This is a genomic window from Streptomyces sp. NPDC051136 (assembly GCF_044455745.1).
Classification (GTDB): Bacteria; Actinomycetota; Actinomycetes; order Streptomycetales; family Streptomycetaceae; genus Streptomyces.
Genome location: NZ_JBITFE010000002.1, coordinates 114,613 through 168,717, shown reverse-complemented (window position 1 = coordinate 168,717; position 54,105 = coordinate 114,613). Strand labels below are relative to the sequence as shown.

The following is a 54,105-nucleotide window of genomic DNA, read 5'->3' as shown; positions in this document are numbered from 1 at the left end:
ACACGGCCCTGCTCTCCCTGCTCTGGGCCGGCCTCGCCTTCGTGGTGGCCCTCCAGGCTCGCCGTCTCGCCCACCGCGTCTCCGCGCGTCACCAACTCGCCGTGGGGTTCGCCCTGCACGGGATCGGCGTCCTGACGATGCTCGGCGCGGTGGGCGCGGGCTCCTGGGCCCGGCTGCTGCCCGGCCTGCTCGTGGCGGGCGTCGGCAGCGGCCTGCTGAACGCCGCGCTGCCGCTGCTCGCGGTGGAGTCGGTGCCGGCGGCCCGCGCGGCGATGGGTTCGGGCGCGCAGCAGACGTTCCGCTACATCGGTTCGTGCGCCGGGGTCGCCCTGACGATCGCGATCGCGACGTCGGCGAGCAGCCCGGGAGCCGGCACGGACGTGGCGCTGTGGGTCTCGGCGGTCCTGGCCGCGGTGGCGGCGGTACTGGTGGGGACGCTGCGGGAACGCCACTGACCGGCGACGGGCCCACGGGGCGGGGGCCGGGCCCGCGCAGGGGGCGGGGGCGGGCCCGCGCAGGGTCGGAGCGGGCAGGGTCCGCGCGGGGGACGGAGCCGAGCCCGCGCAAGGAACGGAGCCGGGCCTGCGCAGGTGACGGAGCCAGGCCCGCGCAGGTGACGGGGCCGGGTCCGCGCGCAGGGCGGGGGCCGGGCTCGCGGCCCGCGGCGAGGCCGCCACCGCCCCGCCCGCCTTGGGAGCGCGAGGCCGCCTCCGCCCCGCCCGCCATGGGAGCGCGAGGCCGCCTCCGCCCCGCCCTCCCACGGCCCCGCTCCCCCGCTCTCCGCCCCCGGGGTGGCTGACCCTCGTCACCTCACGGCAGTACGGTGTCCCCCATGCGCCCCGACACGCCCGCCGAGAACGTCGACCACGCCGCCGAGGCCGCCCGCCTGGAACGGACCGCCGGCCTGTACCCCGAGGACGCCGAGGCCCTGCTGCTGCGCGCCGCGGCCCACCTGGAACTGTCAGGCGACCGCCAGGCCGCCACCACGCTCTACGACCGCCTGCTGTCCACCGACAGTCCCGTCCCCCTGGAGAACCCGTCACTGGTCCGCGCCCTGAAGGCGTCGAACCTCTGGGAGTACGACCACGAGGCGGAGGCCAGGGCGATCATCGACGGCGTGCGGGCGGCGTCGCCGCGGGACCCCGCCCCCTGGGTGATCGTGGCCGAGTCCCTGGAGTCCCACGACGAGTTGGAGGCGGCGCACGAGACGTTCACGGAGGGCGCCCGCCTGCTCCTGACGGACGTGCCGGAACCCCCGTACTCCACGCACCCCCTCCTCTACGGCCGCCACCGCGTCCGCCGCATGCTGGGCCTCGCCCACGACGAGTGGGACACCCTGGCCGACACCCTGCACTCCATGCCGGTGTCCCTGGACGAGCTGCACGACCCCAAGCGCGTCTGGTCCCTGGGCTCGGACAACCCGGCCGACCTGGAGGCGGAGATCTCCCGCCTTCGCGCCGAACTGGGCGCCTACCGCGAGGCCCTGTCCCGCCCCTTCCCGGTCGCCATGCTGCACTGGCCGGCCGACGAGCTGAGGGAACTGACCGAGGCGTACCCGTCCCTCTCCTCGGAGTACCCCTCCTACGACGACCACCTGGCGTCGATAGAGCGGGCCCTGCGCGAACTGGCCTCGTCCGGCACCGCGAACCTGGGCGTGGTCCCGGGCACGGTCCCGTCCTACGAGGCCTTCGCGGCGTCGGAGAGCGCGTCCCCGGCCGACCCGACCCTGCTCCCCCAGTACGCGACGACCCTGGCGGCCCGGGGCCTCGCGGTGGCCTGGCCCCCGCAGCGCGGCGCGGCCTGCTGGTGCGGCTCGGGGCGGACTTACGGCGAGTGCCACGGGGAGGACGCCGCCGGGAACCGATGAGTTCCGGTGCCCCCGGTCGTCTACAGGAGCGAGAGCCTCGCCCCCGGCCACACCGGCCGGGCGGGGCGCTCCTCCCCACACCCGAGCCGACCGAGGAGACCCGACGCCATGAGCACCGAGCAGACGCCCACCGCGCCGGACCACGGCTTCTCCTACACCCTGACCCGCACCCTGGACGCCCCCGCCTCCCGGGTCTGGCAGGCGTGGACCACCCCCGACCAGTACACCCGGTGGGCCTACGCCGTCCCCGGCACCGTGGAGATGGACGCCCGCCCCGGCGGCACCTGGAAGGCCACGGTGCGCACCCCGGAGGGCGCGGAGTTCCCGCTGACCGGCTCCTACGTCGAGGTCGAGGAACCGCACCACCTGACCATCGGCATGGACGTCCCCGGCCGCCCCGACCCGGCCACGATGACGGTCGACCTCACGGAACAAGGCCCCGGCACCACCGTGATCACCGTCCACCAGACCTGCGACACCGCGGAGGAACGCGACGGCGCGGAACAGGGCAGCGGGATGCTGCTGGACGGGTTGCAGGGGTTCTTGGGGGATGGGGCGGAGGCCTGACCCGTCTCTGCCTGCCAAGGCCAGGAAGACAGGTCTCGGGAGGGTGTGAACACTTCACTTGGAGGTGTTCACACCTCGCTCGTACGAGCCAACCACTGCCGCGTTCTCGCCCGCCTCAGTTGATGATCTCGGCGCGCCCCTCCAGAACCATGGCGGCCAGCTGGTCCCGCCTGAGGCCCCCCGTCACCTGCGGCGAGCTCGGCCGCGAGCCCCACACCGTCGCGCAACGCGGTGAAGTAGATGTGGTTCATCACGATCTCGGGCCGGTAGTTCGAGCGGAAGCCTGCGGTGAGGTGGTCCCCGGCCCGCAGATCGGCCTTCGTACCGTGGAAGAAGGGCCCCTCGTCCAACACCTCGTCCATCGGCGCAGGTTACAACCACGCCGTCGTGCCCGCGTATCGCACTCACCATCGCAACGCGCAGCAGCGACTGCCAGTTCAGGGGCTGCCCATACCCGCCCAGGGACGCATTAGAGACGAACTCCCCTTCTTCGCAGTTCAACTGCCCTATGTCCGACCTTTGCAGTACCGTCACACGAACCAACCGATACGGAGGGCCCATCACTCGTTGAGCAGGCCCAGCCCTGTGCACAGAGGATGCGTCATGCCCTACGAGCCCGGAGTCGTCTGGCAGTACGAGGTCCCCACGACCGGCAGCACCCATCTGCCCCCGGACGCCGGCTACGGCAAGGCATTGACCAACCAGGGCTACGGATTCGAGGTTGCGGTCGCCGACCTGATCGACAACTCGATCGACGCTGGTGCAGACAAGATCGTCGTTCACTTCCTGCGCGACGCCAAGCGGATCCTGACTCTCCTGGTCATCGACAACGGCAGAGGCATGGACGATCCCGGCCTGGACGCAGCTATGACAGTGGGCCGGCGCCGCGAGTACGGCGGGAACGCACTCGGTATGTACGGCACAGGCCTCAAAGCCGCTTCGCTCTCGCACGCCGCGTCCCTCACCGTGGTCAGCCGCACCAAGCGCAGCCGCGCCGCAGGGCGCCGTCTCACCGCAGAAGGAATTGAGGACGGTTTCCGCTGTGACACCGTCGACCCGCGCTACGCCCAGGAACTCGTGGACCGGTACGACGGGGTCATCGAGTGGCACGGCACGATCGTGCGCTGGGACCAGGTGCGGGTGTTCGAGACCGTGACGACTGGCCAGAGCGACCAGTTCCTGTCGAAGGCGATTGCACGTCTGGAGACACACCTCGGTCTCTACCTGCACCGCTTCCTCCAGGATGGCCTCAAGCTCGACATCGCCGTATGGGACGTGAGCAGCGGCGAGGGTCTCCTCGGTGAGGAGGTGGACCACATAGCGGTCGAAGCCCTGGACCCGTTCGGCTACAAGGTCCCCGGGAAGGCCCGCTATCCCCGGGCGTTCACAGCCCCCGTCGAGGGCCTGGGAGACGTGCAGCTGACGGCACACATCTGGCCAGCCAAATCGAAGCAGGCCGGGTTCCGGCAGATCGGTTCCCTGACGGACCGGCAGGGGTTCTACTTCTATCGCAACGACCGGCTCGTCCAGGCTGGCGGATGGAACGGCCTCCGCAGTCCTGAGGGACACCTGGCACTGGCCCGCGTGGCAGTCGACCTGCCGGGTCACGAGAGCAGTGTGCTGAGCCTTGACGTCAAGAAGGAGAGCGTTACGGTCACACCCGCCTTCACGCTGGGAGTCGAGCAGGCGGTGGACGCATCCGGAGCGAGCTTCCACGACTACCTCAGCGACGCAGAGGCCGCATACCGCGACGGGGCGAAGCGCACAGAGGTGGTACGCCGGCCGGTGACGCCTCCGGGGAAGGGGATGGATCCGAAGATCAAGCGAGTCATCAAGGAAGAGCTGCCTGAGAAGCCCGGTGAGGAACCGATCGCGTTCACCTGGACCACGCTGCCGCAGGACAGGTTCTTCGATTTGGACCGTGAGAACAACTCGGTGCTGCTCAACAAGGCATTCCGCAGTGACTTCAACGACGGGAAACGTGGAGGAAGCAACGACGCACCAGTCACGAAGGCCTTGCTCTACCTCCTCCTTGAGGACTGCTTTGGCCTCGGCCGCTGGGAACGCAGCCGCCAGGACCGGATCGACTACTGGAACACCATCCTTCTGACCTCGGTGCAGGTCCACCAAGAACGCCGGGCGCAGGCCGCCGACTGATCCAGGCCGCTCTTGCTCCATGACCGCTCCGGCCCCTGAACGAGGAAGAACAGATGACCAGCACTCCCCCTGCCGTACTCCTTGACATCCACACTGACGCGCTGGCGGGTATGAGCATCCTGCCCCGCCCCTTCCAGAAATGGGCAGCGCTCGCGGCAGAAGACCGTCAGCCGGATGCAGATCTGGGGGAGGAGCTCTTCCGGTCGCTCCTCATCAGCGGTGACGAAAGCCTGATCACGCTCTGGTCTCGCCATCTCACCGCCTGGGACTTCGCGGACAATCCCCCATGGAGCGCCGGCTCCTGCGCCCGTACCGAGGAACGGCGGGCCGTGGTGTACGAACGCCTTCACTTCGGGCCAGAACTACGTAAGGCCTTGGATGAAGCGGTTCCTGTAGCCACGACTCCCGGCGAGACCGTCATCACCCGGGAGTTCACTCCGTGGTACACACCTGAACGTGCAGCAGCGAGGAACTTCTACTGGGCTTCCTACCAGCAGAAACTCCGAGACAGAGGGTGGTCTGAAGCCGCCATCGCCAGTCTCGACCAGGCGAGCCGTTCTGTGGTCGAACGTCTCAGCGACCCTGAACAGGAATCCGCCAGGCAAGCGAAAGGCCTGGTGGTCGGCTACGTCCAGTCCGGAAAGACAGCAAACTTCACAGGTGTGGCCGCCAAGGCCATCGACGCCGGGTACCGCCTCGTCATCGTTCTGGGGGGAACTCTCAACCTGCTTCGTGCACAGACCCAGCGACGACTGGACATGGAGCTGATTGGCCAGGAGAACATTCTGCGTGGCGCTGACCTCGCAGACGCGGACTCACTGGTGGGCGTGGACTACGTAGGTGATGACGAGGGCTGGCCCGAGTTCGTGCGCCACGGTGGCCGTCCATCTGCGCTAGGCGCCTTTGACATCGAGCGGTTGACGACACGCGAGAACGACTACAAGAGCCTCGCCCAGGGCATCCGGGCGCTGGAGTTCGAGAAGCGCTTCCCTGCTCGTCCCCTCCATGATCCGGCGAACATCCACCATGCAGCGGCGCGAGTTCTCGTCGTGAAGAAGAACAAGGCTGTCCTCACCAAACTCGTCAAAGATCTCAAGCAGATCCACGGGATCCTGGGAGAAATTCCGGCTCTCATCATCGACGACGAGTCCGACCAGGCGTCCGTCAACACTTCAGACCCGAAGAAGTGGGAACGCGGAAGCACTGAGCGCACTGCCATCAACAGCTTGATATCCAGTCTCCTGGGACTGCTGCCGCGAGCCCAGTACGTGGGGTACACCGCAACACCCTTCGCTAACGTCTTCGTCGACCCCGGCGACGACATGGACATCTTCCCCAGCGACTTTCTGATCTCTCTGCCGCGACCGGCTGGGTACATGGGGGTGCAGGATTTCCACGACCTGGACTCATCCATCCCGGTGGAGGAGCGCACCTATGCGAACTCCCAGGAGAAGGCGCACGTACGCGGTATTTACGACTCCACGGGCGACAGACTTCAGGAGGCCATGGACGCCTTCGTCCTGTCTGGCGCCTTGAAGCTCCATCGGGCGGAACACGGCGTGCCTGACGCTCCTTTCCGGCACCACACCATGCTCGCTCACGAGTCAGTGCGTCAGGACGATCACGCTGACCTGGCCCTTCGGATCAACACCCTGTGGCACCAGGCGGGTTACAGCTCCGCGGCAGGTCACGATCGTCTTGCTGCATTGTGGGAAGCAGACTTCGCGCCAGTGACGGCGTCGCGCGCAAGCAGCCTTCCCGCACCGTCCTCGTACGCCGAACTGCGGCCGTACGTCCATGCCGCGCGCCAGCGCATCGGCAGCGGTGGCAATCCAGTGGTCGTCGTGAACGGGGACTCAGACCGCTACTTCGCCCAGCTCGACCTTGACTTCGACCGCACACCGAACGTCTGGAAGATCCTCGTTGGCGGTACGAAACTCTCCCGTGGTTTCACCGTCGAAGGGCTTACCGTCACCTACTACCGCCGAACCACACAGCAAGCAGACACGCTCATGCAGATGGGCCGATGGTTTGGCTTCCGCTCCGGTTACCGAGATCTGGTCCGTCTTTACATCGGCCGTGAAGAGCCGTTTGGCCGCGACAAGCACGTCGACCTTTACGAAGCCTACGAAGCCGTCTGTCGCGATGAGGAGAGTTTCCGGGAGCAGCTGGCCCAGTACTCCGAAATGGTGGACGGGGAACCTCAGGTCACGCCCGTTCAGATCCCGCCCCTGGTAGCCCAACACCTGCCATGGTTGAAGCCCTCGGCGCGGAACAAGATGTTCAACGCGGAACTGATCGAGATCCGGTCCCCGGGCCGGCCTATTGAACCGGCGGCCTATCCGCTGAGCAGCGCCACCAACAAGCGCAACACTGAGCGATGGCGACCGCTACTGAATGCGCTGGGTACTGCACCCCTGTCCTTCAGCAATCCTCCGGATTCCTCGAGCACACTCACCCGGACCTTCAGCGCCCTCACGGCCACCGTGTCACACCAGGATCTCATGGGAGTGCTGTCCCGGCTCGAATGGGAACGGCCACAGTACTTTGACCCGCATCTGACCTACCTCAGTCAGCTTGACGGCACTCTCGCGAAAGTCGAGGACTGGCTTCTCATTTCCCCCCGGCTCGCCTCGGACAACCGCATCGAGGCCAGTGTCCTCGGCTCGGCTCCCTTGTCCCTGGTCCGACGGAGTATCCAGGACGGCAAGAGTTCCTTCGGCCGCATCGCCAGCGTCGAGCATCGCACCACAGCACAACGGCTCATCACTGGGGCTGCTGGGCCAAACCGGGAGATCGGCCCCAGGACGGGTGTCGCACTTCTCTACCCGGTCATTGAGGGCAGCAGCTCCGAGACGGTCCGGGCAGCTGTCCGTAACGGGGTTGCCGACCCGTCCAAGGTCATTATGGCCTTCACACTTATCCCGCCGAAATCGGCTGCCGACACGGATCGCCGACTGGTGCGCTTCCGGGCGAAGGACTCACGGTTCATCAACGAGGCCACCGTGTCGGTGCCTCAGACCTCATGAGCGCGGGGCGCCGCCGCCCGCAGGCAGGCGCCCCGACAGGTCTGCCTGCTCTCCCCTCCTGGCGCAGCTCCGCACTCGTGCGCTTCACGTCGACTCACAACCTGAGGCTGAAATTGCTTCCCTTTGACGAATACGCAGACGTTCGCGCGGCTAGTTGGATCAGCCAGCACGGTCTGATCGCACAGGACGCAGATGTGAAAAAGGTTGCTGATCACATCTTTTCCCTCGATCCGGACGGCAGCCGGTTTGCCGCAGTCCTTCGCGACACGATCGACCAATTGCTCAACGGCGAGACGACCGGCCGATACGCCTGGGAACAGCTGTTCAAGACAGAGAAGACTCACGCGGGAACTCTCGTCGAGATCAACTTGCAGCGCGAATTCAAATTCGAAGACGGTGCGGACGTAGGCTCGCACGGCGAACATCCCATGGACTACCGGATCCTTGGTGTAGATGTTGACTGCAAGTTCTCTCAGGATTTCGGCGGATGGATGATCCCGCCTGAGGCGATGGGGCATCTATGTCTTCTGGTGTGGGCTGACGACCTCAAAAGCAAGTGGAGCGCCGGCATCTTCCGAGTGCGCGAGGAGTGGCTCAACACAGGCAGCAACCGCGACAAGAAGCTCACGCTGAAGGCAAAGCACCGCATGGATAAGGTGCACTGGCTCTGGCATGAGGAAGAACTTCCCGAGAACGTGCTACTTCATCTTCACGAGGCCACACGCAAGCAGATTCTCCTTGATGGTCCGCGCAAGGGGCAGCAGCGAGTCATCGAACTGTTCCGCAGGGTGCAGAACCGCCGTATCGGACGCGGCGCCATACGAACTGCTGCAAAGCAACTGGACTACATGGCGCGTCTGCGGGAAGGCAAGGGGCGGGCGCGTACGGTGCTCCGCGAGGAAGGCATCGTCATCGTCGGCCCTTACAGTAAGCATCGGGAGATCGCCTGCCGTATCGGGGCGGAAGTCCCCCAGCGGGGGGAGTTTGTTAGCTTTCGGGTAACTGAGGCCATGCCTCACCATGGCGACCGCCCTTCTGTGGAACTGGAGGGGCGCCGTTGGGTCCTTGCAGGACCGGAGGACCCGGTGTCGACAGCACCACTCCTACCGAGGGTCACTGGTGAAGAAGAAGCCTGACGGGGCAAGCAACGACAGCGACACGCAGTCAGACGGGTCTGCCGATGCCGCCGCCTGGGTGCCTCCCGTCGGCTCCTGGGCTTCCTCAGCTGCGCGGCGGCGCAACATGCAGGCGATCCGCAGCCGCGACACCACGCCCGAGCGTCTGATCAGGCAATTGGTTCACGCTCGGGGCTTGCGCTATCGAGTGGCTGCGAGACCGCTTCCCAAGCTTCGCCGGACAGCTGACATGGTCTTCCGTCCGGCGAAGGTGGCCGTGTTCATCGATGGCTGCTACTGGCACGGATGTCCTGAGCACTACGTGCCGCCCAAGACCAACTCCGGCTACTGGTCGGACAAGGTCGCACGGAACATAGCTCGTGATCGAGACACCGACCAGCGCCTCGCAGCGGAGGGCTGGACGGTGCTGCGTTTCTGGGAACATGAATCATCGCAAGAGTGCGCCGCTCGCATTGCAGCGGAAGTAGAAAGACACCGCTGCACCGGGCGGAAGGTCCCGCCAAGCAGCTAATGCTGTGACGCGGAAGGTTCGGCGGGTGGGCCACCAGGTGAGTCCGCGAGATGTTCACGTCATGAGCGAGATCGTCGCGACGCCGGATCCGAAGGTTGCCGCCACACCGGACTACTGGTCGGCCGAGCGGATCCACCCGGCGGCGAGCCGGTACCTGTCACCGCCCGGCATCGCTCCGCACAGCGCCGGCGCGGCCGTGGACCTCACCCTGGCCGACCCCGCGGGCAACGAGCTGGAACTCGGCACCCGGATGAACGCGGACCCCGAGGAAAGTGAGGGCGCCTGCTACACCCACGCCGCCAACGTCAGCACGGAGACAAGCGCCATCGCAGCTGCTGGATGACGTGCTCACAGCCGCGGGGCTTGGTGAACTACCCCACCGAGTGGTGGCACTGGTCCTTCGGCGACCGCTACTGGACGCTGACCACCGGTGAGACCGTTCCCGGCCACAGCACTAGTCGGTCCTCTCGTCCCGCTCTCGAGCCGCCTTGAGCACCTCGATGATCGACTTGCCGACAGCCCGGGCGACTGGGGGCGGGAAGGCGTTCCCCACCTGGCGGTACTGCGCAGTCTTACCGCCCGAGAAGTCCCATTCGGGCGGGAAACCCTGGATGACAGCGGCCTGCCGAACCGTGAGCATCGGACCATCCGCACCGAAGAGGTCACGCTCTTCGCTGGCCTTCTTCTCACAGTCCTCGATGTCGTTGGCGACCCCCATGCCCGAGATGCCGAGCTGCTTCCAGGCTGCCTTGGCACGGCTGGGTCCGAGGTCTGCGCCACCGTGCTTCTTCGAGCCGCCAACGAGCGTGGGAGCGATACCTCCACCCTTGCCCTTCAGTTCGGCGTCACGTTCTCGAGCCTTCTCGAGCCACCGCTCCAACCCCTTGCGCGCACGCTCTCCGTGCACGCCGTTGAAGTACCGCCCGTAGCGCTCTCGCATGGACGGCTCAAGGCTCACCGCGACACTGACCGGATCCTCGTGCGTGGGCGTGGGCCATTCGTACTTGAGATCCTCGATGATGTCATTGCGGAACGCGACGAGGACGGCACGCGGCCTGAGCTGAGGAACGCCGAAGTCGCTTGCTTCGAGGACGTCCCACCTGCAGACGGTGTATCCGAGACCGTCCTCATGAACGGTCTGTCCGTCGTCCGCCCTGTACTCGCCGCCCTCAAGCCTGGCCCTGATCCAGTCACGGTAGTCAGAGAACTTCGGGTCCATGATGCCGCGGACGTTCTCGATCATCACCGCTCGAGGCTTCAGCTTCTCGACCAGCTGCAGCATGCGAGGAAACAGATCACGTTCGTCGAGCTTTCCCAGCTGCTTGCCCGCATGCGAGAAGGGCGGGCACGGCACACCGCCGGCCAGGAGATCCAGTCCGTTCTGCCTCAGCAGGTCGGCACTCTTGCACAGGTCCTCGTGCGGTTCGAACGTCGTGACGTCGGTCGACAGCACGTCACAGTGCTCTCGCTCCCAGGCCCAGACTTCGTGGTCTTCGATATTGAGGCGCAGCGTGTCAACCGCGTACCTGTCGATCTCCACCAACGCGAGGTGGCCGAACCCTGCCTGGTGAAGTCCGATGGCCTGGCCGCCAGCGCCGGCGCAGATCTCGATCGACGTGAAGGCGGGTTCCCTTCGCTCCCCCGTCGCGGGCTTTGGTTGAGTTGTGCGGGTCATGCCCCCTCCTTACAGTCGTGCAACGGCAGACACTTTGCAGCCCGCCATCACTGAGGGTGACAGACCCCACTGACAACAACGAGACCGGACCAATTTTGCAGCACGCCTCACCGTTCGCTGTACACACCTCACACCACAGCGAACACTCATACGATATTGCACATGCGGATACCTGCTTGGACTGAGGACGAACTCGTACTGGCCGGGGCCCTTGTGGTACGGAACGGCTGGCGTGAACTGCGCCCAGGAGATCGCACGGTCCAGGAGTTGTCGGAGCTGCTCCAGTCTCTGCCGCTGCACGGGCCCGAGGCGCGCACCCTGCCGTCCTTCAGGTCTGTGGACAGCGTGAGTCGCAAGACGACAGATTTCATGACGAACCACCCGGATTACGGCGGCAAAGCAACCCGGTGCGGCAGACCAACGCTGCTCATGATCCATGCCTTCGTCACTCGGGAGGCTGAGATGCTCCAAGCCGCCCAAGCCATTGAGGACGGCATCGGATCCGGAGAGCTGCACCTGCTGCCGCCGCAAGCCGACGAAGTCGACGGAACAGGCGCCTCTGCCATTGAGGGGCGCCTGCTCGTCCGCCGGGCACTGGCCCGAGAACGCAACCCCCGGCTGCGCGCTCAGAAGATCAAGCACGTCCAACTCCAGGGCGCCCCGCTCGAGTGCGAAGTCTGCGCGTTCAGCTTCGCTGACACGTACGGGGAGCTGGGTGAGGAGTACATCGAGGTCCATCACCTCACCCCTCTCCACGTCTCCGGAACCAGAGAGACCCAGCTGGACGACCTTGCCTGTCTGTGCGCCAACTGCCACCGCATGTGCCACCGGGCCCGTCCCGGAGAATCCTGGCGCACACCGGCTGCCCTCCGGGAGCTGTTGCTCAAGCGGAACGGTGAATCCAAAGGGGCCTGATACTGCTGATCTGCGTCGAGCTATCCGGGATGCCGCTCACCGACGTCAAGCAGTCCGCCGTACTAGGACGCCAGAGCCGAGTACAGAGGCGGAACGCCTGCAGGTGCTCGACACCCATCCCCTTGCGCTGTCTCGCGGACGTGGAAACCACCGTCACGGTGCGGGTGATCCATCAGACTCGCCCCGGATGTTCCGACCGATGACCGGTAAGTGAGGACACACATGGCAGGCACCGCGCTCCTGGTGATGGACGTCCAACGGGACGTCGTGGACATCGCCGACGACGGTTCCGGGTATCTGACGCGTCTGCGCAGGGCCATCGACGGGGCCCGGGACGCCGGGATCCCCGTGATCTACGTGGTGATGGGGCTGCGTCCGGGCGATCCGGTGGTCAGCCCGCGCAACAAGGTGATGGCGAACGTCCTGCAAGCCGGCCTGTTCATCGAAGGGGCTCCGGGCAGCGAGATCCACCCGGATGTCGCGCCCCGGCAGGGCGACGTGGTGGTTACCAAGCGGCGCGGGAGCGCGTTCTCGGGCAGCGACCTCGACCTGGTGCTGCGGGCTCGCGGCATCGACAGCCTGGTACTTTCCGGCATCGCCACCAGCGCCGTGGTGCTGTCCACCCTCTGGCGCGCCGTCGACCTGGACTTCGGCGTCACCGTCCTGGCCGACGGTTGTCTCGACACCGACCCCGAGGTGCACCGGATGCTCACCGAGAGGCTCTCCCCCCAGTGGGCGGACGTCATCAGTGTCGACGAATGGGTCGGAGCCGTCGCGCCTCGGTGACGCGGGGCGGGAGGTCCGGCCGCGGGCTGCGCGACCGAGGCCGTACGCGCGCTGCTGCGGTGGGCGTACGGCACGCTGGACCTCGGTCGGGTCCAGGCCGAGGCCGGTACCCGCAGCCTGGCGTCCGCCCGCGTTCTGGAGAAGGCCGGGTTCGCGCGGGAGGGGACGTTGCGGGAGGACTGCGGCGTGGACGGCGAGGTGTCGGACTCGTGGGTCCGCGGGGTGCTCAGGCGGGAGTGGCCGCCGTCGGACGTGCCGCTTCGGGATCACTGCGAGGCTGTCTGCGACAGGCTCGTGCCACGCGCCCCTGTGACAGCCCGGCGGACCGTGAGGTCAGGCCCTCTGCCGTCGCCCCAGCAGGCGTGCCTGTTCCTTCTTCAGCGCGGTGAATTCCCGGCGCGCGTAGGCGGCGAGCTCCTCGCTGGGGAACGGCACCACCGACAGGTGCTGGTCGTGCTGTCCCTGGGCCCACCGGGCCGCGGTGATCTCGTAGCCGGACACGTGCGCGCACAGGTCGAGCAGCAGGGGCGGCATCTCCGGCTCGCTCAACAGGTCCGCGTGCGCGATGACCAGGTCGCGCATGGCCCGGATGTTGGGGAGGAAGACGGTGGTGACCCACAACCGCCACTCCGCGAGTTCTTCGGCCGTGGGCGGGGAATCGTCGGCGAACGGCGAGGTTCCGCCGGGGCGGGCGTGACGGGCCAGGAACGCGCCGAACGTACGGCTGTTGGCCTCCGTGAGGGCGAGCAGGGGCCCGTAGAAGTCGCCGAGTTGGCGATGGACGCGGGCCAGTCGCTCTTGACGCTGCGACAGGCGCACGCCGTTGAGGTAGGTGACGACGTAGCCGACGAAGGCCAGCCCGACGGTGACGGCCAGTGTGATCACGAGGGGCGATGCTAGCCGGAGCCCTGCCCCGCGCGTCCGGCGCGCCGAAGGCGCGGGGCGCGGGGCCCGAGGCCCGGCGCACGGGGCGCGTGACGCGTTCCGCGGGCGGCCCCGGAGTGTTTCCCCGCCGCACCCCTCCCGTTCGCCGTGCCTGGCTACCTTCGCCTCGCCCGGTCCGGCAGCAGGAGAGGTACGTCCATGAGCACCCCGGTCCAGCAGACCTCGCCCCGCCCGCCCGGCACGCGCCCGTCCGCAGCCGCGCTCGCGTCGGCCAGGCAGCGTCGGGACCGGGACGGGAGCCGGGCCGGGAGTTCGTCCGGGCGCTCGGCGGAGCACGCCTTCCTGCGGTTCCAGGCCGGCGTCGGCAACCGGACCGCGACCGCGGCGGTGCAGCGCGTCAGGAGCGGGACCGTGGAACGGGCGCCGGAGTCGCCCGTGTCCTCCCGGCCGGGCACCCCGGACAGCTTCGTGACCGCCGTGTCGGGCAGGTCGGGCAGCTCGGACAGCTTCGTGACCGCCGAATCGGCCGGCTCGGGCAGCTCGGACAGCTTCGTGACGGCCAGGGAGCCTGAGCCGGAGGCGGCCGCCACGGCGAGGTCGGCGGACGATCTGGTCAAGCGGGCCGCCGAGATGCTGGACCGGTTCAAGAAGAACCTCGACCCCGCGGACAACCTGGCCAAGGGCGCCCAGACCCCCACGAGCGCCGGCCTCGGTCAGGCGGCCACCGTTTCGGGCGACGGTGCCCTCAAGCACGACGCCGCCGCCGCCGGCACCTCCGCCGGTACCTGGAACCTCCTCACCGAGGTCACCGGCGTCGTGGTCAACGCGTACGACTCGCTGAAGAACATGAAGGACGCCCGGAAGAAGCGGTCCGGGGCCGGGCACCACACGGCGAGCAGGAAGGCGAAGGTCAAGGGCGCGGACGCGGTGGTCGGCACCGCGAGTTCGGGCGGCTACGGCGCCGCCGTCGCCAAGGAGTCCACCAAGCTCAACGGGGTGGCGGACGCGGCGACCGCCGCGACCGCCGCCGAGGTGAGCGGCATCTTCAGCGCCGTCACCGGTCTGTGGAAGGGCGCCCGCGCCGCGGGCAAGGTCGGCGGAGCGACCCGCAAGTACCGGCGGATCAAGCAGCTCGGGGATCCGGGCGCCGTCCACGCGGATCTGCTGGCCCGGTTGCGGGACGCGTCGGACCAGGCGGAGCAGCGGGTCGACGCGGCGTTCGCACGGCTGAACGCCATCAGGGAGGCGGGTCAGGGGCGCCCGCCCCGGGAGTGGTACCCGGCGGCCGAGGCGGCGTTCGACGCGATGCGCGAGGAGTACGAGCGGGCCTCCGCGGCCACGGCGGCCTACCGGCGTGCCGCGCAGGACATGGAGGACCTGAGCGGGACGCAGAAGTACGCGAAGAAGAAGCAGCTCACCAAGATCGGCAAGGAGACGGTGGGCGGCGTGGTGGGCGAGCCCGCCAAGGCGGCGGGCGGCATCGTGGCGGCGGTCACCGCGGCGGGTGTACTGGGCAGCAACCCGGGCGGCTGGATCGCCGCCGCGGTGGGGGCCGGGCTCATCCTCGGCGTCGCCGGGTACAAGGCGGGCCGCGCCGCGACGAAGCGCTACGAGGAGGTCCGCCATCCCGAGCGCTGGGCACCGGAGGGCGAGGAGCCGGCGGTGGGCGCGTCGCGCGGGGACTCGCTGAAGCACGCCCTGAAGATCTGGAAGAAGGTCTCGAAGGGCGAGCGCCAGGCCATGGCGCGCAAGATCTACCGCCTGGCGGCGGGCCCCGGCATCCAGGGGAGCACCGACACGACGCCCGAGATCCGGCAGTCCGCCCGGGAGCTGCTCGTCGCCCTCAAGGCGGGCCCGGCCCAGCACAAGCTGGATCCGGACGCGTGGGCGGCGAGCCTCGACGACCCGGAGAAGAGCGCCGGTTGGATCAAGGAGATCGCGGAACAGCTGGCCTCGGGGTGACCGGCGGCGGGCGCCCGCCGTCGGCACGACAGGGACGCCCGCGCCGTCGGCACGACAGGGACGCCCGCGCCGTCGGCACGACAGGGACGCCCGCGCCGTCGGCACGACAGCGGCGCCCGCCCCGGTGCCTAGCGCAGCGCCTCCGCCAGCACCTCCCGCATGCCGGTCGGCTCCCGGCCCAGCAGCGCGGCCAGCGTCGGGTCGGCCCCGGCGAACTCGCCGGCGCGGGCGGCGGCGAAGATGCCCAGGATCTGGTCGGCGTACGGGGCGGGGACGCCGTGGGCCACCAGCTGGTCCCGGAAAGCGGCCTCGGGTGCGACGGTCCGCGTGAAGGGGCGGCCCGTCACCTCGGAGGCGAGGGACGCGACGTCGTCGAAGCTCAGCGCCCGTGACGCGGTGAGGGGCGGGGTGGGGCCCTCGAAGCTGCCCTCGTCGGCCAGGATCGCGGCGGTCGCCTCGGCCAGGTCGGCGTGCGTGGTCCAGGCGACCGGACCGTCCGCGGGCAGCCGTATCTCGCCGGTCACCCGGGCGTGGTCGAGGAAGCCCGTCGCGCTGGCGGCGTAGAAGCCGTTGCGCAGTGACGTGTAGGACACCCCGCAGGCGCGCAGGATCCGCTCGGTGGCGGCGTGGTCGCGGCATGCCTGGAAGTGGGACGCGTCACCGGCTCCCATCTGGCTGGTGTAGAGGACGCGGCGGGCGCCCGCGGTGACAGCCGCCTCGATCGCGACGCGGTGCTGCTCGACGCATTCCTCGCCCATCTTGTCCACGGAGACGACGAGGACCTGCGAGGCGCCCTCGAAGGCGTGGGCGAGGCTCCCGGCGTCCGCGAAATCGCCCCGCCGGACGCGTACGCCCCGGTCGGCGAAGGCCAGGGCCTGCGGGTTCTCGGGGTCGCGGACGCTGACGCCGACCTGTCCGGCCGGTACGCGGGTGAGCAGGTGCTCGACGATCCTGCGTCCCAGCTGTCCGGTGGCTCCGGTCACGATGATCATGATGCGCTCCAGTGTTCACGGGGGGACGGGGGTTCACAGCGCTCGCGCTTGACGCGGACGGCGCGCTGTTTCCAGTGATATCACTTCAACAGTAACAACGATAATCACGATGGCAACAGGATCCCGGTAACGTTGGTCCCGGTAACGTTGGACGCATGTCCTCTCGCTCCGACCAGACCCGGCAGCGGGTCATCGAGGCCGCCATCGGCCTGCTGACCCGAGGCGGACGCGACGCCGTCACCACCCGCGCGGTCGCCGAGGCGGCCGGGCTGCAACCGCCGGCCATCTACCGGCTGTTCGGCGACAAGGACGGTCTCCTCGACGCGGTCGCCGAGTACGGCTTCGCGGCCTTCCTCGCCACCAAGCACGTCGACCCCGACCCGCCGGACCTCATCGAGGACCTGAGGGGCGGCTGGGACCTCGCGGTCGAGTTCGGCCTGGCCAACCCCGCGCTGTTCACGCTGATGTACACCGAGCCCGCGCGGGAGGAGTCGGCCGCCTTCAAGGCGGGCTCGGAAGTCCTGATGGGCCGGATGCGGCGGCTCGCCGCCGGCGGCCTGCTCCGCGTAGACGAGGAGCTCGCGGCCCAGGTCGTCCACGCCACGGCGCGCGGCGCGGTGCTCACCTGGCTGTCCCTGCCCGAACAGCGGCGCGACCCGGCCCTGTTCACCACCTTGCGCGAGTCGATGGTCGCCGCCGTCACCCATGAGCGACCGGCCGTGCGGGACGCCGGTCCGGCGGGAGCCGCCCGGGCCCTGCGCGCCGCCCTCCCCGGGCAGGCGGTCCTCAGCGAGGCGGAGCAGCGGCTGCTGAACGAGTGGCTGAAGCGGCTCACCGAGGCCGGCTGAGCAGGGAACGGGCGGGCATCCGCCGGACCGGCCCTTTCCGGCCGATCTCCTTCCGGCCGCCGGTCCCCTCCCGGCCCCTCCGGCAAGGGAGTTCGGCCGTCGTCCGCGCAGCTTTCGCGTCAAACTCCGGACGGTTCCGGCTGATGATCACGAGGCCCGCACGACGTGGGAGCGCGAACCGGTACCGTCACCTCTGTCGCATGTCGAACGCCGCGAGCTGACACGGGAGGTCGAAACCGACCCCGTCACTCCCCCCCCCTCCCCGGCCGCGCGACCCGCCGCACAGCAAGGAGCCAGGCCATGGCGCCTCAGCAATCCGCCCTCGCCCTCGACCCCACCGGCGCCGACCATCGCGCCGAGCACCGTGCCCTGCGGGAGCGCGGCCCGGCCACACGAGTGGACGTCCTCGGGGTCGAGGCCTGGTCGGTCAGCGACCCGGTCCTCCTCAAACGACTGCTCACCAGCCCCGACGTCTCCAAGGACGCCCGGGCGCACTGGCCGGCCTTCGGCGAGGTCGTCGGCACCTGGCCGCTGGCCCTGTGGGTGGCGGTGGAGAACATGTTCACCGCGTACGGGGCGAACCACCGCAAGCTGCGCCGGCTGGTGGCCCCCGCCTTCAGCGCCCGCCGCGTCGACGCGATGCGGCCCGCCGTCGAGGGGGTGGTGACCGATCTCGTCGACCGGCTCGCGCGGCTGCCCGTCGGTGAACGGGTCGACCTGCGGCAGCAGTTGGCCTATCCGCTGCCGATCACGGTGATCGGTCACCTCATGGGCGTGCCCGAGGACCGCCGCGACGGGTTCCGCGCCCTCGTGGACGGCGTCTTCGACACCACCCTGGACCAGGCCGAGGCACAGGCCAACACCGTGCGCCTGTACGAGGTCCTGGACCAGCTCATCGCGGCCAAGCGCGCCACCCCGGGCGACGACATGACGTCCCTGCTCATCGCCGCGCGGGACGACGAGGGGAACGGCGACCGCCTCTCGCCCGAGGAGTTGCGCGACACCCTGCTGCTGATGATCAGCGCGGGCTACGAGACCACCGTCAACGTCGTCGACCAGGCCGTGTACACCCTGTTGACCCGCCCCGACCAGCTCGAAGCGGTGCGCAAGGGCGAGGCCACGTGGGGTGACGTGGTGGAGGAGACGCTGCGTCACGAACCGGCGGTCAAGCACCTGCCCCTGCGGTTCGCGGTCGCCGACATCCCCCTGCCGGACGGGCAGGCCATCGCCCGCGGGGAGGCCATCATCGCCTCGTACGCCGCCGCCAACCGGCACCCGGACTGGCACGAGGACCCCGACACCTTCGACGTGACCCGCACGGTCAAGGAGCACCTGGCCTTCGGGCACGGCGTCCACTTCTGCCTGGGCGCGCCGCTGGCCCGGATGGAGGTGGCCCTCGCGCTGGAGAGCCTGTTCGGCCGCTTCCCGGACATCCGCCTCGCCGATCCGGCCGAGGAGCTGCCGGCCGTGCCCTCGCTGATCAGCAACGGCCACCAGCGGCTCCCGGTCCTGCTGCACGCCGGCTGACCGGCGCGCCGCGGGACCCGGAGCGAGGGAGCCCGGGGCCGGCGGCCGGAGCGAAGCGCCTCAGCCGAACATGCCCGGCACGTAGTCGCCGGCCGGCTGCTGGGTGATCACGTTCACGCGGTTGTACGCGTTGATGAGGGCGATCAGTCCCACCAGCGCGGTGAGCTGCTCCTCGTCGTAGTACTTCGCCGCGTTCGCCCAGGCCTCGTCGGTGACGCCGCCGGAGGCGTCGGCGATACGGGTGCCCTGCTCGGTCAGTTCGAGCGCGGCGCGCTCCGCGTCGGTGAACACCGTGGCCTCCCGCCAGGCGGCGACCAGGTTCAGGCGCAGCCAGGTCTCCCCTTCCTTCGCGGCGTCCTTGGCGTGCATGTCGAGGCAGAAGCCGCAGCCGTTGATCTGGCTGGCGCGGATCTTGACCAGTTCCTGGGTCGCGGCCGGCAGGGACGAGTCGGTCACGGTCTTGCCCGCGGAGTTGATGTGGCGCAGGAGCTTGCCCGCGAGCGGGCTGCCGAAGATGTTGAGACGCGCTTCCATGGTGGATTCCTCCGTCGTCGCTGTCGTGCTCGCCGGCCCGGTCGGCCGTACACACCTACGACGGATGCCGGCGGTGCGGTGTGACAGGCGGGACCACCTCGATCCTGTGACCTGCGTCTCACCCGGCCGGTGTGGTTCGTTCCCGTTCCAGCAGTCGGCGCAGTGCCGCCGTCACGGCGTCCGGGCGTTCGTCCATCACCCAGTGGCCCGCGTCGTCCAGCAGCGTCAGCTCGGCGCCGGGCACGGACGCGGCCAACTCGGTCGCGATCGCGGGGCTCAGGTACACGTCCGTCCGGCCCCACACGACGGCCGTCGGGCAGCCGATGTCCCGCAGCCGTGGGCGCAGTTCGGGGCGGGTGGGGGTGCGGTAGTCGGCGAAGTAGTGGAGCACCCAGCGGCGCCCCTCGGGGGTGGCCATCCAGCCGACGTAGCCGTCCAGGACCCGGGCGTCCAGGTGGCCGGCACGCACCAGCGGGGCCAAGGAGCGGCGGTGGAGGGCGGCGAAGGGCAGCCGCAGCGCCGGACGGCGGAGCACGGGGCTGCGTCCGAGGAGGCTCAGCACGCTGAACACGGCGTACCAGCGGCGCGTGAAGGTGGCGTGCGCGCGGGTGTTGAGGAGGGCGAGCCGGCGTACCCGCTCGGGGTGGGTCTCGGTGAAGCCGAGGGCGAGGAAGCCGCCGTAGTCGTGGCCGACCAGGTTCACCGAGTCCAGTTCCAGTGCGTCGAGGAGCCTGCCGAGCCGGGCGACCTCCGTGTCGTAGTCGAAGGACAGGTGCAGGGGCCGCTCGGACGCGCCCCAGCCGAGGAGGTCCGGGGTGACGACCCGGTGCCGGGCCGACAGGGGCGCCACCTGGTGACGCCAGCATTGGTGGTCGGCGGGGTAGCCGTGCAGGAGGACCACGGGTTCGGCGTCGCGCGGGCCCGACTCCCAGCAGGCGACGCGGGCGCCGTCCACCGTGACCGTGCGGGGGCGGGGCGGGTCGTAGGCGTGGGGGCGCTGGGTGGTCATCGGACTCCTCCGGTGCTCGTCTCCCCTCTCCAACGGGTCGGATACCCGCGAGTGTCGCGATCAGGGCTCGGTGTTCGGCCGACGGAGGCGGGGATTAGCCTCGAACCCGACACGTCGGTACGGGGCCGGGGTCGGCCCGGTGGAGCAGGAGGCAGAGATGGCGAAGGTTCCCAGTGCGGTGGTCGCCGCGGGTGGTCTCGTCGGCGGCTACGGCGTGGCGCGCTGGACGAAGAAGCGGCAGCTCGGCGGTGCCGTGCTCGCCGTGGCCGGGGCCGCCGCCGCGCAGCAGTGGCGGGCGCGGGCCGGCGGGAAGGCCGCGGGCGCGCTGACGGCGGCGTACGTCGCCGGGTTCGCGGGGTCCCACCCGCTGGCCAAGAAGGTGGGCGCCTGGCCGTCCGTCCTCGGTGTCGCCGGTGCCGTGGCGCTGGCCTCCTGGGCGGTCGCCGACCGCCGCGCCTGAACCCCGCGGCGCCGGTCAGGAGTGGTGGGTGAGTACGTTGATCACCCGGCCGTCCGGGGCCCGGACGAAGAAGCGCCGTACGCCCCACTCCTCGTCCCGCGGTTCCCGTACGATCTCGGCGCCCGACGCGGCGACCCGGGCGTAGACCTCGTCGACGTCCTCGACCTCCACGCTCAGGTCGGGGACGACGGGCGCCGTGCGCTCCTCGGTGAACAGGCTGATCTGGGCGGTGGGGTTGGCGGGGGAGGCCAGCGTCGTCACCCAGCCCATGTCCATGACCTCCTCGAAGCCGAGCAGGCCGTAGAAGTCACGGCTGGTGTTCCACAGCTCCTCGGCCTCCACGTGGATGTTGGGGACGATCCTGCGGACGGTCATCGGGGGCTCCTCGGCGTCCGGGCCGGGCCGGCGGGCGGCCCGGTAGAAAGGTGGCCGGCTCGACGGGTGGCCGGGCCCACGGGGAATGTGGCGCTACGCGGTCTTCGTGGCGGCGCCCGTCCCTCCCGGTGTGTCCGGCGCCGCCGCCGACAGCGGTTCCGCGATGTCCTCCAGCGAGCGGCGTTCCGCCTTGACCGCGAGGAACGCCGCCACCAGGCCGGCCGCGCACATCAGGCCGGCGCCGATCTGGAAGGCCAGGACCGTGTCGCCGACCACGCCGGACTCGGTCAGGTCGGCGAAGAGCAGCGGGCCGCTGATACCGCCGGCGGCGGTGCCGAGGGCGTAGAAGAAGGCGATGGCCATGGCGCGGGTCTCCATCGGGAAGATCTCGGAGACGGTCAGGTACGCGCTGGAGGCGCCCGCCGAGGCGAAGAACAGCACCACGCACCAGCAGGCCGTCATGGTCGCCGCCGTGAGCGAGCCCCGGTCGAAGAGGTACGCCGTGCCGAAGAGCAGGATGCCGGAGAGCAGATACGTGCTGGAGATCATGATGCGGCGGCCGACCGTGTCGAAGAGCTGGCCGAGAAGCAGCGGGCCCATGAAGTTGCCCGCGGCGATGACGGCGAAGTAGTAGCCGGTGCTGCCGGTCGGCACGTCGAAGAACGTGATGAGGATGGTGCCGAAGCCGAAGGTGATGGCGTTGTAGAGGAAGGCCTGGCCGATGAAGAGGGAGAGCCCGAGGACCGCGCGGCGCGGGTAGCGGCCGAAGACGGTCTTGGCGATCAGGCCGAAGCCGATGCTCTTGCGCTGGTGGATGGTGATCTCACCGGCCGGCGGCGGCAGCTCCTCGCCCTTCTCCTGCTCGATCTCCCGTTCGACGGAGGAGACCAGGGTGTCGGCCTTGTCGCCCTGGCCGTGGATGAACTGCCAGCGCGGACTCTCCGGCACGTGGCGGCGGACCAGGAGGATGACCAGGCCGAGGACCACGCCGAGGGCGAAGCTGAGCCGCCAGCCGAGGTCCTTGGGGAAGATGTCGGTGTCCAGCATCACGATGGACAGCAGGGAACCGCCGATCGCGCCGAGCCAGTAGCTGCCGTTGATGATGAGGTCGACCCGGCCGCGGTACTTGGACGGGATCAGCTCGTCGATCGCGGAGTTGATCGCCGCGTACTCACCGCCGATGCCGAAGCCGGTGAGGAAGCGGAAGAGGAAGAACCACCAGGACTCGAAGGAGACCGCGGTCAGCGCGGTGGCCACCAGATAGACGACCAGCGTCAGCATGAACAGCTTCTTGCGGCCGTGGCGGTCGGTCAGCCAGCCGAAGAACAGGGCACCGGAGCACGCGCCCGCCACGTACAGGGCGGCGGCGAGGCCGGTGATCTGGGCGGAGCTGATGTCCAGGCCGCTGCCGTCCTCGGCGATGCGTCCGGCCACGTTGCCGACGATCGTGACTTCCAGGCCGTCCAGGATCCACACGGTGCCCAGGCCGATCACGATCATCCAGTGCCAGCGCGACCAGGGCAGCCGGTCCAGGCGGGCGGGGACGGCCGTGGTGACGGTCCCGGTGGAGGCGGGCCCCGAGCCCGACGACGACGCTTCTGCTGTCATGGCACCCTCTCCGTCGGGCTCTGCGTCGAGCTCCGTCGAACGAACGCCTCCCGTGTGCCCTGCACCGGAGAGAACACGCCCGCCGCGGCCGCGGGGCCACCCGGAGCGGCCCTACGCCCCCAGGATGCGGGAGACCGTGTAGATCAGCAGCCCGGCCAGCGAGCCGACCACCGTGCCGTTGATACGGATGAACTGGAGGTCGCGGCCGATGTTCGCCTCGATCTTCTTCGTGGTGTGCTCGGCGTCCCAGCTCGCCACCGTGTCGGTGATCAGCGAGGTGATCTCCTTGCGGTAGGTGGTGACGACGTACACCGCGGCGCCCTCCACCCAGCCGTCGACCTTGCCCTGCACCTTGGGGTCGGAGGCCATCCGGGTGCCCAGCGACAGCAGCGAGGCGCGGACCCGGAGGCGCAGTTCGCTGCGCTCGTCCTCCGCCGCCGAGACGATCATGGACCGTACGGCCGTCCAGGCGGACGCGATCAGGTCCTGGACCTCGCCGCGGCCCAGCACCTCGGTCTTCAGCCGCTCCACCCGCGCCCGGGTCTCGGTGTCGGACTGAAGGTCGGCGGCGAAGTCGGTGAGGAAGCGGTCGAGGGCGCCGCGCGCCGGGTGTGCGGGCATGTCCCGCATCTCGGTGACGAAGCGCAGCAGCTCCTTGTAGACGCGGTCGCCGATCTTCCGGTCGACGAACCGGGGCGTCCATCCGGGTGCCCCGCCCTGCACGGCGTCCATCACGGAGTCGCCGTGCAGGATCAGCCAGTCGTGGGCCCGGGACACGATCAGGTCGACGGCGCGCTTGTGGCCGCCGTCGGAGACGACCCGGTCGAGCATCTTGCCGAGGCCGGGCGCGATCTCCTGCGCGTCGGCACGGCGCGTGATCGCCTCGCCGACCACCGCCTGGACGTCGGAGTCGCGCAGCACCGTCAGGGCACCGCGCAGCGCGGCGGCCAGCTCGGCCGTCACCCGGTCGGCGTGTTCCGGCACGGCGAGCCAGGCGCCGAGGCGGCTGCCGATGCCGACGGCACGCAGCCGCTGGCGCACGACGGCCTCGGAGAGGAAGTTCTCCCCGACGAACTCGCCCAGCGAGACGCCCAGCTGGTCCTTCTTCTTCGGGATGATCGCGGTGTGCGGAATGGGAATGCCGAGCGGGTGCCGGAAGAGCGCGGTGACCGCGAACCAGTCGGCGAGCGCGCCGACCATTCCGGCCTCGGCGGCGGCCGACACGTAGCCCGCCCAGGCGCCCGCGCCCCGGTGGGAGGCCCACTCGGCCAGGGCGTAGACCACGGCGACGAAGAGCAGCAGCCCGGTCGCGGTGAGCTTCATCTGCCGCACACCGCGGCGCTTGGCCTCGTCGGCCGGGCTGAAGGACGTCATCGCCCGGTCACGGACCGCGCCCGAGCCCGCACCGGCCGGGCCCGCCCCCGTGCCCTTCCCGGCGCCCTCGGAGCCGTCCGCGCCCCCGGCGCCCTCAGGAAGTTCCGGTTTCGTGCGTTCCATCCGCTCCACCGTTCGCTGATACGTCCCTCACACATTGTCCCTTCATGACCGACTCCTGGAACGGAACACAAGTTCCCGGCGTCTGTCTCCGAAGGGGGAACGCCCGGGGCTCCTGCGGCACTTCCTCCACCCATGCCGCATCATGGGTTCATCGGACCGGAGCCTCGGAGCTCCCCTCGCCCGAGGAGAACAACACAGCATGACCCGGGTTCGTGACGGGGGTGCGGGGGCACCCCCCACCAAGCACCGTGCCCTGCTCGCGGCGATCGTCACCCTGATAGTGACGATCTCCGCGGCCATATACGCCGGAGCGTCCGCGGACGACGGCGCCCAGGACCGCACACCCCGGGCCCAGGCCGGCCTCTCTCGGGGAGAGGCGGCTCCCGCCTCCACGGGTGCCTGGGTGGGCGCCTGGGCCACCGCGCCCGCCGCCGCCGAGCCGGGCACCGAGACGACCGGCATGGCCGGCCGCTCCGTGCGCAACGTCGTCCACACCTCGGTCGGCGGCACCGGCGCCCGCATCACCCTGTCCAACCTGTACGGACAGGCGCCGCTGACGGTCACGCACGCCTCGATCGCCCTGGCCTCGGGCCCCGGCACGGCCGCCGCGATCGCCGACACCATGCGCCGGCTGACCTTCCGCGGCAGCGCCCGGGTGATCATCCCGGCGGGCGGCCAGGTGATGAGCGACACCGCCCGCATCACCATCCCCTACGGGGCGAACGTCCTGGTCACCACGTTCTCGCCGGTCCCGTCCGGGCCGGTGACCTACCACCCGCGGGCCCAGCAGACCAGCTACCTCGCCGACGGCGACCGCACGGCCGACGTCACCGGCGCCGCGTACACCACCCCCACGCCGTTCTGGCGCTATCTGACCGCCCTCGACGTGCTGAGCCACGAGGCCGACGGCACGGTGGTCGCCTTCGGCGACTCGATCACCGACGGCCTCGGCTCCGAGACCGACGCCGACCACCGCTGGACCGACGTCCTCGCCGAGCGGCTGCACGAGGCCGCCGGCACCGGCCGGGACACACCGCGCTACAGCGTCGTGAACGAGGGCATCAGCGGCAACCGCATCCTGACCGGCAGGGCGGGCCGGCCCGCCGACAACCCGAGCGGGCTGAGCCGGTTCCGCCGGGACGTGCTGGAACGCACCAACCCCAAGGTCGTCGTCGTCCTCCTCGGCGTCAACGACATCCTGCACAGCCCGGAACTGGCCGACCGCGACGGCATCCTCACCGGCCTGCACACCCTCGTCGGCCAGGCGCACGCCCGGGGACTCAAGGTCGTCGGCGGGACGATCACGCCGTTCGGCGGCAGCAGCCGCGACACCAAGGCCCGCGAGACCATGCGGCAGCAGGTCAACGGGGAGATCCGGGCGGGCCGGGTCTTCGACGAGGTCGTCGACTTCGACAAGGCCCTGCGCGACGCCTACGACCCGCGCCGCCTGCGCTCCGACTACGACAGCGGCGACCACCTGCACCCCAGCGACAAGGGCTACGCCCGCATGGGCGACACCCTCGACCTGGACGCGCTCAAGGGCGCGGCACCGGTTAGGGCGTAGGGCGCCCGGGGCGGGCGCACGCCCACCGGCCGGAACGCACGCCCACCGGACCGAGCACAGGCCCGCCGGACCGAGGACAGGCCCGCCGGTCCGGGCCCGGCGCAGGACCACCGGTCAAGGTGCGGGACACCTGACCACCGCCGCGCCGGGCCCGGCGCGGTGGTGGTCAGGTGTCCCGGCGGCGCTCCCTCTCCCGTTCCAGGTCCCGCTCCCGGGACCAGTCGCTGCCGTGCAGGTCGTGGCGGGAGGGGTCCAGCTCACGGCGGTCGGAGCCGCGGTCCAGACGGTCGCGGCCCCTCTCCTGGCGGCGCTCCAGCTTCTCCTGGCGGCGCTCCTCCCTCAGCCGCTGCCGCTCCGCCCGCGTCACCTTGCGCTCGACGCCGACACCGCCCCAGAACGCGAAGCCCGTCACGATCACACGCGGGGCGCCGGGGTCCCCCGGGACGCCCTCCTCGCGGTGGTCGAAGCCGCCCATGATGCCGATGCCGCGCACGATCACCTCGACACCCGGCGGCACGACCACGTTCACGCCGCCCATGATCGCGACGCAGTTGATCACGACCTCGCCGGCCGAGAAGTCCGCCTCCCGCAGGTCGATGTCCCCGCCGCCCCAGAAGGCGAAGGAGTTGAACCGCCTCGGCACCGTCCAGCGCCCCTTGCGCTGGAAGCCGGACATCACGGCGACCGCCCAGCTCGACGACCCCTCACGGCCGGTGATCCGGCCCGCCCAGCCCTCGCCCCGCTCGGGCTCCTTCGTCATCGACACCCGCGGCGCCGGGGCCACCGTGCCGACCGGCAGGTCACGGGTGATCGGCGCCAGCTCCCCGTACGTCCGCGCCTTGTACGTGGCGTCCAGCCGCTCCTCGAACTCGGTCATGTCCAGGCGTCCCTCGGCGAGGGCCTCGCGCAGCACCTCGGCGACTCGTTCGCGGTCGGCGTCGGATGCGCGCAGTTCCCGGGCGTCGTCGGTCATGGACAGCAGCCTACGAGGTCACCGCGCCGGGCACTATGCGCCCGCGCGTTCCGCGTACATCTTCGCGATCACCGACTCGATGTCGGGCTCCCGCACCGACAGGTCCACCAGCGGATACTCCGCCGCGATCCGCGCCACGAGACCCGCCGCCGACGCCGACGCCGGGAAGGCCAGCCACTGCCGCGGCCCCTCCACCCGCACCACCCGGGCCGGCTCCGGCGCCTCGATCGGCGGCAACTCCCGCTCCAGGTCCACCACCAGGGTGCGTTCGCTCTCCCCCGCCTCGTGCAGGCCGTCCAGCGGGCCGTCGTACATCAGCCGCCCGTGGTCGATCACCATCACGCGCGAGCACAGTTGCTCGATGTCCTGCAGGTCGTGCGTGGTCAGCAGCACCGTCGTGCCCCGCTCCGCGTTCAAGTCCCGCAGGAAACCCCGCACCTTGGCCTTCGACACCACGTCGAGCCCGATGGTCGGCTCGTCCAGGTACAGCACCTCCGGGTCGTGCAGCAGCGCCGCCGCGATGTCGCCGCGCATCCGCTGGCCCAGCGAGAGCTGCCGCACCGGCACGTCCAGCAGCTCCCTGAGCTGGAGCAGCTCCACACAGCGGTCCAGGTTCTCCCGGTAACGGGCGTCCGGGATGCGGTACATGCGGTGCATCAGCCGGTAGGAGTCGATCAGCGGCAGGTCCCACCACAGCGTCGTCCGCTGCCCGAAGACCACCCCGATGCGGTGCGCCAGCCGGGTCCGCTCCCGGGACGGGTCGATCCCGGCCACCCGCAGCCGGCCTCCGCTCGGCGTCAGGATGCCGGTGAGCATCTTGATCGTCGTCGACTTCCCGGCGCCGTTCGGGCCGATGTAACCGACCATCTCCCCCCGTGCCACCGTGAACGACAGCCCGTCCACGGCCCGCACCTGCCGCCGCTCCCGCTTCAGGAAGCCCGTCTTCTTGCGCACGTCGAAGACCTTCTCGACCCCGACCAGCTCGATGAACGCCCCGGCGCCGCCCCGCTCCGCCACCGTCGCGGTCCCCGCTTGCGGCACCGGCCCGGGCACCGACACCGATTCCGGTGCCGGTTCCGATTCCGGTGCCGGTTCCGATTCCGGTGCCGGTTCCGATTCCGGTGCCGGTTCCGATTCCGGTGCCGGTTCCGATTCCGGTGCCGGATCCGGTGCCGGATCCGGTCCCGGTTCCGGTTCCGTCGTCTCCGCCATCTGCGGCCTCCCCGCCGTCTCGGCCATCTCGGTCAGCTCCCCGTGCTCCGGTACGAACGCAGACCCGCCCGCCAGGCGAGACCCGCCACTGCACAGCAGGCCACGGCCACCAGCGGCGTCGTGAACGCCGCCCACCCGGGCAGGTCCAGCGGATACGGCCGCCCCAGCACATGACTCGCCGGCAGCCAGTTCACGAACGCCAGCGGGACCACGAACGTCACCCCGCGCACCAGGTCGAGCGCGAACACGGCCGGCGGATACTGAAGCAGCGTCGTACCGCCGTACGTGAAGGCGTTGGCCACCTCCGAGGCGTCCTGCGCCACGAACTGGAACGCCCCCGCCGCCACGAACACCGCGCAGAAGATCCCCGCCCCGCCGACCAGCATCACCGGCATCAGCAGCAGCTTCGCCGCCGTCCAGTCGACGTCGACGACCACCAGCGCGTACCCCAGCACCAGCAGCCCCTGCGTCACCCGGCCGAGCCGGCGCAGCGCGAACCGGTCCGCCGCAACCTGCGCCAGCACCGGCGCCGGACGCACCAGCAGCGTGTCCAGCGTGCCGTCGCGCACCCGGCGCCCCAGCCGGTCCATGGAACCGATCGCCAGGTCGGCCAGCCCGAACGACACCCCCGACAACCCGTACAGGAACGCCACCTCGGGCAGCGACCAGCCGCCCAGCGCGTCCACGCGGGAGAACATCAGCAGGATCGCCACGAAGTCCAGCGCGTTCGTCGCGAAGTTGCCGAACGCCGTCAGCAGGAACGACGTGCGGTAGGCCATCGTCGACCTGATCCACATCCCGGCGATCAGCCCGTACGCGCGGAGCCCCTCGGCCACCCGACCGCGCCGCACCTCCCGCCCGGCGGACCCGGCGGACCCGGCGGCCTCGGCGGACCCGGCGATGTCAGCCACCCTGGACCACCACCCGGCGCGTCGCCGCCGCCTGCACCAGCCGGCCCAGCGCCAGCAGCGCCACCGCCCAGGCCGCCTGGAACAGATACGTCCCCAGCGGATCCGCCTCGCCCAGCAGCACGTCCGCCGGCGCCTGGAGCAGCGACGACCACGGCAGCGCCCGCACCACCTCGCCCAGCGCCCCCGGGAACACGTTCAGCGGCAGCAGCATCCCCGAACAGAACAGCCCCGCCAGCCACGCCATCTGCGTCACCCCCGTGCCGTCGAGCAGCCAGAACGCCGAGAGCGCCACCAGATAGCGCAGCGCGAAACCCACCAGCATCGCCAGCACCAGCGTCACCAGGAACGCCAGCCACACGGACACCTCCCGCGGCAGCGCCACCGGAAAGACCAGCGCCCCGAACACGAACGGCACCACTCCGCGGCCCAGGAACTGGAACAGCGCCCGCCCCACGTCCGCGGCCAGCCACCACAGCTGGAGATCGGCGGGCCGGTACAGGTCGACGGCGACATCACCCGTACGGATGCGCTCCATCAGCTCGTCCTCGGCCCCGCCGCCCCCGATCGCCAGCGCCGCCAGCAACGCCTGCCCCAGCCACACGAACGTGACGGCCTGCGCCTGGTCGTACCCTCCGAGGTGCGGTTTCTCGTCCCACAGGGCCAGATAGGTGTACACCAGGATCAAGCCGAAGACCGTGTTGGTGAACACCCCGGCGGCGGTGGCCGCCCGATACGTCGCGTACCGTCGGAATTCCCCCGCCGCGACGGCCACGTACAACCGCCCCGAGCCCGCACCCACGACCCTCCCCCTCCGACCGGCACCGAAGCGCAGGAGCCTAGTGCGACCGCGACCACCCGTGCCACGGAATTTCACGGGTGTGCCGTCGAGTGGGAACGGAACTCTCGGTGCGAGAGTCTTCATCAGAAGAACTCAGACGTTCTGAAAACCGTACGAAGTGAAACAGGAGTCCGTGCACGAGATGAGCGACGAGCCGCAGCCGCAGCAGCCGCACCCAGGCTGGGCGCAGAGAGAGCCCCAGGCGGCCGGCGAGGGACCGACGGGGGGAGCCGGAACACCGGGCACGCCGGGCACACCGGCCGACTCCGGGAAGGCGAAGAAGCCCAAGCGTCCCCGCCGCACCGGATGGCGCCGGCTGATCCCCACCTGGCGCATCGTGCTGAGCACCGTGGTCGTCGGACTCCTGCTGATCGTCGGCGGCTTCTTCCTCGGCTACCAGCTCGTGCAGATCCCCCCGGCCAACGCGCTCGCCACCAAGCAGTCCAACGTCTACCTGTACGCCGACGGCAGCGTCCTCGCCCGCGACGGCGAGGTCAACCGCGAGAGCGTCGGCCTCGCCCGGATCTCCAAGGACGCCCAGCACGCCGTCCTCGCCGCCGAGGACCGCGACTTCTACACCGAGTCCGCCATCGACCCCGGGGCGATGGTCCGGGCCGGCTGGAACACCGCCACCGGCAAGGGCAAGCAGTCCGGCTCCACGATCACCCAGCAGTACGTCAAGAACTACTACCTGGGCCAGGAGCAGACCGTCACCCGCAAGGTGAAGGAGTTCTTCATCTCGATCAAGCTCGACCGCGAGAAGAGCAAGAGCGAGATCCTCGAGGGCTACCTCAACACCAGCTTCTTCGGCCGCGGCGCCTACGGCATCCAGGCCGCCGCCCAGGCCTACTTCGGCACCGACGCCAAGGACCTCACCGCCGCGCAGGGCGCCTACCTCGCCTCCCTGCTCAACGCCCCCAGCCAGTACGACGTCGTCGCCCACCCCGAGAACAAGCCCGCCGCCGAGGCCCGCTGGAAGTACGTCATGAACGGCATGGTCGACAAGGGCTGGCTCAGCCCCGCCGACCGCGCCGCCGCCACGTTCCCCAAGCCCAAGCAGTCCACGATCTCCACCAACATGTCCGGACAGCGCGGCTACGTCGTCAACATCGTCAAGTCGTACCTGACCGAGAACGGCATCGTCGACGAGGAGGAACTCGGCCGCGGCGGCTACCGCATCACCACCACCCTGCAGAAGGACAAGCAGGACGCCTTCGTCAAGGCCGTCGACGACAAGCTGATCTCCCAGCTCGACAAGAAGGAACGCAAGGTCGACACCTACGTCCGCGCCGGCGGCGCCTCCGTCGACCCGAAGACCGGCAAGGTCGTCGCGATGTACAACGGCATCGACTACGTCAAGCAGTACACACCCAACGCCGTCCGCCGCGACTTCCAGGTCGGCTCCACCTTCAAGCCCTTCGTCTTCACGTCCGCCGTCGAGAACCACTCCGAGACGCAGGACGGCCGCACCATCAACCCCAACACCCGCTACGACGGCACCAGCGAACGCCCCGTCCAGGGCTGGAGCGGCGGCCGCTACGCCCCCGAGAACGAGGACCACCACGACTACGGCCACGTCACCGTCCGCGAGGCCACCGACAAGTCCGTGAACGCCGTGTACGCCCAGATGGCCGTCGACGTCGGCTCCGACAAGGTCAAGCAGACCGCGATCGACCTCGGACTCTCCAAGAACACCCCCGAACTGCCCCCCTCCCCCTCCATCGCCCTCGGCGTCGCCACCGCCAGCCCCCTCGACATGGCCCAGGCCTACGCGACCATCGCCAACCACGGCAGGCACAGCACGTACACGCTGGTCGAGAAGGTCATGAAGGACGGCAAGCAGGAGGTCGACCTGCCGCAGCGGCGCGAACACCAGGCCGTCAGCCGCGAATCCGCCGACACCACCACCTCGGTGCTGCGCAGCGTCGTCGAGAAGGGCACCGCCACCGCCGCCCAGGCCGCCGGCCGCCCCGCCGCGGGCAAGACCGGCACCGCCGAGGAGGACACGGCCGCCTGGTTCGCCGGCTACACCCCCGACCTCGCCACCGTCGTCGCCGTCATGGGCCAGGACCCGAAGACCGCCGCCCACAAGCCCCTGTACGGCGCCATGGGCCTCGCCCGTATCAACGGCGGCGGCGCGCCCGCCGAGATCTGGAGCCAGTACACCCGCAACGCCCTGGAGGGCGAGCCGGTCGCCGACTTCGACCTCCAGCTCCAGGACGGCGCCGACGTCACCGCGCCCCCGAGCGGCGACGCCTCGGACGAACCCGGCGACGGCGACGAGAGCGGCAGCAGCGACCCGGACGACCAGCCCACCGGCGACGAGGACGGCTCCGGCACCGACACCCCCGGCGACTCCGGGGGCAGCACCCCGCCCGGCGACTCCGGCGGCCACGAGTCCGGGCCCCCGTCGACCGGCGGCGGCACCCCCTCCACCGGCGGCCCCAGCACCGAACCTGGCCCCACCGGCGGCGGCGACTCCGGCGGCGACGACTCCTCGAACGGCGGCACGGGACCGGGCGGCGGCGGGGACACGACCGGCGCCGGCGGCGGCGACTCGGACACCACCGCGGGCACGGTCGCCGGCCTCCCCGCCACACCCCGGCGTCAGTGACCCGAGGTCGCCTTCAGACCCACCACGGCGACCAGCAGCAGACAGATGAAGAAGATCCGGGCGGCGGTGGCCGGCTCACCCAGCACCACCATGCCGAGCACCGCCGCCCCGGCCGCGCCGATCCCCACCCACACGCCGTAGGCCGTACCGATGGGCAGCGTCCGGGCCGCGTACGACAGCAGCATCATGCTCGCCACGATCCCGGCACCCGTGAACACGCTCGGCCACAGCCGCGTGAAACCCTCGGTGTACTTCATCCCGATCGACCAGCCGACCTCGAGCAGACCGGCGACGACGAGCAGAACCCACGCCATGACAGGCACCTCCGTGAAACGAACTGAACGGTGGTGCGTCGTCTTTTCCTTCAGCCCGGTACGGCGCGTCTCGTCGGGGTGCTTCCCAAGGTAGCAAAGACAACGGAAAGGGCCTGGTGACTCCGGTCACCAGGCCCTCAAGCCCTACTGCCCTACTGCCTACAGATACAGCCCGGTGGAGTCCTCCGACCCCTCGAACCGGTCCGCGGCCACGGCGTGCAGGTCACGCTCGCGCATGAGCACGTAGCCCACGCCCCGCACCTCGACCTCCGCACGGTCCTCCGGGTCGTACAGCACCCGGTCCCCCGGCTCCACGGTCCGTACGTTCTGCCCGACCGCGACGACCTCCGCCCACGCCAGCCGCTTGCCGACGGCCGCCGTCGCGGGGATCAGGATGCCGCCCCCGGAACGCCGCTCGCCCTCACCGGTGTCCTGCCGCACGAGCACGCGGTCGTGCAGCATCCGGATGGGCAGCTTGTCGTCCTGGGGACCGTGCTCGTTCTTCTTGGCGCTCACGCCCTGAACCTACCCGCCCCCGCTCAGCGCTTCCGCCGCCGGGTGCCGCTCAGGGCCAGCAGCCCCACGACCCCGGCCACGACCAGCGCGGCCGGCAGGACCCGCTCCATCCGCGGAGAGCCCTGCTCGTCCACGAACCGCGCCTTCACATCGCTGACCACGCGATTGGCCTGGACGTACGCCCGCCCCAGCGTGTGATCGACGCTGGAGGCCACCTTGGCCTTCGCGTCGTCGACGATCGTCTTGGGGTGCACTCGCATCCCGAGCTCGTCGAGCGTCTCGGCCAGCACCTCGCGGCGGCGCTTGATGTCCGCCTCGATCTGCGCCGGGGTTCTGATGTCCGACGTGTCCGCCACCGTACGCCTCCGCAGTCTTCCGACACTGTCCCGGACAGTCTGTCAGCTACTTCCCTCTCCGCACTGTCAGGACCCCCCGTTACGCTGACCCGATGAGCGAGCGACTCCAGCCCGGGGACCCGGCCCCGGCCTTCACCCTCCAGGACGCCGACGGCAACGAGGTGTCCCTGTCCGACCACAAGGGCCGGAAGGTCATCGTCTACTTCTACCCTGCGGCGCTTACCCCCGGCTGCACGAAGCAGGCCTGCGACTTCACGGACAACCTGGAGCTGCTGGCCGGCGCCGGGTACGACGTGCTCGGCATCTCCCCGGACAAGCCCGAGAAGCTGGCCAAGTTCCGCGAGACCGAGTCCCTGAAGGTCACCCTCCTCGCCGACCCGGACAAGAAGGTCCTCGACGCGTACGGCGCCTTCGGCGAGAAGAAGAACTACGGCAAGACCTACATGGGCGTCATCCGCTCCACGATCGTCGTCGACGAGGAGGGCAAGGTCGAACGCGCCCTGTACAACGTCCGCGCGACGGGCCACGTAGCCAAGATCATCAAGGACCTGGGGGTCTGAAGTCCCCCTGCGCGGCCCGTACCGGCGGCATGCGGTACGGGCCCTTCCTATTCCGTGCGTGACTGCCCTATCGGCGGGCGAGTTGAGTGACGCGGTCAGTGACCCGGAAACCCGATGACCTTGGAGGTCGATCACGTCATCGGGGACCGGAGTGACAATCGACGCGAGAACCTGCGGTTGCTGTGTCCGAACTGCCACGCGATGACGAGCACCTGGTGCAGGGGACGCTCAAGGCGACATGCGACTCCCGGTACGATGGCACACGCTGGCGGCGGTGGCGCAACGGCGACGCAGCAGACTTAGGATCTGTGGCCCCTGATCGGGCTTGAGGGTTCGAATCCCTTCCGCCGCACACGAACGGCCTGCGAATCCAAGGGGATACGCAGGCCGTTGTTGTGCGCGTCTCAGCCCAGCAGCTCCCGTACCACCGGTACCAGTGCCCGGAACGCCTTGCCTCGGTGGCTGATCGCGTTCTTCTCGGCCGCCGTCAGTTCCGCGCAGGTCCGGGTCTCGCCGTCCGGCTGGAGGATCGGGTCGTAGCCGAAGCCGCCCGTGCCGGCGGGCTCGTGGCGGAGGGTGCCCCGCAGCTGCCCCTCGACCACCCTCTCCGTGCCGTCGGGCAGGGCCAGGGCCGCCGCGCAGGCGAAGTACGCGCCCCGGTGTGCGTCGGCGATGTCGCCGATCTGGGCGAGGAGGAGGTCGAGGTTGGCCTGGTCGTCGCCGTGGCGGCCCGCCCAGCGGGCGGAGAAGATGCCCGGCGCGCCGTTCAGGACGTCGACGCAGAGGCCGGAGTCGTCGGCGACGGCGGGGAGGCCGGTGGCCTGGGCGAGGGCGTGGGCCTTGAGCAGGGCGTTCTCGGCGAAGGTGACGCCGGTTTCCTTGACGTCGGGGATGTGCGGGTAGGCGTCCGCGCCGACGAGGTCGTGGGGCAGGCCCGCGTCGGCGAGGATGGCCCGCAGTTCGGTGATCTTTCCGGCGTTGCGGGTGGCGAGGATCAGGCGGCTCATGGGTCCAGTATCCCGGGCGTCCGCCGGTGCTCCGGCACCCGCTCCGCTACGGCGTGCAGACCTTGGTCAGCTCGCCCGCAGCGTCGGTGACGGGGCTGAGGTCGGGGGTCTTGTCGCCGTTCTCCACGGAGGTGCGGACGTTGTCCACGGCCTTGCCGAGGTCGTCGACGGCCTTGTTGACGTCGGCGTTGTCGGTCTGGTCGCCGATGTTGTCGAGGTTCTTGTCGATGGAGTCGAGGGACTCCTCCCACTGGGTGGGGTCGGACGTGTTCTCCACCGCCTGCTGGAGTTCGGTGACGCTGTCGGCTATCCCGTCGGCCGTGCGTACGCAGTCGAGGGCCTTGTCGACGGCGTCGCAGCCGGTGGTGAGGCCGGCCGTCAGGGCGATGGCCGCCGCGGTGGCGACGGCGGTGGCGGTGCGGCGAAGGCTGCGGTGACGGCTCGCGGCCATGGCTCTCGGTCCTCCCCTTGGGACAGGGCCGGGCGGCCCGTGTGCGGTGCGGCGTCGGGCGTACGGCAGGGACTGCTGCCGTACGCCCGTGGTGCTGTACTGCTAGGGACGCGCCTGCGGCGGGCCGAGTTGCGTGTCCGGCCGCCTTTCCTTGAGGGGTCTTTGGTGCTCCCTTTACCTTTCGAGAGCGGTGTCGAGTGCCGCGCGCTGGAGTGCGGCGAGTTCCGTGCAGCCGGCGGTGGCGAGGTCGAGCAGGGTGTTCAGCTCGTCGCGCGCGAAGGGCTCGGCCTCGGCGGTGCCCTGGACCTCGACGAAGCGGCCGTCGCCGGTGCAGACGACGTTCATGTCGGTGTCGGCGCGGACGTCTTCCTCGTAGCGCAGGTCGAGGAGGGGGGTGCCGTCGACGATGCCGACGGAGACGGCGGAGACGGTGCCGGTGAGCGGCTTGCGGCTGGGCTTGATCAGCTTCTTGGTGTGCTGGGCCCAGGTGATGGCGTCGGCGAGGGCGACGTAGGCGCCGGTGATGGCGGCGGTGCGGGTACCGCCGTCGGCCTGCAGGACGTCGCAGTCGAGGACGATGGTGTTCTCGCCGAGTGCCTTGTAGTCGATGACGGCGCGCAGGGACCGGCCGATGAGGCGGCTGATCTCGTGGGTGCGGCCGCCGATGCGGCCCTTGACGGACTCGCGGTCGCCGCGGGTGTTGGTGGCGCGGGGGAGCATGGCGTATTCGGCGGTGACCCAGCCTTCGCCGCTGCCCTTGCGCCAGCGGGGGACGCCTTCGGTGACGGAGGCGTTGCAGAGGACCTTGGTGTCGCCGAAGGAGACGAGGACGGAGCCTTCGGCGTGCTTGCTCCAGCCGCGTTCGATGGTGACGGGGCGGAGCTGCTGGGGGGTGCGGCCGTCGATGCGTGACATGCGGGTGAGCCTAGCGGCCCATGGGGAAGGGGCCGTCCCCGCGGTGGAGGAGGCCCCTTGCCCGTGATGCGGTGATGCGGTGATGCCGTGATGGGGTGCGAGCGGTGGGCGCGGTGGGTGCGGCGGAGCGCTGTCCACCGGCTGGCTTCACCGGCTCGCTCAACCGGCTCGCTTCACCGGCTCACATCATGTCTTCGATCTCCGCGGCGATCGGGTCGGCGTCGGTGCCGATGACGACCTGGATGGCGGTGCCCATCTTGACGACGCCGTGGGCGCCGGCGGCCTTGAGGGCGGCTTCGTTGACCAGCTCCGGGTCGTTGACCTCGGTACGGAGTCGGGTGATGCAGCCTTCGATCTCGTCGATGTTGTCGATGCCGCCGAGGCCGGCGACGATCTTCTCAGCCTTGCTGGCCATGTTCGTTCTCCCTGATCCGAGCCGCTTTGTCGCAGTAACCCACAGTTGGCCCATCTTCGCGAGCCATCGTGCGCTCGGTCGCGAATGATGGCGTCACGACGGCGGAGCCGTCCGTCAACTGGTCTACACCAGTGTACCGGCGGCCGGGTCGGACCGGACCGAGACCGGAGGGAGACCGGATGAGCGCCGACAGCGCGGTCAGTCCCGCTCGCGCCCGTTGGAACACGGCGTTCCAAGGGTTGCAGAAGATGGGCCGCTCCCTCCAGTTGCCCATCGCGGTGCTGCCCGCCGCCGGCATCCTCAACCGGCTGGGGCAGCCGGACGTGTTCGGGGACGACGGTCTGGGCTGGACGAACGTCTCGAAGGTGATGACGGGCGCGGGCGGTGCGCTGCTCGACGGGGCGCTGGGGCTGCCGCTGCTGTTCTGTGTGGGCGTGGCCATCGGGATGGCGAAGAAGGCCGACGGTTCGACGGCGCTGGCGGCGGTGGCGGGGTTCCTCGTCTACTACAACGTGCTGCGGCAGTTCCCGGAGGACTGTCCGGAGGGGTCGAAGGCGGTGCCGCAGGTCGGTTGCCAGGTGACCGACGGTTCGGGCGAGGTGACGGCGTTCGTCTTCCAGAACCCGGGGGTCTTCGGCGGCATCGTGATGGGGTTGCTGACGGCGTACTTCTGGCGGCGGTTCCACCGGACGAAGCTGGTGGACTGGCTGGGCTTCTTCAACGGGCGCCGGCTGGTGCCGATCATCATGGCGTTCCTGGCGATCGTGTTCGCGGCGCTGTGCCTGTGGGTGTGGCCGCCGATCGGTGACGCGCTGGAGAGTTTCAGCGACTGGATGACCGGGATCGGCGCGTGGGGCTCGGGTGTGTTCGGGCTGGCGAACCGGGCGCTGCTGGTGATCGGGCTGCACCAGTTCCTGAACGTGCCGATGTGGTTCCAGTTCGGTTCGTACACGAAGCCGGACGGCACGGTGGTGCACGGCGACATCAACATGTTCCTGGCGGGTGATCCGGACGCGGGCCAGTTCACGACGGGCTTCTTCCCGATCATGATGTTCGCGCTGCCGGCGGCGGCTCTGGCGATCACGCACTGCGCCAAGCCGCACCGGCGCAAGGAGGTCGGCGGCCTGATGCTGTCGGTGGCGCTGACGTCGTTCGTGACCGGGATCACGGAGCCGCTGGAGTACTCGTTCCTGTTCATCGCTCCCGTGCTGTACGCGGTGCACGCGGTGCTGACGGGTGTGTCGATGGCGGTGACGTGGGCGCTGGGGGTGAAGGACGGGTTCAGCTTCTCGGCGGGGCTGATCGACTACGTCATCAACTGGAACCTGGCGACGAAGCCGTGGCTGATCATTCCGATCGGGCTGGGCTTCGCGGCGGTGTACTACACGGTCTTCCGGTTCGCGATCACGAAGTTCGATCTGAAGACTCCGGGGCGGGAGCCCGAGGACGAGGTGGAGGACGTCACCAAGGTGTAGACCACTTCGGTCCTCACGTACCCTTTGAGGGTGGTCTCGCGAAGGCCCCCGGACCGTCGGTCCGGGGGCCTTCTCCGCGCCCTCCCACGCCTGTGAGCAGGGGACTTGGGCGAGTACTGCGCGTAGCGGTCCGGTCGCGGAATCGCGGGTTCCTTACGTGGCCTTCATCGTGCTACAACAGGTCTACACCACTGAGTGGTGTAGACCACCACCCGATGGAGGAAGTATGAGCACCGCCACCGACAAGGCGGCCCCCGCAAAGAAGCGGGGATCTGGTCTCTTGCAGGGGTTGCAGAAGGTAGGACGCAGCCTGCAGCTCCCGATCGCCGTGCTGCCGGCGGCGGGCATCATGGTCCGGCTCGGCCAGGACGACATCTTCGGCAAGGACGGTCTCGGCTGGGACAAGGTCGCCGCCGTCTTCAACAACGCGGGTGGTGCCCTCACGGGCTCGCTGCCGATCCTGTTCTGCATAGGCGTGGCCATCGGCTTCGCCAAGAAGGCCGACGGCTCGACCGCACTGGCCGCGGTGGTGGGCTTCCTCGTCTACAGCAAGGTGCTCGAGGCCTTCCCGGTCACCGAGGCGGTGGTCAAGAACGGCCCGGACGTCGCCGCGACGTACAACGACCCGGGTGTGCTCGGCGGCATCATCATGGGTCTGCTCGCCGCCGTGCTGTGGCAGCGGTTCCACCGGACCAAGCTGGTGGACTGGCTCGGCTTCTTCAACGGCCGTCGCCTGGTGCCGATCATCATGGCGTTCGTCGGCATCGTCGTCGGTGTGTTCTTCGGTCTGGTCTGGGAGCCCATCGGCGACGGCATCTCGAACTTCGGCGAGTGGATGACCAGCCTCGGCTCCGGCGGCGCGGCCCTGTTCGGCGGCGTGAACCGCGCGCTGATCCCGGTCGGCATGCACCAGTTCGTGAACACGGTGGCCTGGTTCCAGCTCGGTGACTTCACGGACGCGGCCGGTCAGGCCTGGCAGGGCGACATCCCGCGCTTCCTGCACGGCGACCCGTCCGCGGGCATGTACCAGTCGGGCTTCTTCCCGATCATGATGTTCGGCCTGCCGGCCGCCGCCCTGGCCATGGCGCACACCGCCCGCCCGGAGCGCCGCAAGGCCGTCCTCGGCATGATGGTCTCGCTCGCGCTGACCTCGTTCGTCACCGGTGTGACCGAACCGATCGAGTTCTCCTTCATGTTCATCGCGCCGGTCCTATACGTCATCCACGCGGTCCTCACCGCGGCCTCGATGGCGATCACCTGGGGACTGGGCGTCCATGACGGCTTCAACTTCTCGGCCGGATTCATCGACTACGCCCTGAACTGGAGCCTGGCCACCAAGCCATGGATGATCATTCCGATCGGTCTGGTCTTCGCGGTCGTCTACTACGTGCTCTTCCGCTTCGCGATCGTCAAGTTCGACCTGAAGACCCCGGGCCGCGAGCCCGAGGAGGAGATCGAGGACCTCACCAAGGCGTGAGCCCCGGCCGTACGGCATGACGAAGGCCCCGGAACCGTGAAGGGTTCCGGGGCCTTCGCGCGCGTCCGGGGCTCAGATCTCGTACACCGCGCCCGCCGTGGCGACCTCCACGGTCCCGTCGTAGACCTCGCGCGCGTCGGCGCGGTTGACCTCGGGGTCGGTCCACGGGGGGATGTGGGTGAGCACCAGGCGCCGGGCACCGGCGCGGGCGGCGCTCTCGCCCGCCTCGCGTCCGTTCAGGTGCAGGTCGGGGATGTTCTCCTTGCCGTGCGTGAAGGCGGCCTCGCACAGGAACAGGTCGGTGTCGCGGGCGAGTTCGTCCAGCACGGGGGTGACGCCCGTGTCGCCGGAGTACGTCAGTGAGCGGCCGCCGTGCTCGATGCGGATGGCGTAGGCCTCCACGGGGTGGGCGACGCGCTCGGTGTGCACGGTGAACGGGCCGACCTCGAACGTGGAGGGCTTGACCGTGTGGAAGTCGAACACCTCGCTCATGGACGAGGCGGAGGGTGTGTCGGCGTAGGCGGTGGTCAGCCGGTGCTCGGTGCCCTCGGGTCCGTAGACCGGGAGCGGGGCGCAGCGGCCGCCGTCGTGCCGGTAGTAGCGCGCGACGAAGTAGGCGCACATGTCGATGCAGTGGTCGGCGTGCAGGTGGCTGAGGAAGATCGCGTCGAGGTCGTAGAGACCGCAGTGGCGCTGCAGCTCGCCGAGGGCTCCGTTGCCCATGTCGAGGAGCAGCCGGAAGCCGTCGGCCTCGACGAGGTAGCTCGAGCAGGCCGATTCCGCGGACGGGAACGACCCCGAGCAGCCGACGACGGTGAGCTTCATGAAGCAGAAACCTCCGCTGGCGCGTGTGGAGAGACGGGGGTCGTGCGGTTCGTCGAGCGTAAGGCGCGAAACCTGTGGTCGCTCCTCCGCCAGGGGCCGTTGTGGGCGAACTCACCTGTGGGATCACCGGTTCGGCTGGACGTGGGGAGCGCGGGACCACGGAGGGGGCGCGCGGTGGCGGCGTGCGCCGGTACGGTCGACGGTATGGACACGTCCTGGTGGCTCGTCTTCGCGGCGGTGGTACCGCTGGCGCTCGTCGCCACGGTCGTCGACGGCTGGGGCAGGGGGCGCCGGCCTCGCGGCGGGAAGCGCCGGCCCGGGGGCCGGCGGGGCGGGCGCGGGCGGGACGAGCGGGGGCCCGGGGGCTGAGCTACGGCGTTACAGGGGGCCCGGAGGCAGACGCCCGGCGGCGTCGCAGAGGGCCCAGGAGCAGATGCCCGGCGGCGTTGCAGGGGCCCAGGTGCTGACGCCCGGCGGAGTGCGCGGATGTCCGGGGCTTCCGGCGGTGTCCGCGGACCCGGACCGACGCCCCACGGTGGGCAGGGGGCCCGCACGCCGCGGTGGGCAGGGGGCCCGCACGCCGCGGTGGGCAGGGGGCCCGCGCCCCGCGGCGGGGGCGCGGGAGGAGGCGTCAGGCCCAGAGCTGGCCGTGGAGGGTTTCGATGGCGGCCTCGGTCGTCTCGGCGGTGTAGACGCCCGTCGAGAGGTACTTCCAGCCGCCGTCGGCGACGACGAACACGATGTCCGCGCTCTCGCCGGCCTTGACGGCCTTCTTCCCCACGCCGATCGCGGCGTGCAGCGCGGCGCCGGTGGAGACGCCCGCGAAGATGCCCTCCTGCTGGAGCAGCTCGCGGGTGCGGGTGACCGCGTCGGCGGAGCCCACGGAGAAGCGGGTGGTGAGGACGGAGGCGTCGTACAGCTCGGGCACGAAGCCCTCGTCGAGGTTGCGCAGGCCGTACACGAGGTCGTCGTAGCGCGGTTCGGCGGCGACGATCCTGACGTCCGGCTTGTGCTCGCGCAGGAAGCGGCCGACGCCCATCAGCGTCCCCGTCGTCCCGAGGCCGGCGACGAAGTGGGTGATCGAGGGCAGGTCGGCGAGGATCTCGGGGCCGGTGCCGGCGTAGTGGGCGCCGGCGTTGTCCGGGTTGCCGTACTGGTAGAGCATCACCCAGTCCGGGTGCTCGGCGGAGAGTTCCTTGGCGACCCGTACGGCGGTGTTGGAGCCGCCCGCGGCCGGGGAGGAGATGATCTCCGCGCCCCACATGGCGAGCAGGTCCCGGCGTTCCTGGGAGGTGTTCTCGGGCATCACGCAGACGATGCGGTAGCCCTTGAGCTTGGCGGCCATGGCCAGCGAGATGCCGGTGTTGCCGCTGGTGGGTTCGAGGATCGTGCAGCCCTTGGTGAGGCGGCCGTCCTTCTCCGCCTGCTCGATCATGTGCAGCGCGGGCCGGTCCTTGATGGAGCCGGTGGGATTGCGGTCCTCCAGCTTGGCCCAGATGCGGACGTCGTCGGACGGCGACAGCCGCGGCAGGCGCACCAGAGGGGTGTTGCCCACCGCGGCCAGCGGGGAGTCGTAACGCATCGGCGATCAGGCCATGCCGCCGGCGACGGCCGGCAGGATCGTGATGCTGTCGCCGTCGGACAGCTTGGTGTCGATGCCGTCGAGGAAGCGGACGTCCTCGTCGTTCAGGTAGACGTTGACGAACCGGCGGAGCTGCTCGCCGTCGACGATGCGGGCCTGGATGCCCGCGTGCCGGGTCTCGAGGTCGGCGAAGAGTTCGGCGAGGGTGTCCCCGTTGCCCTCCACCGCCTTCTGGCCGTCGGTGTACTGGCGGAGGATGGTCGGGATGCGGACCTCGATGGCCATGGCTGAGTGCTCCTGTCGGAAGTGTCTCGTGGGTTCGTGGGGCGCGCGGCGGCACGCGTCGGCCCGCCGCGGCTCACGGCCGTGCGGCGGCGACGAAGATCAACAGATGGCGCTTTTCAGCCTGCACAGGTCGACGTGCAGCCGCGCCACGAGCAGCGTGCCCGGCGCTTTGTCGCTCACGTCGAGAAGAACCATGGGCTCATCGTATCGATTCCCGGTCCGGCTTCCGGAGTGTGATCTCACCTGATGGACCCTTTTCGTCCACGCAATGGGATCAGTAGGTTTCGACGACCTTGACCTCCTCCTCCGTGACCTCACCCTCCACGATGCGGAACGAGCGGAACTGGAACTCGCCGACGCCGTCGGTGTCCGCGGTGGAGACGAGGACGTAGTGGGCGCCGGGCTCGTTGGCGTAGGTGATGTCGGTGCGGGAGGGATGGGCCTCGGTCGCGGTGTGGGAGTGGTAGATGACCACCGGCTCCTCGTCGCGGTCGTCCATCTCGCGGTAGAGCTTGAGGAGGTCCTGCGAGTCGAACTCGTAGAAGGTGGGCGAGCGGGCGGCGTTGAGCATGGGGATGAACCGCTCGGGCCGTCCCTCGCCGACGGGGCCGGCCACCACGCCGCACGCCTCGTCGGGGTGGTCCTCGCGCGCGTGGGCGACGATCTGGTCGTACAGGGCCTGGGAGATGGTCAGCATGCGGCCAGGATAAGCAGACGGGCCCTTGCGTACCGGTGGGTGGTACGGAAGGGCCCGTATGCCGGACATCCTGAGCGGTGGCCGTGGGGACGCCACGAGCGTCCCCGGGTGGCCGGATGTCCTGGATGCGCGCGAAGGCGCTGGTCAGCCGGTCCGCGCAGCGGTCGGTGCGTCAGCCGATCTTCTCGAACTCCGGCTCGCCGGGCCGCTCGGTGATCTGCGGGTTGCGGCTCTTGAGCACCGCCCAGCCGATGCCGAGCGCGGCGGCCCAGCCGGCCATCACGTAGAGGCAGACGCGGGCGTCGGCGTCGTAGGCGATCAGGCAGGTGACGAAGAGCAGGAAGGCGATGGCGATGTAGGAGCACACCGACCCGCCCGGCGCCGGGAAGGAGGAGGCGGGCAGTCGGCCCGCGACCACCTTGCGGCGGTACATGACGTGGCTGACCAGGATCATCAGCCAGGTCCAGATGCCGGCGGCGGTGGCGATGGAGGTGACGTAGCCGAACGCCTTCTCGGGGACGAGGTAGTTCAGGACCACGCCGATCGCCATGAAGACGACCGAGACGGCGATGCCGATGGCCGGGGTCTTCGTCGAGGACAGCTTGTTGAAGACCCTGGGGGCCTCGCCGTTGTCCGCGAGGGTGCGCAGCATCCGGCCGGTGGAGTACATGCCGGAGTTGCAGGAGGACAGGGCGGCGGTGAGCACGACGAAGTTGACGATGCCGGCGCCGGCCGGGATGCCGATGACCGAGAAGGCCTTCACGAAGGGGCTGACTCCCTCGGCGAACTCGGTCCACTTGACCACCGCCAGGATGACGGTGAGGGCGCCGACGTAGAAGAGGGCGATCCGCCAGGGCAGGGTGTTGATCGCCTTGGGGAGGGTCTTCTCCGGGTTCTCGGACTCGCCGGCGGTGACGCCGACCAGCTCGACGGCGAGGTAGGCGAACATGACGCCCTGGAGGGTCATCAGGGACGAGCCGATGCCCTTGGGGAAGAAGCCGTCGAACTCCCACAGGTTGGAGACGGCGGCGGTGTCGCCGGCCTGGCTGAAGCCGAAGGTGAGGACGCCGATGCCGATCACGATCATGCCGATGATGGCGGTGACCTTGACCATCGAGAACCAGAACTCGATCTCGCCGAAGAGCTTCACCGAGATCAGGTTGGCCACGAACAGCAGGACCAGGAAGACCAGGGCGGAGACCCACTGCGGGATGTCCGGGAACCAGTAGTGGATGTAGATGGCGGCGGCGGTGAGTTCCGCCATGCCGGTGACCACCCACATCAGCCAGTACGTCCAGCCGGTGAAGTAACCGAAGAAGGGGCCGAGGAATTCGCGTGAGTACTCGGCGAAGGAGCCGGAGACGGGTCGGTAGAGGAGCAGCTCGCCGAGCGCCCGCATGATGAAGAAGATGATCACACCCGCGAGGGCGTACATGAGGATGATGCTGGGGCCGGCCTTGGCGATGTTGGCCCCGGCGCCCAGGAAGAGACCGACGCCGATGGCGCCGCCGATCGCGATCATCTGGACCTGGCGGCTGTTGAGACCGCGCTCGTAGCCCTCCTCGGGGGCCTTGTCCGTGTCGACCTGCGCAGAGGTCATGTGTGGTGCGCCTTTCTCCATGCCGACCCGGGCCTTCTGTCGGCCTCGGATCGGGTCTCGATCCCCCCGGATGATGGAGCTGAGCGGGCCTCACATCCCGCTCGGTGCCTGGCCGGCGGTCTGCCGGCTCGGTGGCGCACCCGGCCGAACATTCGGGTGGTGTTCGCCGGGCGGTCGTGAAGATTTACCACGACCGCGACGCTGATCACAGGGGCGGATTGTGACGTGTCACACAGGGAGAAGCGGACAAAACACGCACCGATGGAGCAAAAAGGGCACAGCTTTGACGGGATCGTTATCCGGATTTGAGGCTCCGCTGAGCGGACACGGAACGTGGCCGTCCGGTCCCGCTCGGGACATGACCACAGGACATGACCACGCACCGGCACGGCCGCGCCCGGTTCACGGCCGGGCACCGGCGCGGCCTGTCAGGCCATGAGCGTCGCGACGAGCGACTCCTGGAGCCCGCCGAGCCACAGGTACGCCATCACCATGGGCTTGCGCGGGTCCTCGTCCGGGAGGCGGTAGAGCAGGTCGGTGTCGTCCTCGTCGGCGATCTCCAGGCGGGAGCCGATCGCCAGGCGCAGGTCGTTGAGGGCGCCGAGCCACTGCCGGGACTCGTCCGCCGACAGCTTCAGCACCGCTCCGTCCTCACCCGCGGACTGCGCGGCCACCGCGTCCAGGCCGCGGATCACCGCGAGGGCGCTCTCCCGCTTGCCGGCCCGCAGGTCGTTCTCGGTGTAGCGGCGGAACTCGGCGGAGTGCGCCCGCTGCTCCTCGGCCTCCCGGGCCTGCGGGGTGCCCTCGGGGTCGCCGTAGGCGTCCGGGAACAGGCGGCGCAGCACCGGGTCGGTGGGCGGCTCGCTGGGGCCCTCGGCGAACAGCTCGGCGAGCGGGTCGTCGGAGGCGTCCTCGGCCGGGCCCGGTCCGATCAGCTCCAGGAGCTGCACGGCCAGGGAGCGGATGATGGAGATCTCGACGTCGTCGAGCGCGACGGCCGCGCCGCCGCCGGGGAGCGGTTCGAATTGTCCGGGCATGAAGGCGATTCAGCTGCTTCCGTCCTGCGGGCGGGCGTGGGTCATTTCCGGTCCTGCTGGAGGGTGGCCCACAGGCCGTAGCCGTGCATGGCCTGTACGTCCCGTTCCATCTCCTCCCGGCTGCCGCTGGAGACGACCGCCCGGCCCTTGTGGTGGACGTCCATCATGAGCTTGGTGGCCTTGTCCTTCGAGTAGCCGAAGTACGTCTGGAAGACGTAGGTCACGTAGCTCATGAGGTTGACGGGATCGTTGTGCACGATCGTCACCCAGGGCACGTCGGGTTCGGGTACGGCGAAGACCTCCTCCGCCGACTCGGTCTTCTCGATCTCCATGGGTGCGGCTGCCGTCACATGGCCCATGCTGCCACCCCAGGGGGGCGCCCGCACAAACGGGCCTGTGGCGGGGGCCACGCGGATGGGCGGACATCGAAATCGTCAGAGTGACGAAATGGGGGTACGATCCTCGTATGAACACAGCGGACCTTGGGCTGCCGGTGGACGTCCCCTCGACGGCACTCTTCACGGACCAGTACGAGCTGACCATGCTGCGGGCAGCGCTGAAGGCCGGTACGGCCGGGCGGCGCAGCGTGTTCGAGGTCTTCACCAGGCGGCTGCCCGACGGGCGGCGCTACGGCGTCGTCGCGGGCACCGGGCGGGTGCTGGACGCGGTGGAGAACTTCCGCTTCGACGCGGACGTCCTGCGCTTCCTGCGCGAGAAGGACATCGTCGACGGGGAGACGCTGGACTATCTGGCCCAGTACCGCTTCAGCGGGGACATCTGGGGCTACCCCGAGGGCGAGGTGTACTTCCCCGGGTCCCCGATCATGCGGGTGGAGGGCACCTTCGGCGAGTGCGTGCTGCTGGAGACGGTGATCCTGTCCATCCTCAACCACGACTCGGCGATCGCGGCCGCCGCCTCCCGCATGTCGTCGGCCGCCGGTGAGAGGCCGCTGATCGAGATGGGCGCCCGCCGCACCCACGAGCTGGCCGCCGTCGCCGCGGCCCGCTCGGCCTACGTCGGCGGCTTCGCCACCACCTCGGACCTGGCCGCGGGCTTCCGCTACAACATCCCCACCGTCGGCACCTCCGCCCACGCCTTCACCCTGCTGCACGACGACGAGCGGGACGCCTTCCGCGCCCAGGTGGACGCGCTGGGCCGGGACACGACGCTGCTGGTGGACACCTACGACGTCGCCGAGGCCGTCCGTACCGCCGTGGAGGTGGCCGGGCCCGAGCTGGGCGCGGTGCGCATCGACTCCGGCGACCTGCTGCTGGTCGCCCACCGGGTGCGCCAGCAGCTGGACGAGCTGGGCGCCACCGACACGAAGATCGTCGTGACCTCGGACCTGGACGAGTACGCGATCGCCTCGCTGGCTGCGGCTCCGGTGGACGCGTACGGCGTCGGCACCCAGCTGGTGACCGGCTCGGGGCACCCGACGGCCTCGATGGTCTACAAGCTGGTCGCCCGTGCGGGGTCCGGCCGCCCCGACGACGCCGCGGCGCCGCTGGTGCCGGTGGCCAAGAAGTCCAGCGGGGGCAAGACCTCGGTCGGCGGCCGCAAGTGGGCCGCGCGGCGCCTGGACGCGCACGGGTACGCCGAGGCCGAGGTGGTCGGTACCGGTCCGGTGCCCGCGGCCCTCGCCGACCGGCAGCTCCTGGTAGAGCTGGTCAAGGGCGGCGAGGTCGTCGCCCGTGAGCCGCTGGACGCCGCCCGGGACCGGCACGCGGCCGCCCGCGCCAACCTTCCGCTGTCCGCCACCCAGCTCTCCCGAGGGGAACCCGTCATTCCGACGGAGTACGTGCACGGGGGCTCGGGTAGCTAAGCCTGGTGCGGGGCCACAAGGACCGAATCAGCCCCGTACCACCCGCACGAACCAGCCCCGTCCGTACCGCGCCGACCCCACCGCCCACCCAGTCGAAGGACCCCGACCATGCGCCGCGCCTTGATCGTCGTAGACGTGCAGAACGACTTCTGCGAGGGAGGCAGCCTCGCGGTGTCCGGCGGTGCCGACGTGGCCGCCGCCATCACCGAGCTGATCGGGCAGGCGCCCGCCGGCTACCGCCACGTGGTGGCCACCCGCGACCACCACATCGCGCCCGGCGGCCACTTCGCCGACAACCCGGACTACGTCCACTCCTGGCCCGCGCACTGCGTGGCCGGCACCGAGGGGGTCGGCTTCCACCCGAACTTCGCGCCCGCCGTCGCCTCCGGCGCGATAGACGCCGTCTTCGACAAGGGGGCCTACTCGGCCGCCTACAGCGGCTTCGAGGGCACCGACGAGAACGGCACGGGGCTCGCCGAGTGGCTGCGGTCCCGGCAGATCGACGAGGTCGACGTCGTGGGCATCGCCACCGACCACTGCGTGCGGGCCACCGCCCTGGACGCCGCCCGGGAGGGCTTCCGCACCCAGGTGCTGCTCGACCTGACCGCCGGGGTGGCCGTGGGCACCACCGAGCGGGCGCTGGAGGAGCTGCGGCAGGCGGGCGTGGAGCTGTCCGGGAAGCCGGTCGTGCAGTAGCCCGGCGGGTGCGCGGCTCCCGCCGCCCCGGGGACTACGTCTGGGCGGTCGGGCGCCTGAGCAGGGCCCGGATCGGGTGCCACAGCTCCTGGACCAGGTCGGGACCGTGCACGGTGCCCGCCACCGGTGCCGTACGCCATATCAGGCCGTCCGGGTGGTGCAGGACCGCGGTGATCTCGTCGGGGGTGGGCGGCGCCGCGTTGCCCCGCAGGTAGACGCTGCGCAGCCCCAGGTTGCGCAGCCTGGTCAGGGCGCGCGCCCGGTTGTGGGCGTGGACGAGGAAACGCACGCCCCCGGCCTCGGGGCCGGCGGGGCTGGGCAGGTTGAGTGCCACCACCACCGTGCCGTTCGGCAGCTTGCAGAAGCCTCCTGCGGCCATGCGGTCATACCCCCGAGTCAGCCTGGGTCGGTCCGGGCCCAGGGCCCGGTGTCAATAAGAGAACCACAGGACGCACCTAAACACGGATCGGCGGCGACCCGCCAGGGGGTCACCGCCGATCATGCTCTGACCTGGGCAGATGCTATTTACCTGCCCGCGGGGCCAACCTCGAGCTCGATCGTCGAGCCGTTCTTGGCCTCCTTCAGAATCTGGATCTTCGTGTTGGTGTCAGTGATCTTGACGCCGCCGGTCGGGTTCGCCGGGTCGTAGTAGTCGTTCTTGCGGTCGTTGAAGACCGAGACGCCCTTCGAGCCCGGGATGTACTTCGCGACGTCCGCCTTGTGCAGCGTCATGCCGTCCGTGCGGTAGAGGCTGAACGGCGAGTCGTAGGCCTGCATGCGGTTGCGCATGACCGTGCCGTCCTTCCACTTCAGCGCGGTCGGGTGCGAGTCGATCGGCAGGACGAGACCGGTGCCCGGGTGGACGCTGGTGTTGTTGTCCGCCTGGGAGGTGTCCCACTTCCAGATCAGCAGGCCGTTCTGGTACGCGTAGTGCTCGACCCAGTCCGGGCGCTCGGAGAAGCCGAAGTTGTACGGGCCGGTCTCCAGCGTCTTGTCGTACGACACGTACTGCCGGTTCTCGGCGATGTAGTACTGCGCGTAGTCCTTGGTGAACGAGGCGCCCTGGCGGGTGAAGCCGACGGCCTTCCACGCGTCGTCGGCCGTCTCGGCGTTGTCGGCGAAGACGGTCGCACCGTCGGCCGTCACCGTGATCTCGTCGGCCGCGAAGCCCTTCTGGGCCACGCCGCCGTCGGTCTGGTAGCGGAAGCGCAGGTCGATCTTCTTGCCGGCGTAGGCGTCCAGCGGGTAGACGAGCTTGCCGTAGGCGTCGACGGTGGCGCTCAGGGCGGGCTTGTCGCTGCCGTCGCGCTCGATCGGGCGACCGTCGAACGTGCCGTCCAGGGCGGTCCAGTTGGCGCCGCCGTCGGTGGACACCTCGGTGTAGAGGTAGTCGTAGTTGGCCTCGATGTCGTACCAGCCGTCCAGGGTGAGGGAGGCGGACGACTTGCCGGTGAGGTCGACGCTGCGGGTCAGCGTGTTCTTGAGGTCGTCACCGCTGCCGCTCCACCACTGGGTCTTGCCCTCGGCGGGAGCGACGATCTCGGTGGTGACCGCCTTCTTCGGCAGCTCGACGACCACGCCCTGCTTGTGCTTGGTGTTGTACTCGGCCACGCCCAGCTTGTGCCAGGAGTTGACGCCCGCCTTGGCGGTGTCGTAGTTCAGCCAGCCCAGCTGGAGCTTGTCCCAGGCGTTCATGTCGCCGGGCAGGTCGCCGATCTCGTTGCGGCCGGTGCCCAGCCACGAACCGGACGACATCAGCGTCCAGAAGCCGGTGGAGTTGTCGCCGCCGGCCGTGTCGTAGTGGTCCGGCAGGCCGAGGTCGTGGCCGTACTCGTGGGCGTAGACGCCGAGTCCGCCGTTCTCCGGCTGGATGGTGTAGTCGCCGACCCAGACGCCGGTGGAGCCGATCTGCGCGCCGCCGAGCTTGTTCTCCGACGGGCCGGTGGCGCCGGCGTCGGTGCCGAAGGCGTACCAGCGGTGCGCCCAGATCGCGTCGGTGCCCTGGACGCCGCCGCCCGCGGACTCGTCCTCACCGGCGTGCACGATCTGGAAGTGGTCGATGTAGCCGTCGGGCTCGTTGAAGTTGCCGTCGCCGTCGAAGTCGTAACGGTCCCACTCGTCGAAGCGGGCCACGTCGGCCTTGATCTGGGCGTCGGTGCGGCCGGCCGCCTTCTGCTGCTCGACCCAGGCGTTCAGACCGTCGCTGACGACGTTCCACACGCTCGGGCAGTTGGTGTCGCCGCAGGCGTTGTTGCCGTAGCGGGCCTCGTTGTAGGGGACCTTCACCCAGTCGGAGACCTCACCGTCGACCGAGTAGCGGCCGGAGGACTGCTTCTCGTAGTAGGTCTTGACGGAGTCCACGCCCTTGCCGGAACCGAAGTACAGGTCCTGGTAGTGCTCCTGGCCGTAGTCCTCCTGCCAGGCCGTGGAGTTGTCCTTCTTCCGGTTCGGCTTGGCGATCTGGTTGTGCAGCGGACCGGCGTCGCCGCCGTAGCGGCTGTCGACCTTGTCGCCGAACTCGACCAGGATGGTGAAGATCTTGTCGGTCTTCTCCCGGCCCAGCTCGACGTACTTGGCGTCGCCCTTCTTGCTCTTGAGCTGGACGACGTTGGAGCCGTCCTTCTTCTTCACCGAGTTCTCGCCGGATATGACCTGGTTGAGGGCTTCCTCGCGCTGGGCCGCCTGCGTCTCGCTCAGCGGGCCCTTCAGGTCGTGCGAGTCGGTGCCCTTCGCCGGGGCCGGGTCGTGGCGGTCCACGGCTTCGGGCCGGGCGGGCGAGTCCGCCTGCGCCACGCCGGCCGCCGACAGCGTGGCGGTGGCGGCGGCGAGTGCGACGGTGGTCGCTGCGGCTCTGAACGTCCAGGATCTACTGGTCACTTGAGTTCCTCCCCCGCGTGCACGCGCGCGGAAGGGGGGACAAGGACAGAGCAAAGTCCGCGCACACGTGATCAACGCGTGTAGTCAAGTGACGACATTTGACTAGAGGTTCATCAGAAAAGACACCCCTTGACTTGAGCAGAACAATTGCACTATGCGGAGCCGCGGTTCGCTTTGCGGACACCGGATCGTGACCTTCGCCGGGCCCGGCGAGCCCCCGCGGGGCCCGGCGGGCGCGCGGGACCGTCCACTCCCCGGACGTCATGAATCCGTGCGCCCCCCGTGCATCGGCCGTGCCGGTTAGGTCGTGCTTAGTACTGGTTCCGCTCGGGCACACAGCGGGTTAGAGTCGCTTGGCGGAACGCCCGGAGACCGGCGGAAAGCCAGGCCCACAGCCCGTCTCACCCCATGATGTCTTCCGAGGACACGATGGCCATGCCCCGTCCGACTGCCGCACAGTTCGCCTACGGTTCGTGCACCGTGATCTTCTCGACGCTCGCCATGCTGCTGCTGTCGCAGACGAGTTCGGGGCCCGGTATCGCGCTCATCGCCGTCGCGGGCCTCGCCCTGGGGCTGCTGGTCGCCCTGACGGTCCCGCTGCCCGGGACGCGTGCGGCGACCGCCGTGCCGGCCCACCGGCTCACCGCGGACCGGGAGCGGGTGCAGGTGTCCGCGGCGGCCCGGGTCTCCGCGGGCTCGGGCGAGGCGACGCGCGGCCGCGCCGCCTGAGGCCGGAGCCGCCGCCCGGGCCCGAACCGGTGGCGCCGGGACCGGTGGCCGTCAACGGGTGCTGACCACGACCGTCTTGGCCGCCTTGTCGTGCAGGCCCTGCTTGTAGGGCTTGTCGAAGAAGCTCCAGCCACCCGCGATGATCGTCCACACGCAGGCGCAGCAGAACGCGAACGGGATCCACAGCACCAGCGCCCGGATCAGCGACGTCTGCACCGAGGGCGTCGCCCCGTTGTCCAGGTTGGCCACCCGCATCCCGAGCCACTTCTTGCCGAGGGTCTGGCCGTTCCTCGTGGTCATGTAGGTGTCGTACGCGATGTAGAGCACGGCGGCGATCACGGACTGCCCGAAGGACTTGCCGACGGAGATGTCGTCGCCGTCCACTTGGTACTCCTGGACGTTGAACGCCCAGCTGAGCAGCCAGACCACGATGCCCACCAGGATCATGTCGATGATCCGCGCGAGGGTGCGCCGCCCGCTGTCGGCGAGCGGAGGCATCCCGGCCAGCGGGTCCGCGGGATAACCGCCCCCGCCGTACGGGTCACCGCCGTACGGACCACCGCCGCCAGGGGGCGGGCCGCCGCCGTACGGACCACCGCCGCCAGGGGGCGGGCCACCGCCGTACGGACCACCGCCGCCGGGAGGCGGGCCGCCGCCGTAAGGACCTCCGCCGTACGGGTCTCCGCCACCGGGAGGCGGGGCGCCGTGGGCGCCTCCGTCGTCGCCGGGGGGCGGCGGCGGAGGCGGGTTTTCGTAGGGGTTCTTCCTCAGCGGGTCGTCTTCCGGCGGCTGCTGCCCGCCGGAACCGGGGGGCGGTTCGCTGCTCATGCCCCGAGTGGACCCCGGGCTCTTTCGAGGCGCATCCGCCGAGGGCCGTCCGGTGGACGGGGGTGCGCCGTTCGGGGGTGGGAGGCGCGTTCAGCGGCGGGTGCGGGTACGTCGTGGTTGCTCGCGCAGTTCCCCCGCGCCCCTTGAGGCACGTCCACCGGACCGGCGTTTCAGGGGCGCGGGGAACTGCGCGACCAGCCCCCACTCACCCGCACCCGAAGACGAGACCCGCGCTCCCCCGGCCCCCACCGCCCCGCTAGCCCGCGACGAACGTGCCGGCGGCCTTGTCGTGCCAGCACTGGTGCCAGGGGCGGTCGAACAGACACCAGACGACGCCGACCACACCGACCACGAGGAGCCCCGGGACGCTGTAGACCAGCCAGCGGCGCAGGGCCGCGCCGAAGGACGGGGGTTCGTGGGCCTCGATGTCCCGGACCTCCAGGCCGAGCAGCCTCTTGCCCAGGGTGCGGCCCCATTTGGCGGTGGGCAGCGCCTCGTAGACGACGCCGAAGAGCAGCAGAACGGCGAGGACGATGCCCAGGTAGGTGGACGTCGTGCCGTCCAGGAGCCAGACCGTGACCGTCTCACCGGAGAGCCTGGCCTCGTCGATCTTGTCGTTGACGTGGTCGATCGCCTTGGCGCCGAGGGGTACGGCGGCGACGGCGGTGACGCCCGCGAGGACGACCGTGTCGATCAGCCGGGCGGCCAGCCGCTTGCCGAGACCGGCGGGCCGGGCGGCCGCCTGGCGCCGGGCGGCGGCCTGGAACACGTCCTCGACCGGCGGCTTCCACGGCGCGACGGGCTGCTCGTCGCCACCCGCCCCGGCCAGCCGGTGCACCTGCTGCGCCCAGGAGGACTGACCGCCGCCGGGGCCGCCCGCCGCGACCGGCGGGGAGGGCGCGGCCTGCGCCTGCGGCTGTACCTGCGGCTGGGGCTGGGACGCCTGGTGCGGGACCGCGGGGGCGGGGGGCGCCGCGGGCGGCTGGGCGGCGGGGTTCTGGGCCGCGGCGGCCCGGGCGGCGGCTGCCTTCCCGGCTCCGAAGCCGGGGCCCGAACCGGAACCGGAAGCGGAACCAGGGGTGGGCTCTGCTCCACCGGGCCGCGGGCCCGTGCGCGGGGTGACCGCGCGGAAGGTCATGGTCCCCTCGTCCTGCCCGGGGCCGGGGCCGGGGTTGCCGCCCTGCGCCGG

General features: G+C 70.0%; 53 protein-coding genes, 1 tRNA gene, 4 pseudogenes and 1 riboswitch (2 of these 59 cut by a window edge). Of the genes and pseudogenes, 26 read left to right on the top strand and 32 right to left on the bottom strand.

What is annotated here, in order from left to right; genetic code table 11:
• From ACIBCJ_RS06310 to ACIBCJ_RS06300, 3 genes are all read left to right on the top strand, one after another.
• Positions 1 to 455 carry the final stretch of an MFS transporter gene (locus tag ACIBCJ_RS06310; protein ID WP_365978995.1) on the top strand. Its footprint begins 979 nt before the window's first position, so 455 of the gene's 1,434 nt are visible here — the last part of the coding sequence; its start codon lies beyond the left edge, outside the window; it ends in the stop codon at positions 453 to 455.
• A gap of 377 nt (positions 456 to 832) precedes the next feature.
• Positions 833 to 1,867, top strand: a complete 1,035-nt coding sequence (locus tag ACIBCJ_RS06305) for an SEC-C metal-binding domain-containing protein (RefSeq protein WP_365978994.1) — start codon at positions 833 to 835, stop codon at positions 1,865 to 1,867.
• 108 nt (positions 1,868 to 1,975) lie between these two features.
• Positions 1,976 to 2,434, top strand: a complete 459-nt coding sequence (locus ACIBCJ_RS06300) for an SRPBCC domain-containing protein (protein ID WP_365978993.1) — start codon at positions 1,976 to 1,978, stop codon at positions 2,432 to 2,434.
• 68 nt (positions 2,435 to 2,502) lie between these two features.
• On the opposite strand, the gene ACIBCJ_RS06295 is transcribed toward ACIBCJ_RS06300, so the two are convergent.
• Positions 2,503 to 2,796, bottom strand: a complete 294-nt coding sequence (locus ACIBCJ_RS06295) for an NAD(+)--rifampin ADP-ribosyltransferase (RefSeq protein WP_365978992.1) — start codon at positions 2,794 to 2,796, stop codon at positions 2,503 to 2,505.
• Between the two features lie 241 nt (positions 2,797 to 3,037).
• On the opposite strand from ACIBCJ_RS06295, the gene ACIBCJ_RS06290 reads away from it, so the two are divergent.
• The 5 genes and pseudogenes from ACIBCJ_RS06290 to ACIBCJ_RS06270 all read left to right on the top strand — a co-directional run.
• Positions 3,038 to 4,591: an ATP-binding protein gene (locus ACIBCJ_RS06290; RefSeq protein ID WP_365978991.1), complete on the top strand. Its 1,554-nt coding sequence runs from the start codon at positions 3,038 to 3,040 to the stop codon at positions 4,589 to 4,591.
• A 53-nt stretch (positions 4,592 to 4,644) separates the two neighbouring features.
• Positions 4,645 to 7,620, top strand: a complete 2,976-nt coding sequence (locus ACIBCJ_RS06285; protein WP_365978990.1) for a Z1 domain-containing protein — start codon at positions 4,645 to 4,647, stop codon at positions 7,618 to 7,620.
• Between the two features lie 77 nt (positions 7,621 to 7,697).
• Positions 7,698 to 8,756: a NaeI family type II restriction endonuclease gene (locus ACIBCJ_RS06280; RefSeq protein ID WP_365978989.1), complete on the top strand. Its 1,059-nt coding sequence runs from the start codon at positions 7,698 to 7,700 to the stop codon at positions 8,754 to 8,756.
• Between the two features lie 106 nt (positions 8,757 to 8,862).
• Entirely contained in the window at positions 8,863 to 9,267 is a 405-nt protein-coding gene (locus ACIBCJ_RS06275) for a very short patch repair endonuclease (protein ID WP_365979271.1), read from the top strand.
• A 106-nt stretch (positions 9,268 to 9,373) separates the two neighbouring features.
• Positions 9,374 to 9,759: pseudogene (locus tag ACIBCJ_RS06270) on the top strand (M15 family metallopeptidase); the annotation flags it as partial.
• On the opposite strand, the gene ACIBCJ_RS06265 reads toward ACIBCJ_RS06270, so the two are convergent.
• Positions 9,722 to 10,942 (bottom strand): DNA (cytosine-5-)-methyltransferase, encoded by a 1,221-nt coding sequence (locus ACIBCJ_RS06265; RefSeq protein WP_365978988.1) that lies wholly within the window; start codon positions 10,940 to 10,942, stop codon positions 9,722 to 9,724. The pseudogene ACIBCJ_RS06270 and the gene ACIBCJ_RS06265 sit on opposite strands and share 38 nt — an antisense overlap.
• Before the next feature lie 267 nt (positions 10,943 to 11,209).
• Here ACIBCJ_RS06265 and ACIBCJ_RS06260 point away from each other — a divergent pair, with 267 nt between their 5' ends.
• From ACIBCJ_RS06260 to ACIBCJ_RS06250, 3 genes and pseudogenes are all read left to right on the top strand, one after another.
• Entirely contained in the window at positions 11,210 to 11,857 is a 648-nt protein-coding gene (locus tag ACIBCJ_RS06260; protein WP_365978987.1) for an HNH endonuclease, read from the top strand.
• 222 nt (positions 11,858 to 12,079) lie between these two features.
• Positions 12,080 to 12,643 (top strand): cysteine hydrolase, encoded by a 564-nt coding sequence (locus ACIBCJ_RS06255; RefSeq protein WP_365978986.1) that lies wholly within the window; start codon positions 12,080 to 12,082, stop codon positions 12,641 to 12,643.
• A 24-nt stretch (positions 12,644 to 12,667) separates the two neighbouring features.
• Positions 12,668 to 12,901, top strand: a pseudogene (locus ACIBCJ_RS06250) (GNAT family N-acetyltransferase); the annotation flags it as partial.
• Positions 12,902 to 12,976: 75 nt separating this feature from the next.
• Here the strand turns inward: ACIBCJ_RS06250 and ACIBCJ_RS06245 are convergent.
• Positions 12,977 to 13,528 (bottom strand): hypothetical protein, encoded by a 552-nt coding sequence (locus tag ACIBCJ_RS06245; RefSeq protein ID WP_365978985.1) that lies wholly within the window; start codon positions 13,526 to 13,528, stop codon positions 12,977 to 12,979.
• 198 nt (positions 13,529 to 13,726) lie between these two features.
• Here ACIBCJ_RS06245 and ACIBCJ_RS06240 point away from each other — a divergent pair, with 198 nt between their 5' ends.
• Complete coding sequence (locus ACIBCJ_RS06240) at positions 13,727 to 15,490, top strand: hypothetical protein (RefSeq protein ID WP_365978984.1); 1,764 nt, start codon at positions 13,727 to 13,729, stop codon at positions 15,488 to 15,490.
• A gap of 128 nt (positions 15,491 to 15,618) precedes the next feature.
• Here the strand turns inward: ACIBCJ_RS06240 and ACIBCJ_RS06235 are convergent, their stop codons facing one another.
• Positions 15,619 to 16,482 (bottom strand): SDR family oxidoreductase, encoded by an 864-nt coding sequence (locus ACIBCJ_RS06235; RefSeq protein ID WP_365978983.1) that lies wholly within the window; start codon positions 16,480 to 16,482, stop codon positions 15,619 to 15,621.
• A 155-nt stretch (positions 16,483 to 16,637) separates the two neighbouring features.
• Here ACIBCJ_RS06235 and ACIBCJ_RS06230 point away from each other — a divergent pair, with 155 nt between their 5' ends.
• Positions 16,638 to 17,330 carry a TetR/AcrR family transcriptional regulator gene (locus ACIBCJ_RS06230; RefSeq protein WP_365978982.1) on the top strand — a complete coding sequence of 231 codons (693 nt, stop codon included), beginning with the start codon at positions 16,638 to 16,640 and terminating at the stop codon, positions 17,328 to 17,330.
• 300 nt (positions 17,331 to 17,630) lie between these two features.
• Positions 17,631 to 18,857 carry a cytochrome P450 gene (locus ACIBCJ_RS06225; protein ID WP_362508752.1) on the top strand — a complete coding sequence of 409 codons (1,227 nt, stop codon included), beginning with the start codon at positions 17,631 to 17,633 and terminating at the stop codon, positions 18,855 to 18,857.
• Between the two features lie 60 nt (positions 18,858 to 18,917).
• Here ACIBCJ_RS06225 and ACIBCJ_RS06220 read toward each other — a convergent pair whose 3' ends face one another.
• Positions 18,918 to 19,391, bottom strand: a complete 474-nt coding sequence (locus ACIBCJ_RS06220) for a carboxymuconolactone decarboxylase family protein (protein ID WP_362094506.1) — start codon at positions 19,389 to 19,391, stop codon at positions 18,918 to 18,920.
• Between the two features lie 118 nt (positions 19,392 to 19,509).
• Positions 19,510 to 20,400 carry an alpha/beta fold hydrolase gene (locus ACIBCJ_RS06215; protein WP_362094503.1) on the bottom strand — a complete coding sequence of 297 codons (891 nt, stop codon included), beginning with the start codon at positions 20,398 to 20,400 and terminating at the stop codon, positions 19,510 to 19,512.
• Positions 20,401 to 20,557: 157 nt separating this feature from the next.
• Between ACIBCJ_RS06215 and ACIBCJ_RS06210 the strand changes: the two genes are divergently transcribed.
• On the top strand, positions 20,558 to 20,860 hold the full coding sequence (locus ACIBCJ_RS06210) for a hypothetical protein (protein ID WP_133885488.1): 303 nt from the start codon (positions 20,558 to 20,560) through the stop codon (positions 20,858 to 20,860).
• 15 nt (positions 20,861 to 20,875) lie between these two features.
• Here ACIBCJ_RS06210 and ACIBCJ_RS06205 read toward each other — a convergent pair whose 3' ends face one another.
• The 3 genes from ACIBCJ_RS06205 to ACIBCJ_RS06195 all read right to left on the bottom strand — a co-directional run bounded on the left by ACIBCJ_RS06205 (position 20,876) and on the right by ACIBCJ_RS06195 (position 24,340).
• Positions 20,876 to 21,235, bottom strand: a complete 360-nt coding sequence (locus ACIBCJ_RS06205; protein WP_362094499.1) for a VOC family protein — start codon at positions 21,233 to 21,235, stop codon at positions 20,876 to 20,878.
• Between the two features lie 93 nt (positions 21,236 to 21,328).
• Positions 21,329 to 22,843, bottom strand: coding sequence for an MFS transporter (locus ACIBCJ_RS06200; RefSeq protein WP_365978981.1), 1,515 nt, complete (start codon positions 22,841 to 22,843; stop codon positions 21,329 to 21,331).
• 111 nt (positions 22,844 to 22,954) lie between these two features.
• On the bottom strand, positions 22,955 to 24,340 hold the full coding sequence (locus tag ACIBCJ_RS06195; RefSeq protein WP_365978980.1) for a DUF445 domain-containing protein: 1,386 nt from the start codon (positions 24,338 to 24,340) through the stop codon (positions 22,955 to 22,957).
• Positions 24,341 to 24,539: 199 nt separating this feature from the next.
• On the opposite strand from ACIBCJ_RS06195, the gene ACIBCJ_RS06190 reads away from it, so the two are divergent.
• Positions 24,540 to 25,904: an SGNH/GDSL hydrolase family protein gene (locus ACIBCJ_RS06190; protein WP_365978979.1), complete on the top strand. Its 1,365-nt coding sequence runs from the start codon at positions 24,540 to 24,542 to the stop codon at positions 25,902 to 25,904.
• A 166-nt stretch (positions 25,905 to 26,070) separates the two neighbouring features.
• On the opposite strand, the gene ACIBCJ_RS06185 is transcribed toward ACIBCJ_RS06190, so the two are convergent.
• The 4 genes from ACIBCJ_RS06185 to ACIBCJ_RS06170 all read right to left on the bottom strand — a co-directional run bounded on the left by ACIBCJ_RS06185 (position 26,071) and on the right by ACIBCJ_RS06170 (position 29,799).
• Positions 26,071 to 26,877, bottom strand: a complete 807-nt coding sequence (locus ACIBCJ_RS06185) for a DUF1707 domain-containing protein (protein ID WP_362094488.1) — start codon at positions 26,875 to 26,877, stop codon at positions 26,071 to 26,073.
• A 33-nt stretch (positions 26,878 to 26,910) separates the two neighbouring features.
• Positions 26,911 to 27,894, bottom strand: coding sequence for an ATP-binding cassette domain-containing protein (locus tag ACIBCJ_RS06180; RefSeq protein WP_399281924.1), 984 nt, complete (start codon positions 27,892 to 27,894; stop codon positions 26,911 to 26,913).
• A gap of 227 nt (positions 27,895 to 28,121) precedes the next feature.
• The gene (locus ACIBCJ_RS06175; RefSeq protein ID WP_399281922.1) at positions 28,122 to 29,000 is read right to left on the bottom strand and encodes an ABC transporter permease; all 879 of its coding nucleotides are present in this window, start codon (positions 28,998 to 29,000) and stop codon (positions 28,122 to 28,124) included.
• A complete protein-coding gene (locus tag ACIBCJ_RS06170) occupies positions 28,993 to 29,799 on the bottom strand; it encodes an ABC-2 family transporter protein (RefSeq protein ID WP_362094481.1) in 807 nt (268 codons plus the stop codon). The genes ACIBCJ_RS06175 and ACIBCJ_RS06170 overlap by 8 nt, the downstream gene beginning before the upstream one ends.
• A gap of 181 nt (positions 29,800 to 29,980) precedes the next feature.
• Between ACIBCJ_RS06170 and ACIBCJ_RS06165 the strand changes: the two genes are divergently transcribed.
• Positions 29,981 to 32,452, top strand: a complete 2,472-nt coding sequence (locus ACIBCJ_RS06165) for a transglycosylase domain-containing protein (RefSeq protein WP_365979269.1) — start codon at positions 29,981 to 29,983, stop codon at positions 32,450 to 32,452.
• On the opposite strand, the gene ACIBCJ_RS06160 is transcribed toward ACIBCJ_RS06165, so the two are convergent.
• From ACIBCJ_RS06160 to ACIBCJ_RS06150, 3 genes are all read right to left on the bottom strand, one after another.
• On the bottom strand, positions 32,446 to 32,766 hold the full coding sequence (locus tag ACIBCJ_RS06160) for a multidrug efflux SMR transporter (protein ID WP_362094475.1): 321 nt from the start codon (positions 32,764 to 32,766) through the stop codon (positions 32,446 to 32,448). The genes ACIBCJ_RS06165 and ACIBCJ_RS06160 overlap by 7 nt on opposite strands.
• A gap of 32 nt (positions 32,767 to 32,798) precedes the next feature.
• Positions 32,799 to 32,866: riboswitch (guanidine-III (ykkC-III) riboswitch) on the bottom strand.
• Between the two features lie 59 nt (positions 32,867 to 32,925).
• Positions 32,926 to 33,282 carry a co-chaperone GroES gene (locus ACIBCJ_RS06155; protein ID WP_133885479.1) on the bottom strand — a complete coding sequence of 119 codons (357 nt, stop codon included), beginning with the start codon at positions 33,280 to 33,282 and terminating at the stop codon, positions 32,926 to 32,928.
• Between the two features lie 23 nt (positions 33,283 to 33,305).
• Positions 33,306 to 33,638 (bottom strand): DUF3618 domain-containing protein, encoded by a 333-nt coding sequence (locus tag ACIBCJ_RS06150; RefSeq protein WP_362094470.1) that lies wholly within the window; start codon positions 33,636 to 33,638, stop codon positions 33,306 to 33,308.
• A gap of 92 nt (positions 33,639 to 33,730) precedes the next feature.
• Here ACIBCJ_RS06150 and bcp point away from each other — a divergent pair, with 92 nt between their 5' ends.
• The 3 genes and pseudogenes from bcp (at position 33,731) to ACIBCJ_RS06135 (ending at position 34,550) form a co-directional block, all read left to right on the top strand.
• Positions 33,731 to 34,198: a thioredoxin-dependent thiol peroxidase gene (gene bcp, locus ACIBCJ_RS06145; protein WP_365978977.1), complete on the top strand. Its 468-nt coding sequence runs from the start codon at positions 33,731 to 33,733 to the stop codon at positions 34,196 to 34,198.
• A 105-nt stretch (positions 34,199 to 34,303) separates the two neighbouring features.
• Positions 34,304 to 34,501 (top strand): annotated as a pseudogene (locus ACIBCJ_RS06140) (HNH endonuclease); the annotation flags it as partial.
• A tRNA-Leu gene (locus tag ACIBCJ_RS06135) sits at positions 34,467 to 34,550 on the top strand. The pseudogene ACIBCJ_RS06140 and the gene ACIBCJ_RS06135, both read left to right, overlap by 35 nt.
• 52 nt (positions 34,551 to 34,602) lie before the next feature.
• Here ACIBCJ_RS06135 and rdgB read toward each other — a convergent pair.
• The 4 genes from rdgB to ACIBCJ_RS06115 all read right to left on the bottom strand — a co-directional run bounded on the left by rdgB (position 34,603) and on the right by ACIBCJ_RS06115 (position 36,986).
• Entirely contained in the window at positions 34,603 to 35,205 is a 603-nt protein-coding gene (gene rdgB / locus ACIBCJ_RS06130; RefSeq protein WP_362508722.1) for an RdgB/HAM1 family non-canonical purine NTP pyrophosphatase, read from the bottom strand.
• 46 nt (positions 35,206 to 35,251) lie between these two features.
• Entirely contained in the window at positions 35,252 to 35,656 is a 405-nt protein-coding gene (locus ACIBCJ_RS06125; protein WP_133885473.1) for a hypothetical protein, read from the bottom strand.
• A gap of 174 nt (positions 35,657 to 35,830) precedes the next feature.
• Entirely contained in the window at positions 35,831 to 36,571 is a 741-nt protein-coding gene (rph, locus tag ACIBCJ_RS06120) for a ribonuclease PH (protein ID WP_362094456.1), read from the bottom strand.
• Between the two features lie 181 nt (positions 36,572 to 36,752).
• The gene (locus tag ACIBCJ_RS06115; RefSeq protein WP_030975226.1) at positions 36,753 to 36,986 is read right to left on the bottom strand and encodes a glucose PTS transporter subunit EIIB; all 234 of its coding nucleotides are present in this window, start codon (positions 36,984 to 36,986) and stop codon (positions 36,753 to 36,755) included.
• A 179-nt stretch (positions 36,987 to 37,165) separates the two neighbouring features.
• Between ACIBCJ_RS06115 and ACIBCJ_RS06110 the strand changes: the two genes are divergently transcribed.
• Together ACIBCJ_RS06110 and ACIBCJ_RS06105 are read left to right on the top strand one after the other, a co-directional pair.
• Positions 37,166 to 38,461, top strand: a complete 1,296-nt coding sequence (locus tag ACIBCJ_RS06110) for a PTS transporter subunit EIIC (protein ID WP_362094451.1) — start codon at positions 37,166 to 37,168, stop codon at positions 38,459 to 38,461.
• A gap of 226 nt (positions 38,462 to 38,687) precedes the next feature.
• Entirely contained in the window at positions 38,688 to 39,938 is a 1,251-nt protein-coding gene (locus ACIBCJ_RS06105; protein WP_362094448.1) for a PTS transporter subunit EIIC, read from the top strand.
• 72 nt (positions 39,939 to 40,010) lie between these two features.
• Here the strand turns inward: ACIBCJ_RS06105 and ACIBCJ_RS06100 are convergent, their stop codons facing one another.
• Complete coding sequence (locus tag ACIBCJ_RS06100; RefSeq protein ID WP_362508719.1) at positions 40,011 to 40,763, bottom strand: MBL fold metallo-hydrolase; 753 nt, start codon at positions 40,761 to 40,763, stop codon at positions 40,011 to 40,013.
• Between the two features lie 204 nt (positions 40,764 to 40,967).
• Here ACIBCJ_RS06100 and ACIBCJ_RS06095 point away from each other — a divergent pair.
• Positions 40,968 to 41,102 (top strand): annotated as a pseudogene (locus ACIBCJ_RS06095) (type II toxin-antitoxin system PemK/MazF family toxin); the annotation flags it as partial.
• 292 nt (positions 41,103 to 41,394) lie between these two features.
• Here the strand turns inward: ACIBCJ_RS06095 and ACIBCJ_RS06090 are convergent.
• From ACIBCJ_RS06090 to clpS, 7 genes are all read right to left on the bottom strand, one after another.
• Positions 41,395 to 42,345 (bottom strand): cysteine synthase, encoded by a 951-nt coding sequence (locus ACIBCJ_RS06090; RefSeq protein ID WP_362094445.1) that lies wholly within the window; start codon positions 42,343 to 42,345, stop codon positions 41,395 to 41,397.
• A gap of 6 nt (positions 42,346 to 42,351) precedes the next feature.
• On the bottom strand, positions 42,352 to 42,630 hold the full coding sequence (locus tag ACIBCJ_RS06085; RefSeq protein WP_362094442.1) for a MoaD/ThiS family protein: 279 nt from the start codon (positions 42,628 to 42,630) through the stop codon (positions 42,352 to 42,354).
• 99 nt (positions 42,631 to 42,729) lie between these two features.
• Positions 42,730 to 42,825 (bottom strand): putative leader peptide, encoded by a 96-nt coding sequence (locus tag ACIBCJ_RS06080; RefSeq protein ID WP_328657635.1) that lies wholly within the window; start codon positions 42,823 to 42,825, stop codon positions 42,730 to 42,732.
• Between the two features lie 79 nt (positions 42,826 to 42,904).
• Positions 42,905 to 43,327: a Mov34/MPN/PAD-1 family protein gene (locus tag ACIBCJ_RS06075; RefSeq protein WP_133885466.1), complete on the bottom strand. Its 423-nt coding sequence runs from the start codon at positions 43,325 to 43,327 to the stop codon at positions 42,905 to 42,907.
• Positions 43,328 to 43,499: 172 nt separating this feature from the next.
• Positions 43,500 to 44,927: an amino acid permease gene (locus ACIBCJ_RS06070; RefSeq protein ID WP_365978976.1), complete on the bottom strand. Its 1,428-nt coding sequence runs from the start codon at positions 44,925 to 44,927 to the stop codon at positions 43,500 to 43,502.
• 428 nt (positions 44,928 to 45,355) lie between these two features.
• Positions 45,356 to 45,964 carry a DUF2017 domain-containing protein gene (locus ACIBCJ_RS06065; RefSeq protein ID WP_365978975.1) on the bottom strand — a complete coding sequence of 203 codons (609 nt, stop codon included), beginning with the start codon at positions 45,962 to 45,964 and terminating at the stop codon, positions 45,356 to 45,358.
• A gap of 41 nt (positions 45,965 to 46,005) precedes the next feature.
• Positions 46,006 to 46,323, bottom strand: a complete 318-nt coding sequence (gene clpS, locus ACIBCJ_RS06060; RefSeq protein WP_133885463.1) for an ATP-dependent Clp protease adapter ClpS — start codon at positions 46,321 to 46,323, stop codon at positions 46,006 to 46,008.
• A 107-nt stretch (positions 46,324 to 46,430) separates the two neighbouring features.
• Between clpS and ACIBCJ_RS06055 the strand changes: the two genes are divergently transcribed.
• Positions 46,431 to 47,786: a nicotinate phosphoribosyltransferase gene (locus ACIBCJ_RS06055; RefSeq protein ID WP_362094430.1), complete on the top strand. Its 1,356-nt coding sequence runs from the start codon at positions 46,431 to 46,433 to the stop codon at positions 47,784 to 47,786.
• Between the two features lie 108 nt (positions 47,787 to 47,894).
• On the top strand, positions 47,895 to 48,482 hold the full coding sequence (locus ACIBCJ_RS06050; protein WP_133885461.1) for a nicotinamidase: 588 nt from the start codon (positions 47,895 to 47,897) through the stop codon (positions 48,480 to 48,482).
• A 34-nt stretch (positions 48,483 to 48,516) separates the two neighbouring features.
• On the opposite strand, the gene ACIBCJ_RS06045 is transcribed toward ACIBCJ_RS06050, so the two are convergent.
• Both ACIBCJ_RS06045 and ACIBCJ_RS06040 read right to left on the bottom strand, forming a co-directional pair.
• Positions 48,517 to 48,861, bottom strand: a complete 345-nt coding sequence (locus ACIBCJ_RS06045; protein WP_362094424.1) for a hypothetical protein — start codon at positions 48,859 to 48,861, stop codon at positions 48,517 to 48,519.
• 146 nt (positions 48,862 to 49,007) lie between these two features.
• Positions 49,008 to 51,359: an immune inhibitor A domain-containing protein gene (locus tag ACIBCJ_RS06040; RefSeq protein ID WP_362094421.1), complete on the bottom strand. Its 2,352-nt coding sequence runs from the start codon at positions 51,357 to 51,359 to the stop codon at positions 49,008 to 49,010.
• A gap of 429 nt (positions 51,360 to 51,788) precedes the next feature.
• Here ACIBCJ_RS06040 and ACIBCJ_RS06035 point away from each other — a divergent pair, with 429 nt between their 5' ends.
• Positions 51,789 to 52,088, top strand: coding sequence for a hypothetical protein (locus ACIBCJ_RS06035; RefSeq protein ID WP_399281912.1), 300 nt, complete (start codon positions 51,789 to 51,791; stop codon positions 52,086 to 52,088).
• 51 nt (positions 52,089 to 52,139) lie between these two features.
• Here ACIBCJ_RS06035 and ACIBCJ_RS06030 read toward each other — a convergent pair whose 3' ends face one another.
• Both ACIBCJ_RS06030 and ACIBCJ_RS06025 read right to left on the bottom strand, forming a co-directional pair.
• A complete protein-coding gene (locus tag ACIBCJ_RS06030; RefSeq protein ID WP_365978973.1) occupies positions 52,140 to 52,916 on the bottom strand; it encodes an RDD family protein in 777 nt (258 codons plus the stop codon).
• A gap of 256 nt (positions 52,917 to 53,172) precedes the next feature.
• Positions 53,173 to 54,105 carry the 3' portion of an RDD family protein gene (locus tag ACIBCJ_RS06025; protein ID WP_365978972.1) on the bottom strand. The gene runs 627 nt beyond the window's last position, so the window shows 933 of its 1,560 coding nt (coding positions 628-1,560); the start codon falls outside the window, past its right edge; it ends in the stop codon at positions 53,173 to 53,175.

Excerpts from the sequence above, each read along its gene's own strand:
- ACIBCJ_RS06305 (WP_365978994.1), top strand. The coding sequence starts at position 833 with ATGCGCCCCGACACGCCCGCCGAGAACGTCGACCACGCCGCCGAGGCC.
- ACIBCJ_RS06300 (WP_365978993.1), top strand. The coding sequence starts at position 1,976 with ATGAGCACCGAGCAGACGCCCACCGCGCCGGACCACGGCTTCTCCTAC.
- ACIBCJ_RS06295 (WP_365978992.1), bottom strand. The coding sequence starts at position 2,796 with ATGGACGAGGTGTTGGACGAGGGGCCCTTCTTCCACGGTACGAAGGCC.
- ACIBCJ_RS06290 (WP_365978991.1), top strand. The coding sequence starts at position 3,038 with ATGCCCTACGAGCCCGGAGTCGTCTGGCAGTACGAGGTCCCCACGACC.
- ACIBCJ_RS06285 (WP_365978990.1), top strand. The coding sequence starts at position 4,645 with ATGACCAGCACTCCCCCTGCCGTACTCCTTGACATCCACACTGACGCG.
- ACIBCJ_RS06275 (WP_365979271.1), top strand. The coding sequence starts at position 8,863 with ATGCAGGCGATCCGCAGCCGCGACACCACGCCCGAGCGTCTGATCAGG.
- ACIBCJ_RS06265 (WP_365978988.1), bottom strand. The coding sequence starts at position 10,942 with ATGACCCGCACAACTCAACCAAAGCCCGCGACGGGGGAGCGAAGGGAA.
- ACIBCJ_RS06255 (WP_365978986.1), top strand. The coding sequence starts at position 12,080 with ATGGCAGGCACCGCGCTCCTGGTGATGGACGTCCAACGGGACGTCGTG.
- ACIBCJ_RS06240 (WP_365978984.1), top strand. The coding sequence starts at position 13,727 with ATGAGCACCCCGGTCCAGCAGACCTCGCCCCGCCCGCCCGGCACGCGC.
- ACIBCJ_RS06235 (WP_365978983.1), bottom strand. The coding sequence starts at position 16,482 with ATGATCATCGTGACCGGAGCCACCGGACAGCTGGGACGCAGGATCGTC.
- ACIBCJ_RS06230 (WP_365978982.1), top strand. The coding sequence starts at position 16,638 with ATGTCCTCTCGCTCCGACCAGACCCGGCAGCGGGTCATCGAGGCCGCC.
- ACIBCJ_RS06225 (WP_362508752.1), top strand. The coding sequence starts at position 17,631 with ATGGCGCCTCAGCAATCCGCCCTCGCCCTCGACCCCACCGGCGCCGAC.
- ACIBCJ_RS06220 (WP_362094506.1), bottom strand. The coding sequence starts at position 19,391 with ATGGAAGCGCGTCTCAACATCTTCGGCAGCCCGCTCGCGGGCAAGCTC.
- ACIBCJ_RS06215 (WP_362094503.1), bottom strand. The coding sequence starts at position 20,400 with ATGACCACCCAGCGCCCCCACGCCTACGACCCGCCCCGCCCCCGCACG.
- ACIBCJ_RS06210 (WP_133885488.1), top strand. The coding sequence starts at position 20,558 with ATGGCGAAGGTTCCCAGTGCGGTGGTCGCCGCGGGTGGTCTCGTCGGC.
- ACIBCJ_RS06205 (WP_362094499.1), bottom strand. The coding sequence starts at position 21,235 with ATGACCGTCCGCAGGATCGTCCCCAACATCCACGTGGAGGCCGAGGAG.
- ACIBCJ_RS06200 (WP_365978981.1), bottom strand. The coding sequence starts at position 22,843 with ATGACAGCAGAAGCGTCGTCGTCGGGCTCGGGGCCCGCCTCCACCGGG.
- ACIBCJ_RS06195 (WP_365978980.1), bottom strand. The coding sequence starts at position 24,340 with ATGGAACGCACGAAACCGGAACTTCCTGAGGGCGCCGGGGGCGCGGAC.
- ACIBCJ_RS06190 (WP_365978979.1), top strand. The coding sequence starts at position 24,540 with ATGACCCGGGTTCGTGACGGGGGTGCGGGGGCACCCCCCACCAAGCAC.
- ACIBCJ_RS06185 (WP_362094488.1), bottom strand. The coding sequence starts at position 26,877 with ATGACCGACGACGCCCGGGAACTGCGCGCATCCGACGCCGACCGCGAA.
- ACIBCJ_RS06165 (WP_365979269.1), top strand. The coding sequence starts at position 29,981 with ATGAGCGACGAGCCGCAGCCGCAGCAGCCGCACCCAGGCTGGGCGCAG.
- ACIBCJ_RS06160 (WP_362094475.1), bottom strand. The coding sequence starts at position 32,766 with ATGGCGTGGGTTCTGCTCGTCGTCGCCGGTCTGCTCGAGGTCGGCTGG.
- bcp (WP_365978977.1), top strand. The coding sequence starts at position 33,731 with ATGAGCGAGCGACTCCAGCCCGGGGACCCGGCCCCGGCCTTCACCCTC.
- rdgB (WP_362508722.1), bottom strand. The coding sequence starts at position 35,205 with ATGAGCCGCCTGATCCTCGCCACCCGCAACGCCGGAAAGATCACCGAA.
- ACIBCJ_RS06125 (WP_133885473.1), bottom strand. The coding sequence starts at position 35,656 with ATGGCCGCGAGCCGTCACCGCAGCCTTCGCCGCACCGCCACCGCCGTC.
- rph (WP_362094456.1), bottom strand. The coding sequence starts at position 36,571 with ATGTCACGCATCGACGGCCGCACCCCCCAGCAGCTCCGCCCCGTCACC.
- ACIBCJ_RS06115 (WP_030975226.1), bottom strand. The coding sequence starts at position 36,986 with ATGGCCAGCAAGGCTGAGAAGATCGTCGCCGGCCTCGGCGGCATCGAC.
- ACIBCJ_RS06110 (WP_362094451.1), top strand. The coding sequence starts at position 37,166 with ATGAGCGCCGACAGCGCGGTCAGTCCCGCTCGCGCCCGTTGGAACACG.
- ACIBCJ_RS06105 (WP_362094448.1), top strand. The coding sequence starts at position 38,688 with ATGAGCACCGCCACCGACAAGGCGGCCCCCGCAAAGAAGCGGGGATCT.
- ACIBCJ_RS06100 (WP_362508719.1), bottom strand. The coding sequence starts at position 40,763 with ATGAAGCTCACCGTCGTCGGCTGCTCGGGGTCGTTCCCGTCCGCGGAA.
- ACIBCJ_RS06090 (WP_362094445.1), bottom strand. The coding sequence starts at position 42,345 with ATGCGTTACGACTCCCCGCTGGCCGCGGTGGGCAACACCCCTCTGGTG.
- ACIBCJ_RS06085 (WP_362094442.1), bottom strand. The coding sequence starts at position 42,630 with ATGGCCATCGAGGTCCGCATCCCGACCATCCTCCGCCAGTACACCGAC.
- ACIBCJ_RS06080 (WP_328657635.1), bottom strand. The coding sequence starts at position 42,825 with ATGGTTCTTCTCGACGTGAGCGACAAAGCGCCGGGCACGCTGCTCGTG.
- ACIBCJ_RS06075 (WP_133885466.1), bottom strand. The coding sequence starts at position 43,327 with ATGCTGACCATCTCCCAGGCCCTGTACGACCAGATCGTCGCCCACGCG.
- ACIBCJ_RS06070 (WP_365978976.1), bottom strand. The coding sequence starts at position 44,927 with ATGACCTCTGCGCAGGTCGACACGGACAAGGCCCCCGAGGAGGGCTAC.
- ACIBCJ_RS06065 (WP_365978975.1), bottom strand. The coding sequence starts at position 45,964 with ATGCCCGGACAATTCGAACCGCTCCCCGGCGGCGGCGCGGCCGTCGCG.
- clpS (WP_133885463.1), bottom strand. The coding sequence starts at position 46,323 with ATGGGCCATGTGACGGCAGCCGCACCCATGGAGATCGAGAAGACCGAG.
- ACIBCJ_RS06055 (WP_362094430.1), top strand. The coding sequence starts at position 46,431 with ATGAACACAGCGGACCTTGGGCTGCCGGTGGACGTCCCCTCGACGGCA.
- ACIBCJ_RS06050 (WP_133885461.1), top strand. The coding sequence starts at position 47,895 with ATGCGCCGCGCCTTGATCGTCGTAGACGTGCAGAACGACTTCTGCGAG.
- ACIBCJ_RS06045 (WP_362094424.1), bottom strand. The coding sequence starts at position 48,861 with ATGGCCGCAGGAGGCTTCTGCAAGCTGCCGAACGGCACGGTGGTGGTG.
- ACIBCJ_RS06035 (WP_399281912.1), top strand. The coding sequence starts at position 51,789 with ATGGCCATGCCCCGTCCGACTGCCGCACAGTTCGCCTACGGTTCGTGC.
- ACIBCJ_RS06030 (WP_365978973.1), bottom strand. The coding sequence starts at position 52,916 with ATGAGCAGCGAACCGCCCCCCGGTTCCGGCGGGCAGCAGCCGCCGGAA.